The organism is Bradyrhizobium sp. AUGA SZCCT0169, from assembly GCF_018130085.1.
GTDB lineage: Bacteria > Pseudomonadota > Alphaproteobacteria > Rhizobiales > Xanthobacteraceae > Bradyrhizobium.
This window is the reverse complement of record NZ_JAFCMC010000037.1, coordinates 1-56,650: the sequence shown is the minus strand read 5'-3', so window position 1 is coordinate 56,650 and position 56,650 is coordinate 1. Positions and strand designations below refer to the sequence as shown.

53 protein-coding genes, 1 tRNA gene and 3 pseudogenes (1 of these 57 cut by a window edge) are annotated in these 56,650 nt (G+C 63.0%); 20 read left to right on the top strand and 37 right to left on the bottom strand.

Features of this window, described 5'->3' with window-relative positions:
- On the top strand, positions 1–230 hold the 3' portion of the coding sequence (locus JQ609_RS29050; RefSeq protein ID WP_212276241.1) for an invasion associated locus B family protein. The gene continues 346 nt to the left of window position 1, outside the view; the window shows 230 of its 576 coding nt (coding positions 347–576); the start codon falls outside the window, past its left edge; it ends in the stop codon at positions 228–230.
- A 17-nt stretch (positions 231–247) separates the two neighbouring features.
- Here the strand turns inward: JQ609_RS29050 and JQ609_RS29045 are convergent, their stop codons facing one another.
- Positions 248–991: a spermidine synthase gene (locus tag JQ609_RS29045; RefSeq protein WP_212276230.1), complete on the bottom strand. Its 744-nt coding sequence runs from the start codon at positions 989–991 to the stop codon at positions 248–250.
- A gap of 201 nt (positions 992–1,192) precedes the next feature.
- Here JQ609_RS29045 and JQ609_RS29040 point away from each other — a divergent pair.
- Positions 1,193–1,266, top strand: a tRNA-Gln gene (locus JQ609_RS29040).
- Positions 1,267–1,356: 90 nt separating this feature from the next.
- On the opposite strand, the gene JQ609_RS29035 is transcribed toward JQ609_RS29040, so the two are convergent.
- Entirely contained in the window at positions 1,357–2,589 is a 1,233-nt protein-coding gene (locus JQ609_RS29035; protein WP_212276229.1) for an SCO family protein, read from the bottom strand.
- Positions 2,590–2,601: 12 nt separating this feature from the next.
- Positions 2,602–3,309, bottom strand: a complete 708-nt coding sequence (locus JQ609_RS29030; protein ID WP_212276228.1) for a HEAT repeat domain-containing protein — start codon at positions 3,307–3,309, stop codon at positions 2,602–2,604.
- 67 nt (positions 3,310–3,376) lie between these two features.
- Here JQ609_RS29030 and JQ609_RS29025 point away from each other — a divergent pair, with 67 nt between their 5' ends.
- The gene (locus JQ609_RS29025) at positions 3,377–3,598 is read left to right on the top strand and encodes a hypothetical protein (RefSeq protein ID WP_212207392.1); all 222 of its coding nucleotides are present in this window, start codon (positions 3,377–3,379) and stop codon (positions 3,596–3,598) included.
- On the opposite strand, the gene JQ609_RS29020 is transcribed toward JQ609_RS29025, so the two are convergent.
- Positions 3,595–4,815, bottom strand: coding sequence for a tyrosinase family protein (locus JQ609_RS29020; protein WP_212207391.1), 1,221 nt, complete (start codon positions 4,813–4,815; stop codon positions 3,595–3,597). The genes JQ609_RS29025 and JQ609_RS29020 overlap by 4 nt on opposite strands.
- Positions 4,816–5,020: 205 nt before the next feature.
- Between JQ609_RS29020 and JQ609_RS29015 the strand changes: the two genes are divergently transcribed.
- On the top strand, positions 5,021–5,389 hold the full coding sequence (locus tag JQ609_RS29015; RefSeq protein WP_212276227.1) for a hypothetical protein: 369 nt from the start codon (positions 5,021–5,023) through the stop codon (positions 5,387–5,389).
- A gap of 85 nt (positions 5,390–5,474) precedes the next feature.
- Here JQ609_RS29015 and JQ609_RS29010 read toward each other — a convergent pair whose 3' ends face one another.
- The 7 genes from JQ609_RS29010 to JQ609_RS28980 all read right to left on the bottom strand — a co-directional run bounded on the left by JQ609_RS29010 (position 5,475) and on the right by JQ609_RS28980 (position 11,440).
- A complete protein-coding gene (locus JQ609_RS29010) occupies positions 5,475–6,425 on the bottom strand; it encodes a catechol 2,3-dioxygenase (RefSeq protein WP_212276226.1) in 951 nt (316 codons plus the stop codon).
- Positions 6,426–6,437: 12 nt separating this feature from the next.
- The gene (locus JQ609_RS29005) at positions 6,438–7,283 is read right to left on the bottom strand and encodes a hypothetical protein (protein ID WP_249128540.1); all 846 of its coding nucleotides are present in this window, start codon (positions 7,281–7,283) and stop codon (positions 6,438–6,440) included.
- A 7-nt stretch (positions 7,284–7,290) separates the two neighbouring features.
- On the bottom strand, positions 7,291–7,983 hold the full coding sequence (locus JQ609_RS29000) for a 4-carboxy-4-hydroxy-2-oxoadipate aldolase/oxaloacetate decarboxylase (RefSeq protein WP_212276224.1): 693 nt from the start codon (positions 7,981–7,983) through the stop codon (positions 7,291–7,293).
- On the bottom strand, positions 7,980–8,705 hold the full coding sequence (locus JQ609_RS28995; RefSeq protein WP_212276223.1) for a PIG-L deacetylase family protein: 726 nt from the start codon (positions 8,703–8,705) through the stop codon (positions 7,980–7,982). Before JQ609_RS28995 ends, JQ609_RS29000 begins: the two co-directional genes overlap by 4 nt.
- A 129-nt stretch (positions 8,706–8,834) precedes the next feature.
- Positions 8,835–9,839, bottom strand: a complete 1,005-nt coding sequence (locus tag JQ609_RS28990) for a tripartite tricarboxylate transporter substrate binding protein (RefSeq protein WP_212276222.1) — start codon at positions 9,837–9,839, stop codon at positions 8,835–8,837.
- Between the two features lie 10 nt (positions 9,840–9,849).
- A complete protein-coding gene (locus JQ609_RS28985; RefSeq protein ID WP_249128536.1) occupies positions 9,850–10,719 on the bottom strand; it encodes an amidohydrolase family protein in 870 nt (289 codons plus the stop codon).
- A 7-nt stretch (positions 10,720–10,726) separates the two neighbouring features.
- Positions 10,727–11,440: a TetR/AcrR family transcriptional regulator gene (locus JQ609_RS28980; RefSeq protein WP_212276220.1), complete on the bottom strand. Its 714-nt coding sequence runs from the start codon at positions 11,438–11,440 to the stop codon at positions 10,727–10,729.
- On the opposite strand from JQ609_RS28980, the gene JQ609_RS28975 reads away from it, so the two are divergent.
- Entirely contained in the window at positions 11,439–12,389 is a 951-nt protein-coding gene (locus JQ609_RS28975) for a transporter substrate-binding domain-containing protein (protein ID WP_249128534.1), read from the top strand. The two genes, JQ609_RS28980 and JQ609_RS28975, sit on opposite strands and share 2 nt — an antisense overlap.
- Positions 12,390–12,443: 54 nt before the next feature.
- On the top strand, positions 12,444–13,421 hold the full coding sequence (locus tag JQ609_RS28970; RefSeq protein WP_212207383.1) for a tripartite tricarboxylate transporter substrate binding protein: 978 nt from the start codon (positions 12,444–12,446) through the stop codon (positions 13,419–13,421).
- Positions 13,422–13,440: 19 nt separating this feature from the next.
- Here JQ609_RS28970 and JQ609_RS28965 read toward each other — a convergent pair whose 3' ends face one another.
- From JQ609_RS28965 to JQ609_RS28955, 3 genes are all read right to left on the bottom strand, one after another.
- The gene (locus tag JQ609_RS28965) at positions 13,441–14,700 is read right to left on the bottom strand and encodes an MFS transporter (RefSeq protein ID WP_212276219.1); all 1,260 of its coding nucleotides are present in this window, start codon (positions 14,698–14,700) and stop codon (positions 13,441–13,443) included.
- Between the two features lie 238 nt (positions 14,701–14,938).
- A complete protein-coding gene (locus JQ609_RS28960) occupies positions 14,939–15,862 on the bottom strand; it encodes a formylglycine-generating enzyme family protein (protein WP_212276239.1) in 924 nt (307 codons plus the stop codon).
- 90 nt (positions 15,863–15,952) lie between these two features.
- On the bottom strand, positions 15,953–16,321 hold the full coding sequence (locus JQ609_RS28955) for a hypothetical protein (RefSeq protein WP_212276242.1): 369 nt from the start codon (positions 16,319–16,321) through the stop codon (positions 15,953–15,955).
- Positions 16,322–16,879: 558 nt separating this feature from the next.
- On the opposite strand from JQ609_RS28955, the gene JQ609_RS28950 reads away from it, so the two are divergent.
- Positions 16,880–17,899 carry a helix-turn-helix transcriptional regulator gene (locus tag JQ609_RS28950; protein WP_212276218.1) on the top strand — a complete coding sequence of 340 codons (1,020 nt, stop codon included), beginning with the start codon at positions 16,880–16,882 and terminating at the stop codon, positions 17,897–17,899.
- Between the two features lie 40 nt (positions 17,900–17,939).
- On the opposite strand, the pseudogene JQ609_RS28945 reads toward JQ609_RS28950, so the two are convergent.
- A pseudogene (locus tag JQ609_RS28945) lies at positions 17,940–19,787 on the bottom strand (putative bifunctional diguanylate cyclase/phosphodiesterase); the annotation flags it as partial.
- A gap of 461 nt (positions 19,788–20,248) precedes the next feature.
- Between JQ609_RS28945 and JQ609_RS28940 the strand changes: the two are divergent.
- The 8 genes from JQ609_RS28940 to JQ609_RS28905 all read left to right on the top strand — a co-directional run bounded on the left by JQ609_RS28940 (position 20,249) and on the right by JQ609_RS28905 (position 27,749).
- The gene (locus tag JQ609_RS28940) at positions 20,249–21,994 is read left to right on the top strand and encodes an ATP-binding protein (RefSeq protein WP_212207379.1); all 1,746 of its coding nucleotides are present in this window, start codon (positions 20,249–20,251) and stop codon (positions 21,992–21,994) included.
- Between the two features lie 193 nt (positions 21,995–22,187).
- The gene (locus JQ609_RS28935; RefSeq protein ID WP_212276216.1) at positions 22,188–22,766 is read left to right on the top strand and encodes a peroxidase-related enzyme; all 579 of its coding nucleotides are present in this window, start codon (positions 22,188–22,190) and stop codon (positions 22,764–22,766) included.
- A gap of 131 nt (positions 22,767–22,897) precedes the next feature.
- The gene (locus JQ609_RS28930) at positions 22,898–23,260 is read left to right on the top strand and encodes a hypothetical protein (RefSeq protein WP_212276215.1); all 363 of its coding nucleotides are present in this window, start codon (positions 22,898–22,900) and stop codon (positions 23,258–23,260) included.
- A 180-nt stretch (positions 23,261–23,440) separates the two neighbouring features.
- Positions 23,441–23,734, top strand: coding sequence for an acyl carrier protein (locus JQ609_RS28925; RefSeq protein WP_192740419.1), 294 nt, complete (start codon positions 23,441–23,443; stop codon positions 23,732–23,734).
- Positions 23,735–23,743: 9 nt separating this feature from the next.
- Positions 23,744–24,217, top strand: coding sequence for a 3-hydroxyacyl-ACP dehydratase FabZ family protein (locus JQ609_RS28920; protein WP_192740420.1), 474 nt, complete (start codon positions 23,744–23,746; stop codon positions 24,215–24,217).
- Positions 24,210–25,412, top strand: a complete 1,203-nt coding sequence (locus JQ609_RS28915; RefSeq protein WP_212276214.1) for a beta-ketoacyl-ACP synthase — start codon at positions 24,210–24,212, stop codon at positions 25,410–25,412. The genes JQ609_RS28920 and JQ609_RS28915 overlap by 8 nt, the downstream gene beginning before the upstream one ends.
- Before the next feature lie 103 nt (positions 25,413–25,515).
- Entirely contained in the window at positions 25,516–26,793 is a 1,278-nt protein-coding gene (locus JQ609_RS28910; protein ID WP_212276213.1) for a beta-ketoacyl-ACP synthase, read from the top strand.
- Positions 26,794–26,813: 20 nt separating this feature from the next.
- A complete protein-coding gene (locus JQ609_RS28905) occupies positions 26,814–27,749 on the top strand; it encodes a lipid A biosynthesis lauroyl acyltransferase (protein WP_212276212.1) in 936 nt (311 codons plus the stop codon).
- A gap of 234 nt (positions 27,750–27,983) precedes the next feature.
- Here JQ609_RS28905 and JQ609_RS28900 read toward each other — a convergent pair whose 3' ends face one another.
- The gene (locus tag JQ609_RS28900) at positions 27,984–28,664 is read right to left on the bottom strand and encodes a hypothetical protein (protein WP_212276211.1); all 681 of its coding nucleotides are present in this window, start codon (positions 28,662–28,664) and stop codon (positions 27,984–27,986) included.
- Positions 28,665–28,690: 26 nt separating this feature from the next.
- Here JQ609_RS28900 and JQ609_RS28895 point away from each other — a divergent pair, with 26 nt between their 5' ends.
- A complete protein-coding gene (locus JQ609_RS28895) occupies positions 28,691–28,849 on the top strand; it encodes a hypothetical protein (protein WP_212276210.1) in 159 nt (52 codons plus the stop codon).
- 39 nt (positions 28,850–28,888) lie between these two features.
- Here JQ609_RS28895 and JQ609_RS35315 read toward each other — a convergent pair.
- From JQ609_RS35315 to JQ609_RS28820, 14 genes and pseudogenes are all read right to left on the bottom strand, one after another.
- Positions 28,889–29,697 (bottom strand): annotated as a pseudogene (locus tag JQ609_RS35315) (pyridoxal-phosphate dependent enzyme).
- 248 nt (positions 29,698–29,945) lie between these two features.
- Entirely contained in the window at positions 29,946–31,052 is a 1,107-nt protein-coding gene (locus JQ609_RS28880; protein WP_212276208.1) for a polyamine ABC transporter substrate-binding protein, read from the bottom strand.
- Positions 31,053–31,057: 5 nt separating this feature from the next.
- Entirely contained in the window at positions 31,058–32,227 is a 1,170-nt protein-coding gene (locus JQ609_RS28875; protein WP_212276207.1) for an aminotransferase, read from the bottom strand.
- 21 nt (positions 32,228–32,248) lie between these two features.
- Positions 32,249–32,596 carry a rhodanese-like domain-containing protein gene (locus tag JQ609_RS28870; protein ID WP_212276206.1) on the bottom strand — a complete coding sequence of 116 codons (348 nt, stop codon included), beginning with the start codon at positions 32,594–32,596 and terminating at the stop codon, positions 32,249–32,251.
- Between the two features lie 129 nt (positions 32,597–32,725).
- Positions 32,726–33,202: a GNAT family N-acetyltransferase gene (locus JQ609_RS28865; protein WP_212276205.1), complete on the bottom strand. Its 477-nt coding sequence runs from the start codon at positions 33,200–33,202 to the stop codon at positions 32,726–32,728.
- Positions 33,203–33,271: 69 nt separating this feature from the next.
- Positions 33,272–35,193: pseudogene (locus JQ609_RS28860) on the bottom strand (potassium transporter Kup).
- 152 nt (positions 35,194–35,345) lie between these two features.
- The gene (locus tag JQ609_RS28855) at positions 35,346–37,244 is read right to left on the bottom strand and encodes a potassium transporter Kup (protein ID WP_212276204.1); all 1,899 of its coding nucleotides are present in this window, start codon (positions 37,242–37,244) and stop codon (positions 35,346–35,348) included.
- Positions 37,245–37,412: 168 nt separating this feature from the next.
- Complete coding sequence (locus JQ609_RS28850; RefSeq protein ID WP_211996616.1) at positions 37,413–38,240, bottom strand: flagellar motor protein MotB; 828 nt, start codon at positions 38,238–38,240, stop codon at positions 37,413–37,415.
- Between the two features lie 33 nt (positions 38,241–38,273).
- A complete protein-coding gene (locus JQ609_RS28845; protein ID WP_212207365.1) occupies positions 38,274–39,047 on the bottom strand; it encodes a motility protein A in 774 nt (257 codons plus the stop codon).
- Positions 39,048–39,341: 294 nt separating this feature from the next.
- On the bottom strand, positions 39,342–40,310 hold the full coding sequence (locus JQ609_RS28840; RefSeq protein ID WP_212276203.1) for a tripartite tricarboxylate transporter substrate-binding protein: 969 nt from the start codon (positions 40,308–40,310) through the stop codon (positions 39,342–39,344).
- 54 nt (positions 40,311–40,364) lie between these two features.
- Positions 40,365–41,132, bottom strand: a complete 768-nt coding sequence (locus tag JQ609_RS28835) for an RraA family protein (protein WP_249119173.1) — start codon at positions 41,130–41,132, stop codon at positions 40,365–40,367.
- A gap of 94 nt (positions 41,133–41,226) precedes the next feature.
- Positions 41,227–42,111, bottom strand: a complete 885-nt coding sequence (locus JQ609_RS28830; protein ID WP_212207424.1) for a phosphatidylcholine/phosphatidylserine synthase — start codon at positions 42,109–42,111, stop codon at positions 41,227–41,229.
- A 79-nt stretch (positions 42,112–42,190) separates the two neighbouring features.
- A complete protein-coding gene (locus tag JQ609_RS28825) occupies positions 42,191–42,895 on the bottom strand; it encodes a phosphatidylserine decarboxylase (protein ID WP_212207363.1) in 705 nt (234 codons plus the stop codon).
- A gap of 57 nt (positions 42,896–42,952) precedes the next feature.
- On the bottom strand, positions 42,953–44,899 hold the full coding sequence (locus JQ609_RS28820) for an ABC transporter ATP-binding protein/permease (protein WP_212207362.1): 1,947 nt from the start codon (positions 44,897–44,899) through the stop codon (positions 42,953–42,955).
- Positions 44,900–45,112: 213 nt separating this feature from the next.
- On the opposite strand from JQ609_RS28820, the gene JQ609_RS28815 reads away from it, so the two are divergent.
- On the top strand, positions 45,113–45,718 hold the full coding sequence (locus JQ609_RS28815) for a TIGR00730 family Rossman fold protein (RefSeq protein WP_212207361.1): 606 nt from the start codon (positions 45,113–45,115) through the stop codon (positions 45,716–45,718).
- A gap of 12 nt (positions 45,719–45,730) precedes the next feature.
- Here the strand turns inward: JQ609_RS28815 and JQ609_RS28810 are convergent, their stop codons facing one another.
- The 4 genes from JQ609_RS28810 to cysS all read right to left on the bottom strand — a co-directional run bounded on the left by JQ609_RS28810 (position 45,731) and on the right by cysS (position 49,877).
- Positions 45,731–46,108, bottom strand: coding sequence for a VOC family protein (locus tag JQ609_RS28810; protein ID WP_212276202.1), 378 nt, complete (start codon positions 46,106–46,108; stop codon positions 45,731–45,733).
- 131 nt (positions 46,109–46,239) lie between these two features.
- Entirely contained in the window at positions 46,240–47,838 is a 1,599-nt protein-coding gene (gene cimA / locus JQ609_RS28805; protein WP_212207359.1) for a citramalate synthase, read from the bottom strand.
- Positions 47,835–48,344, bottom strand: a complete 510-nt coding sequence (locus JQ609_RS28800; protein WP_212207358.1) for a GNAT family N-acetyltransferase — start codon at positions 48,342–48,344, stop codon at positions 47,835–47,837. The genes cimA and JQ609_RS28800 overlap by 4 nt, the downstream gene beginning before the upstream one ends.
- 117 nt (positions 48,345–48,461) lie before the next feature.
- Positions 48,462–49,877: a cysteine--tRNA ligase gene (gene cysS, locus JQ609_RS28795; RefSeq protein ID WP_212276201.1), complete on the bottom strand. Its 1,416-nt coding sequence runs from the start codon at positions 49,875–49,877 to the stop codon at positions 48,462–48,464.
- Between the two features lie 288 nt (positions 49,878–50,165).
- On the opposite strand from cysS, the gene JQ609_RS28790 reads away from it, so the two are divergent.
- Positions 50,166–50,474, top strand: a complete 309-nt coding sequence (locus tag JQ609_RS28790; protein ID WP_212276200.1) for a hypothetical protein — start codon at positions 50,166–50,168, stop codon at positions 50,472–50,474.
- A 168-nt stretch (positions 50,475–50,642) separates the two neighbouring features.
- On the top strand, positions 50,643–51,854 hold the full coding sequence (locus JQ609_RS28785; protein WP_212276199.1) for a DUF2865 domain-containing protein: 1,212 nt from the start codon (positions 50,643–50,645) through the stop codon (positions 51,852–51,854).
- Between the two features lie 59 nt (positions 51,855–51,913).
- Here the strand turns inward: JQ609_RS28785 and JQ609_RS28780 are convergent, their stop codons facing one another.
- Genes JQ609_RS28780 through JQ609_RS28770 form a run of 3 tightly spaced genes read right to left on the bottom strand, consistent with a single transcriptional unit; the run spans position 51,914 to position 55,453 of the window.
- Positions 51,914–53,665, bottom strand: coding sequence for an NAD+ synthase (locus tag JQ609_RS28780; protein ID WP_212207354.1), 1,752 nt, complete (start codon positions 53,663–53,665; stop codon positions 51,914–51,916).
- Positions 53,666–53,709: 44 nt separating this feature from the next.
- Positions 53,710–54,063, bottom strand: a complete 354-nt coding sequence (locus tag JQ609_RS28775) for a diacylglycerol kinase (protein ID WP_212207353.1) — start codon at positions 54,061–54,063, stop codon at positions 53,710–53,712.
- Position 54,064: 1 nt separating this feature from the next.
- Positions 54,065–55,453 carry a class II 3-deoxy-7-phosphoheptulonate synthase gene (locus tag JQ609_RS28770; RefSeq protein WP_212207352.1) on the bottom strand — a complete coding sequence of 463 codons (1,389 nt, stop codon included), beginning with the start codon at positions 55,451–55,453 and terminating at the stop codon, positions 54,065–54,067.
- Positions 55,454–55,629: 176 nt separating this feature from the next.
- Here JQ609_RS28770 and JQ609_RS28765 point away from each other — a divergent pair, with 176 nt between their 5' ends.
- Entirely contained in the window at positions 55,630–56,532 is a 903-nt protein-coding gene (locus JQ609_RS28765) for an alpha/beta fold hydrolase (RefSeq protein WP_212276198.1), read from the top strand.
- Positions 56,533–56,650 lie beyond the last annotated feature (118 nt).

Here is a 56,650-nt window from a genome sequence, read left to right as displayed (position 1 = left end):
TGCCGGCGGGCGCCAAACTCCAGGTCGACGACGGCAAGGTCTCCGATCTGCAGATCCAGACCTGCGAGCAACGCGGCTGCTATGCCAACAGCCCGATCCCGGCGGACATGCTGGCGGCGATGAAATCCGGCAAGCAACTGAAAGTCTCGTTCCAGAACATGGCCAAGGAAAGCATCACCATTCCGATGCCGCTTGCCGACTTCGCCGCGGCCTACGACAAGATCAAGTAACGGCCCGCGTCGAGGCCTCAGGCGACGGCAACCGGCAGCGGCACCTCGGCTTTCACGGCCACATAGACGGTGTTGCTGGCATCGTGATCCCCGCGCCAATTGTCGAAAGTCACGACATGGCTCGTCGCGGTCGCAAAGGCGCCGGCCAGCACGCGCTCGAACGCATCGTCGGGTGGATCGTTCGACCACAGTGCGAACACGCCGCCCGGCTGCAGATGGCCGGCGAGCCGCGCCAGCCCTTCCGGCTCGTACAGCGCGGCGTGGCGCGGATGCAGCAGCTTGCGCGGCGAGTGATCGATATCGACCAGCACGGCATCGAAACGGCGCCCCTGTGCACCCGCATCGAACCCTTCGGCGGAAGACGACATCGCAAAGAAATCGCCATGGGCCAGGCGGCAGCGCGGATCGCCGGTGAGCTCCTTGCCGAGCGGAAGCAATCCCTGCTCGTGCCATTCGATCACCTCGGAAAGCGCATCGACCACGATCAGCGATCGCACGCCGGCCTGTTCGAGCACCGCGCGCGCGGTGTAGCCGAGCCCGAGGCCACCGACCACCACGTCCAGATCCGCGCGACCATGCGCCGCGAGGCCAAGCCGCGCCAGTTCGATCTCGGCCAACGTGTACTGGCTCGACATCAGAAACTCGTCGCCGAGCTTGATCTCAAAAATATCGACATCGGACATCGGCCGCCTGCGGCGCCGCAGGCTGAGCACGCCCATCGGCGTCGGGCGGAAGTCCAGTTCTTCGAACGAAAGGCTCATCGGCCAAGGCCTGACTGCGGCCCGGCCGCGTCCCAAAATACCGGCGGATTTGCCGGACCCCATGCAACAACGCCTTCCCCGCGCGCTTGCCAAGGGCGCAGGGTAGCGAGTAGAAGGGCGCCAGTTCGCCGGATTCTTGGAATTCGGGCGCGAGAAATTGCCGACCGACTCACTAAGCTATTGATGTCGCTCAGTAATTCTTGGGGAATGGTGTAACGGTAGCACAACAGACTCTGACTCTGTTTGTCTAGGTTCGAATCCTAGTTCCCCAGCCAAACTTCTCGAAAAAGCCAAGCAGCGCTGACGCCGTAGAATCGATCCCTCCCGAGACCGGACAAAACGGGATCGCATCCGCGGACCCAGACTCACCCTGCCCGTCCAACAGCTGCCGAGGACGAGCAGCACGAGCGCGGCTGGCCTTGTCCGGCGCCGGGCTCCCGCTCCTTCAGCAGTTCGATTGCGTGGGTCACGACCTCCCGTTCATCCCAGTGGATCCGCTCGAAGGAGACCGCGATCCGCGCTTGTGAATCCAGAATGTAGACCTCGATGCGATGCCGGTTGACCAGCGACTCGATAAAGTTGACGCCGAGCTCGAAATGCCGGCGAAGCGCGTCGTTATCCAGCGCCCGCAGCATCCGGTGTCGGGCATCCAACCGCACCCCCCGGTCCTGCGCGTAAATGCGAAGACGTTCGGGCAGGTCAAACGCCGGATCATAGGTAATGGCAGCGGTCTGGATTCGCTCGCCCAGCCCCTGCGCGTCAAGCAGTCCCTGAACGCGCGCGAGTTTTGCCACTGTCAGCGAGCACTTCATCGGATTGTCGCAGCGCGTGTAGAAAAACACGACGATGGCCGGCCTTCCCTTGAAGAATTCCTCGAAGGTAATCCGATTTCCGTCGTGATCCTCGAGAACAACCTTCTCGATCGGCCCGGCATCGCAGCGTGAACCGGCCGTCCACGAAACCGTGCTGGGCAGACTGTCTGACGGCGCGCCACAGCATGCGTGCGAACCGCTACTGGCGGCCTCATCGGCGCCGGAGATCGTCTGGATGGCGCGGTCGATGTCGATGCGCAACTTCCTGGAACCGGCGCCGCCTTGGGCACGAAGCAGCATCAGCTCGGGAATGACGCCGCGCGCCAACGGCCCGAGCCACGCCAACGTCGCGAGCAGTTCGCGAACCGCGCTGGTTCCGGCGGCGGACATGGCATATTCGCCATAGGCGTCAAAGGACACGGGCTCGTCGCGATAGCGGATGTTTGACAGAGCGCGCATGACGAACGCTGCGAGCGTGCCGGTCGGACGCGGGTACGACCGCAGCGCGTGCGCGGCAGCCGCGACCAGATATGGGTCAACCCCGGCATCCAGCTCTTCGAGCAGAAAGATCAGCGCGCCGTCCGGGACGCCAGCGCGCGCAAGGGCGAGAAGGATCCAGCCGCGCATCCGCACGACCGCCGCCGCCCCGCACTCCGCGTAAACGGGGTGATTTTCGTGCAACAGCTCCGTCAGCAGCTCGCGACGACCCGGATCGGCGGCCAGCCCGTCGACCAATGCCGCAAACTGTGCTTCCGAGAGCTGGCTCGCCGGTTTGACACGTGGCATCGCCCACTCACCTCACTGGCCATATTTACCGAGAAATCGCGAGGCGCTTTGCTTGTATTTCGCGGACGCCTTGCCCACGCTGAGCCGATCGACGCTCTTGAGCAACGCCTTGTCCTTGCCGATGGCTTCCTGATCGCCAAACTGGGCCAACGCCGTGAGGCTCGTTGCCTTGATGTCGTCGTAGTCCGACTTGTCGAGGAGGATCTCGCGCGCGTGCTGCTGCATTTTTTCGGGCTTGAGCGCCTGCAGCGCGGAGGCTGCAATCTGCCTGACCTCGCGCAGCTCCTTCTTGTCGCGCAGCAGCTTCTCGAACATCGGCGCGGCGGTGGCGTCCGCCGCAAGCAGCCGCAAGGCCTCGCGCCGCGCCATCTCATCCGGCGGCTTCTTGACGATGTCGCGCGCTGCCGAATAGGCGTCCGCATGCACATCATAGCTGAGAAGCTGCAACGCCTTTTCCGGCGGGACCAGCGCCTTCTTGGGATCCTTCAACCCCTCGAGAAGCTTTTTCTGCGCATAGCCGTCCTTCTCCCGCGCCAGGATACCGAGCACGCGCTGACGCAGTTCTGGATCCGGATCATCCGCGATCGCCCGCAGCGTGGCGATGTAATCTCCGCGGCTCGACTCGAACGCCACGACACTGAAACTTGCCGCCTGCATTGCTTGCAGCGCTGCAAGCCGCACTTTGACGGGCTCATCCTGGTTGCGCAGGGTCTTCAACATCGCCTGAAGGTCCTTGTCGCTCTCGCACACCGCAAGGGGCGCCAGTGCGGCAGCCGCAACCCGCGCCTTGACCGTGCCTTTCGGACTCGTCGCGATCGACGCTGCGCGCCGGGCGGCGACCTTTGGCGACTCCGCTTTCACCGACCTTTTGCTTGATCGTTTTCTTGCCGATTTTTTTGCCGATTTCTTTGGTGATTTCTTTGGTGATTTTTTTCTTGCCGGCTTCGACCGCTTTGCAGCTTTGCGTGTGGGGGCCATGGCTGCTATCTCCTCGCGCGAGGCGCGTTAGAACTGCACATCGTCGTAATCGAATCCCATGCGGGACGTGGCGTTGACCGTGCCCTGATAGTCCAGGCTGCTCTGCACGCGCGGTTGCAGCCCCGGCGCGCTGACGCAGGGTGACGGAGCCATCGATCCGCCCGGCGCCGTCGGCGGACGCTGACCTCCGGTAATCCCGTTCCACGGCCACATCGTATCAGGCAGATTGTGGCCGATCGGGTTACCGCCGTTATTGGCGAACGATGCCGCGAGCGCCGGATTGAAGCGCCCGTTCTGGCGCTGCCACTTTGCCCACAGGCGGTCGACGTTGCAATGAAGCAGAAAGAAGAGCGGATCTTTCGCCGCCGTGCCGATGCTGGCGATCGAACCGCCGAAGCTGGTATGGGCCGACCCGTGCGGGTTACCTTCCATGGTTTGAAACGCCGCGTATTGCGTGCCAAGGGCCAATGTCTGGGGCTCGGTGCGAACGCCAGGCGGCGCCGAGGTCGTGGAGAAGAACGGCCGGCGGTTGATCCCCTGCACCCCATCGGTCTTCCAGAACTGCAGGGGATTGGTGGCGTTGAACTGGACGGTGCCAAGGGCATTGGAGACGCCGAGGAAATCGCGATTGAATATCCTTGGCGCAGCCTGATCGAAGCGCCAGTACGGTAACGCCACACTTGGATCGATCGCCTGAAGCTCCCGTTCCAGATCCAGAAGGTAGGCGCGATGCCACGGCAGAAACCCCGGCGCGCCGTGGGCCTGCGGCGAACTCACATTGGTATGCATGTTGCGGAAATCCGCAAAGCGTCCCAGACCCTGATTGTTGAGTTGCGCGAATGCCGACACGAAGCGATCACGCTCGCCCGCGGTCAGCGCGTTGGCGTTCTTTCGAATGCGCACCATCAGCGAGACCGATCCCACCAGCGTGGCGCCAACGCGCGCCTCGATTTTCACGTCGCCATTGTTGACGCTGGGCCGGCCGAACCGGCCGGCGACAAAGAACGGAACGGTGGTGCCGTTGGTCGGAACCGGAAGCGTAAGGCTGTTTGCAAACGATCCCGTGGCACCTGCGCGGAACACCACGACACCGCCGCTGGCCGACGATACCCCGGCGATGGTGACGTTGACGGTCGGCGACGTGGCGCCGGACGGATTGGTCACCCGGATGCGGCAGGGCGAAGGCGCCCATGAGACGAATCGCGTGGCAGCAGTTGCGCCATTGTTGATCTGCAGTTCGACATCCATTGCCGTGCCTCCCGGGCTCGCGACTTTCCTGCGGCTGGCCTGCTGGGGCCTGATCGGAGCGATCCTGATCGGCCTGGGCTAGTCGCCCGGCGTTGATTTTCCTTGGCAATCGCCAGCGAACATGACTTCAAGTCTATGGCTGCGCTGAAAACAACATACAACCTTTCCGTGCGCATGAAAAGAGCGCCATTGGCGCGATCGGCGATTGACTTCGTCACCCTGCGGCTTGTGGCGACAGGCGCGCCAAGGCGCGATTGCCGGCGGACTGGCGCGGCTTCTCCGCGTCGTGGACCTCAACGATCAGGTGGAAGCATGCCGGCGGGTGTTTGCCAGTGACACAAAGTGGACCGTCGTGCGCGGCAGCGACCTTGAGGAAGGCGAGAGCCAGGGCATGCCCGTGTGGAGCCGCCACGTGGGTGACCCCATCCTCAAAAGCAACATGACGCGTCGCATGGACTTTGCCCTGTTCATGGTCACGGCGCTGGAGAATGACGACCTGGTCAGGGAGGCGCCGGCGATTGTCGGCTGCCGGACACCCTCCGCGATCGAACACGCCGGAGCGGCTGGCCTGTAGGGCGGGTTCTCTTTAACCCGCCATCTCGCATGGAACGGCGGGTTAAAGAGAACCCGCCCTGCGCAACTGAGCTTGCCTGTGCCCCTCACACCGGCGGCGTACCATGGGTATGAAACGACTCGATGGTCTTCAGCCCCCAGGCCTGGCCTTTTTTGCGCTCTTCCTCGGTCCAGACGATCGGTTTCCAATCGGGTGCCAGGATGAGGCGGGCGCCGGCATTGGCGACCTCGACGCGGTTGCCGCCGGGCTCGTAGACATAGAGGAAGAAGGTCTGCTGGATCGCGTGCTTGTGCGGGCCGGTCTCGATGTGGATGCCGTTTTCCAGGAAGATGTCAGCGGCGCGCAGGATTTCCTCACGGCTGTCCAGCGCATAGGTGACGTGGTGGAAGCGGCCCATCTTGCCGTAGTGATCGCGGGTGTAGGCAAAGTCGTAGCTCTTGTTGCACATCGTCATCCACATCGCGGCTTCCGTGCCGTCGTTGAGCACGATCTGCTCGGTGGTGCGCAAGCCGAGATAGTTTTCGAAGAACAGCCGGTTGGCCTTGATGTCCACCGCCAGGCAATTGAGATGGTCGAGCCGGCGGACATTGACGCCGCGCGCCGGAAACCGCTGCGCCTGGTTCTTCAGTGCCGGCTTCAGTTCGGGCGGCGCCTGGTACCATTCGGTCTCGTAATAGAGCTCGACGACATGGCCGTCCGGATCGCGGCACCGGAACGCCGGCCCCTGCCCCATGTCGCCATCGACCCAGCCGATGTCGAAGCCGGATCCCTTCAGCGCGGCGACGCGGCGCTCCAGCGCCTGCGGGCTGCGTGCGCGCAGCGCCATGTGCTCCATGCCTGAGGTCTTCGACGCCGTGAGCTTGAGCGAATAGCGCTCGTAATCGTCCCAGCCTCGCAGGTAAACCGACTCGTCCTTGCGGCCGCTGACGGTCATGCCCATCACGTCGACAAAGAATTTTTCGCTTTCTTCCGGCTTCGGCGTCAGCATTTCCATGTGGCCGAGATGGGCGAGATCGAAGATTGGCTCGGGGGTCATGGTATCGCTCCTTTAAATCAGCGCACGCGTTACGTCGTCGAACAGCTCATCCGTGCTGAACGCGCGCGGAATGAGTCCCTGCTGCGCGCAATAGCCGATGATCAGCTCCAGCGAGCGGCGCATCTCTTGCGCCGTGAAGCGCGGTGCGGCCGGCGACGCGTTGGCCGACTCTGTCAGCAGCCGATGCACTTCCCGCACCACGTCCGGATTTTTCTCGCACAACGCCCGGCTCACCACCACCATGTGGTTGATCGGCACCACCTTGTGCTTCGCAGCCCACGCCTTCTCCTCCACGGCGACGTCGGCGAACAGCGGTTTCAAATCCGCATGCTCCGACTTCTCGCCGAGCACCGCGTCGAGTTCACCGTCCACAAGCATCTGGATGATTGGCTTGCCGGCCGGCGCCCGTTTGGTCGTGTCCTTGAATTCGGCGACATGGGCGTCCTCGAAGGTCACCCAGTCGATCGAATCAAGGTCGACGCCGTAATCATTGGCGAGGATGCCGCGCAGCCACGCACCGGTCGTGGTGGTGACGGAGCGGATACCGACGCGCTTGCCGGCAAGATCCTGCGGCTTCAGCGCGCCCCGCTTGGCGTTGTACAGCGCATGTCCGTACTGGTAGCGCGCCATCACCACATCGGGCAGCAGCACCATCGGCTTGTCAAAACTCCTGGCCATCAGATAGGTGACGATGGCCATCTCGGAGACGTCGAACGCGGCCTCGCGGACCATCGGCTTGAAGCCTTTGTTGGTCGGCGAATAGTCGACAAAGTCGAACTCGACCAGATCGGACTTCAGCGCGCCGCTCTTCAGCGCCGCGGTGCCGGGATGATCGCCGAGCAGAGTCCGCAGGCGCATTGCCATCTCAATCGCTCTCCGGCTCGTCGATATAGACGAGGCCGGCCTTCGCCAGCGGCTCGCGCATCTTGTACATGTCGAGACCGAGCACACCGGCGGCGAGTTGCTTGCGCTTGCCGTCCTCGTCGGCGTGGCGTTTTTCGCCCTTGGCCACGACATCGGCGGCATCTTTCCGCCTGACGACCACGACGCCGTCGTCATCTGCGACCACAGCGTCGCCCGGCACCACGTTGATTCCGGCGCAGACCACGGGAACATTGACGGCGCCCAAGGTCGCCTTGACCGTGCCCTTGGCGGAAATCGCCCTCGACCACACCGGAAAACCCATCTCGCGCAGCGCCTTGGCATCGCGGACGCCGGCATCGATCACGAGGCCCCTGACGCCGCGCGCCATCAGCGAGGTCGCAAGCAAATCGCCGAACATGCCGTCGGTATTGTCGGTGGTGCAGCCGACCACCAGAATGTCGCCGGGCTTGCACTGCTCCACCGCGACATGGATCATCCAGTTGTCGCCGGGCTGCGCCAGCACGGTCACCGCCGTGCCCGCTGCCTCGCCGCCGGCCCATACCGGACGCAAATATGGTTTCATCAGGCCGAAGCGGCCATAGGCCTCATGCGCGGTGGCGACGCCGAGCGCGCCGAGGCGGTTCACGAGATCGGTGTCGGTGCGCTTGATGTTGCGGACGACGACGGTTTTCATGCCAGTTCCTCCATCGCCATCGGGAACAGCCGCTGATAGGCCTCGCCATAGGTCATGGCCTTGCCGGAATTGCGGCCGCCCTGCATGCCCCGTTGCAATGCGACGCGCTCATAGTACGCCCATAGGTGTTTTTGCGCGGCGAGAATTTCAAAGGTCTTGCGCTTCTGCTCCCAGACCTCATCGATGTTGAGGATCACCTGCGGCTTGAAATTGCACATCTCGGGCTGGTGCGGTTCGAACAGGAACACCGGCGGCGCGGCGTAGGTGTACTTTGCGCCGGGCTTGTGGCCCATCGCCTGCGCCACCACACGGGTCTCCTGCGCGAAATGCGCGGCGTTGGGATGATCGAAATTGTAGGGGTCTTCCAGCGCGTGGGTGAGCACGAAGGACGGATTGAGCTCGCGGTAGATGTCGACCATGCGGTCGAAATGCGCTTCGGTGGTGCGCAGCGGATAGTCGCCGGCATCGAAGAATTCGATTTCAGCGCCGAGCATCTCGGCGGCGCGCTGCGCCTCGTCGCGCCGTCCCGCCTTCACTTTTTCAAGCGTGGCGCCGGTTTCCTTCCAGGCGAATTGGCTCTCGCCGCGCTCGCCGAACGACAGGCAGGCGATCTTGATGCGGTAGCCTTTTTTGGCATGCAGCGCGATCGCGCCGCCCGCGCGCCAGACGAAATCGCCGGGATGCGCCGTGACCACGAGGCCGGTCCTGTTTGCACTGGTCATTGCTGTTTCCTCTTTTGCTTTTCCGGTTAGAGCCTTTTTCCGTTCCGATGAAATCGGAGCGGGGCTCTAGATTATTGATCTGACGCGTTTTCTTGACGCAAACCGGTGTCCACTTCGCTGGAAAACGCTTTACTGCTTCTCGATGCCCGCCCGCTCGATCACTTTAGCCCATTTCTCGATGTCGTCCTTCAGCCGCTGCGCGATTTCCTCCGGCGTGGAGGCCTTGGCCTCGATGCCCAGCTCGAGCGCGCGCTTCTTCAAATCGGGCGCATCGAGCACGTCGCGGAGCGCCGCATTGAGCGTCCTGATCACCTCCGGCGGCGTGCCCTTGGGCGCGAAAATCGCGTTCCAGGACCGCGCCTCGAAATCGCCGCCACCCGCCTCCTTCACCGTCGGAACGTCAGGCAGGAACGGCGTGCGGACCGAACCTGAAGTCGACACCGCCGTCACCGCCTTGTCTGATATGTGCGACTGCACGGCGGTATAATTCTCGATCGTCATTTGGATATCGCCGCGCAGCAGCGCGATCAGGACGTCGGGCGAACTGCGGAAGGGCACGATGGTGATTTCGACGCCGGCAGTGGATTTGAACAATTGCGCCGAGAGGTTTTGCGTCGAGCCGACATTGATGGTGCCGACATTGAGCGCGCCGGGCTTTTCCCTGGCCGCTTTGATCAGGTCCGCCAATGTCCGGTACGGCGAGCCAGCCCGGGTGACGAGGATGAAGTCGAAATAACCCATGCTCGAGACCGGAACGAAATCCGTGACCGGATTAAAGCGTAGGTTCTTGAACAGGGACACCGAGATCGCGGTGCCGTTGCTCAGCAGCGCCAGCGTATAGCCGTCGGGAGGCGACGACAGAACCGCGCGCGCGGCGGTGATGCCGCCGGCGCCCGGCATGTTCTCGATGATGAAGCGCTGCCCGAGCTTTTCGCCGAGCTTCTCCGTGACCATCCGCGCGGTGACGTCGGCAACCCCGCCTGGACCGAAGGGAAGGATCAGCCGCACCGGCCGGTTGGGATAGTTTTGGGCGCAGGCAATCTGCGGCATCAGCAGCAGCACGGCCAATGCAATTGCGCCTGCGATCGATACGCAGCGGCCGATCAACCGAAAACCATCGCGCTTGCCCGTCATGGCTGCCCCATCAGAACTCAAACAGCCGTGCGGGATTGTCGACCAGAATCTTCTGCTGCAATTCGCTTTCTGGCGCGAACAGTGGAATGAGATCGACCAGATCGCCGTCGTTCGGCATCACCTTGACGTTCGGGTGCGGCCAGTCGGTGCCCCAGATCACGCGATCCGGCGCGGTCTCGATAATCCGGCGCGCGAACGGCACCGCGTCGTGGAACGGCGGACCGCTGGTGGATACCCGCTCGCAACCGCACACCTTGACCCAGCATTTCTCGTCGCGCTGCATCAGGTCGATCAGGGTGCGGAACGGCAACTGATCGAGACCGTCGGCGGCCTTGACCCGTCCCATGTGATCGATGGTGTACCGCACCGGCAGTTTTGCCAGCATGTCGGCATATTCAGGCAAATCGATCGCATCGAAATGCAGGTCGATGTGCCAGCCGAGCGGCGCCACCATCGCGACGATGCGATGGAACACCGCCATGTCAGGCACGCCGCCGAGATGGCGCACGAAATTGAAGCGGCAGCCGCGGAAGCCGCCCTCGTGCAGCTCGCGCAGGCCGCGCTCGGTGATGGTATCGTCGATATTGGCGACGGCGCGAAACGTGCCGTTGCTGACCGCGATGGCGTCGAGCGCGACGCGGTTATCGGTGCCGTGCACGCTGGCATTGACGATGACGGCCCGGCCAATGCCGATCTTCCTGTGCAGCGCCCTGAAATCCTCCAGCGGTGCGTCAGGCGGCGTATACGGCCGCCCCGGCGCATACGGGTATTTATCATCAGGTCCGAAAATATGGGTGTGCGCGTCGCACGCCAGAGGCGGCAGGCGGAATTTCGGCGTCCGCGTAATCGGATCGGGGCCGGGAATCGTTGGCTTCGACATCATGCTCTCATGGCGTGCGTGAACGCGAACCGGCCGTCGCTTTCCTGGCTCCGGCTTTCGCGGCAGACTCCGCGGCTGCCTGGCCGTTGATGTCAGGCGCCTGCAATGAGGCGACGGTGGCGGAAACCAGTTGCTCGATCGCCTCGGCCATGTCGGCGCCGTCGGCCTCGCCGCGCGACAACCGCGTTACCCGCTCCGGGTTGACGAGGGTGTAATAGAGCGCGCCGAGCAGGAACTGGGAGCGCCAGACCAGCGTCTTGCGCGGCAGATGCGGCAGGCTCTGCTCGATCGCTTCGATGAAGGCGTTGGTGGTGTCGTCGAAGATCTCCGCAATGATGCGGCCGACGACGGCGTTGCCTTCCGCCGACATGACAGCGCGCAGCCGGGTGAACCGCGCGCCGCCGCCGGCCAGATCGCTGCTCGACGAAAACGCCGGCTGCACATAGGCGCGCACGATCGCCTCCAGCCGGTCCTGCACGTCGCGCACGCGCCGCGCCGCCACCAACAGCTCGATGCGGCGCTTGTTCATGGGACCGCAATGCCGCTTGTAGATTTCGAGCAGCAGGCCGTCCTTGCTCTTGAAATGATAGGTGACGCTGCCGGGGTTGGCGCCCGCCTCCAGCGCGATGTCGCGGATCGAAACCGCGTTGAAGCCCCGGGTCGAGAACAGGCTCTCGGCCGCGCTGAGGATGGCTTCCCGCATATTGGGGTTGCGCGTCATGAGTTTTCTTTGGGTTCTTCTTTGGGGGTTTGCTTTCCGCTTTTTCTTTTGTACAGATGTACAAATTATCAGGTCCAGTCAACAAATAACTGAGTGGCGGTGGGAAACACGACGCCGCTCCGTGGACTGGGCATTGGAGAGCGGTATGGCCGGAAGGCGCCAGATTATTGTTGCGATTCTGATGGTTGCGGCAGCCCTCTGCCGCGGCAGCGCCGTTGCGGCCGATCCCGAGGTCAAGCAAATCCTCGCGCCGAGCGGTGCGCTCAAGGTCGCGCTGTACACGGGAACGCCGACTTCGATTCTGCCCGATCCGAAGGCTGGCGGGCCGAAGGGAGTCGGTTACGATCTCGGCAAGGAACTCGCAACGCGGCTCGGCGTCCCTTTTGAGCCCGTTGTTTTTTCCAGAAATGCCGAGGTCCTCGAAGCGGTCAAGACGAGCAAGGCCGACATCGCCCTCACGAACGCCACGGCCGCGCGGGCACGGGAGATGGATTTCGGCCCGCCCGTTTTTGAGGTCGAACTCGGCTATCTCGTGCCGAAGGGCTCGGCGCTCACAGCGCTGACCGAGGTGGATGCAGCGGGCATACGCGTCGGCGTCACGGCAGGAAACTCGTCCGATGCCACGCTTTCGCGCGACCTCGAGAACGCCGAGATCGTGCGCGCGGCAAATTTCGAGGCCGTCATCGAGATGCTGTCGGCCGGTAGCCTCCATGCCTACGCCACCAACAAGGCCTCGCTGTACGAAATGTCGGAGAAGCTGCCGGGGTCGAAAGTGCTCGACGGCCGCTGGGGCGTCGAACGCTTCGCGATCGGCGTCCCAAAAGGACGCGACGGCGGGATGGCGTTCATCCGGCAGTTCACCGAAGCCGCGAAGTCGGAAGGCCTGGTCAAGGCAGCGATTGTGCGTGCGGGGCTGCGCGGCGCGGTTACGCCGGAAACACAGAATTAGCGGCACACGCCGCCCACTTCCAACCATCGATCCGGACAAGAAGGATTTCCTGCAATGCCTACCCCACGCAAACTCATCCGTTCTGTTCTCGCAGCGGCGCTATTCTCGCTGGCCGGTACGCAGGCAAACGCCGAGGGTTTCCCAAGCAAGCCGGTGCGCATCCTGGTGCCCTATGCGGCCGGCGGTGCGGTTGATGTCCTCGCGCGCACGGTCGGCCAGTCGCTGTCGAAGATCTGGGGCCAGCAGCCCGTGATCGAAAACCGGCCCGGCGCCGGCGGTACCATCGCTTCGCAGGCGCTGACCCAATCGGCGCCCGACGGCTACACCCTGATCCTGGTCGCCAGCGGCCATCCGCTCAATCAGTTCTTCTATCCAAAGTTGCCCTACGACACCTTCAAGGATTTTACCGCGATCAGCGAGATCGCCGCGTCGCCGCTCGCCATCGTCGTGTCCAAGAGCAGCCCCGTGAAGAATCTCGGGGAGTTGCTGACGATCGCCCGCGAGAAGCCCGACGCCTTGTCCTATGGCATGTCCGGCAACGGCACGTCGGCGCACCTTGCCGGCGAACTGCTCAACTACATGGCCAAGGTGAAGATCCTCGCGATTCCCTACAAGGGCGGTGCGCCCGCCCTCACCGCCGTGATCGCGGGCGAGATTCCGATCAGCGTCAATCCCTTGCCGGAGGTCGTCGGCCAGCTCGAGGGCTCTACGGTGCGCGCGCTCGCGGTGACGACGGCGCAGCGCGCCAAGGCGCTGCCGGATGTCCCGACGGTCGCGGAGTCCGGCTTGCCCGGCTACGACGCGTCGGTGTGGTGGGGCTTTCTTGGACCCGCGGGCATGGCGCCGGAACAGGTGACCAGGATCAACGCCGATCTCAAGGCCACTCTCAAGGACCCGGTGGTTCTGACCGCGCTGGAAAAGATGGGCGCGACGCCGGTCGGAAACTCGCCGCAGGAATTCGACGCGTTCATGCGCGCGGAGGCCGCCAAGTGGGAGCCGGTGCTCAAGGAAGCCAACATCAAGATGCAGTGAGGCGACGCCAACGCGACGCCTACCTTGCATTGGCCGGGGCATGCACCGGCCACAAATCGGCGCGCCAGTGCAGCATGATCGCCAGCATCAAGGCGAGACCGACCGCCGCGTACAGCGTTCCCGTCGCGGCGAAGCCGATCTCGTCGATCAGGCTGCCCGCGGCCAGAAGGCCGAACGGCAGGCCATAGATCACCATCATGCGCACGCCCATCACCCGGCCGCGAAAATTCTCGGCCGCCGTGCGCATCAGGATGACGGCGATCGAGATCATCGCGAGGCTCTGCGAGAAACCGGCGATGACCAGGCAGACGATCGCGGTCGGTACCGTCTGCATCTGCACGAACAGCAGCAGCGTCGCATACCACAGCACGGTCGAGGCGATCATGAGCCGCGCCACCCTGATGCCGTGGATCAGGCTCAGCACGATCGAGCCGGCCAGCGAGCCAATGGCGAAGCTTGCCGAGAGATAGCCGAGCCCGGTCTGGTTGGTGCCGTAGATCGCCTTGGCGACATAGGGCAGCAAGCCGTTGGTCAGCGGATAGGCCGTGAGGTTGGCGAGGAACGCGACCCAGAGCGCAGCGCGCATGCGCGGCGTGGTCCAGCAATAGGCCACGCCCTCCATCAGGTCGCGCAATGGCGAGGGCCGCAGCACCTCGCTTTCGGTATCGCCGGTCGGATACGGCTTGGCCGGTGCCACCACGCACAGCGTCAGCAAGGTCGCGATGAGATAGAGGCAGACGATCGCCACATAGGCCGCTCCCATCCCGAGCGCGGCGAACAATCCGGCGCCGCTCAGCGCGCCGGCGATGCGCGCGGTATCCATCGTGGTTCGGGAGATGCTGATCGCGCCGATCAGTTGATCGCGCGGCATGATGGTCGCAACCAGTGCGCCGCGCACGCCGAGGTCCGACGGACGGACGACACCCATCAGGGCCGCGACGATAAAAACAAAAAGTGGGCTGAGATGGCCTGACAGCGCCAGCGTCATCAGCACGGTCGCCAGCACCGCGTAGCACGCGCGCATCATGGCCAGGAGATCGCGGTGACCGATCCGGTCCCCGACGACGCCGAACATCGGCGCGACCAATGTGCCGATATAACCCAAGGAAGCGAACACGGTGAGCAGCAGCACCGACCCGGTCTCGACCAGCACGTACCAGCCGAGGATGATCATCTCCATCTCGAACGCCCACGAGGTGAGCAGATCGGCGGGCCACTGGAAACGATAATTCCTGATACGGAATGGCGCGAGCGCGGAAGGCCGCGCGAAATCGCTCAAGACGCGCTGTCGCGGTTCATCGCGTTCCACCCTGCCCTGTTTCTTGTTCTTTGCTTCGGCTTGGATAGCGTGCAGGGATTGGCCGTGTCAATTAAGACCGGCCCTCAGGCAGTCGTGCGAATTGCACCGCTGCTATGCGCCCGCCTTGTCCCGGACCTGCCGCGGACGCGACCGTCACTTCGAATCGATTCCGAGCTTGCCCGCGCGTGCCGTTTGAATGACGTGTCGCAAGGCAGAATTATCGCGTGGCCGGGATTCTCAGGACGCATCGAAATCCGACATGGCTGGTCGAGGTATCGATCGCCTCGGCATGTCGCGCCGCCGGGCGATAGCGGCGGCAATAATTCGGTGCGCACAGATGCGAGCCGCCCTTGATCACCTTGCGCGGGATCTTGATGTTCGGCTGGCGAGGGTCGTAGCTGCCTTCCTCGCGCCCGCCGCGCGGATTTTCGGGGATGCAGCACGCCTTCGGCGCGTCGGCTTCATGTTTCGGCGAATACCAGTCCGAGGTCCATTCCCAGACATTGCCGATCATGTCGTGCAGGCCGTAACCGTTCGGCGGAAACGCCGTCACCGGCGAGGTGCGCTCGTAGCCATCCTCATGCAGGTTGTGCAGCGGGAATTCGCCCTGCCAGGTATTGGCCATATGCACGCCGTCGGGCGTAAGCTCGTCGCCCCACGCGAATTCGGCGCCATCGAGCCCGCCGCGCGCCGCGAACTCCCATTCGGCTTCGGTCGGCAAATCCTTGCACGCCCACCGCGCATAGAGCAGCGCGTCCGAGTAAGACACATGGACGACGGGGTGATCGTTCAGGACGTTGACGTTGCTCCTGGGTCCATAGGGGTGCCGCCAATCGGCGTTCTTCATGAACGACCACCACTGGCGCCAGTCGCGCAAATCGTAGGTCGAGTGCGGCCGCTCGAACACGAGAGAGCCCGCGTACAGCATGTGCGGCAGGGCCCCTGGATAGTGCTTCGGATCGGGCGGGATTTCGGCAAAGGTCTTGTGCCCGGTCTCGATCACGAACCGCTCGAACTGTCGATTGGTCACCGGCGTGCGGTCGATCCAGAAGCCGTCCACCGTCACGCGATGTACCGGCGCTTCCTCAGGATAATGATTGTCGGAGCCCATGCGGAATGTGCCGCCGGGAATGCGGACCATATCGGCGGTCCGGCCATCTTCCGACGGCGTGTCGCCCTGCCGGATGTCGGTTTGCAGCAGCGTCATGGCACCAACTCCTGACGTGCGCGGTTACGGGCAAACGTCCCAGAAGCCCTGCGTCTTGCTCGGATCGGAGTAGTACCAGCAGTAACCCGGCGCCGGCGGTGAGCCGGCATAGGCTGCCGCGGAGGCAGCGGCGACGAATCCGATCGCCGCACCGGCGGCGATCGCGCCGCCCGGACGCCAGTAATAATGGGCGAGGCGCACCCAGCCGCCGGGGCGTGCAACACCGGGACGCACGACCGCGCCGCCGCGGACCACGGTCCGGCTGGCCACGTTGCCACGCGGACCAACGACGGTTGTCCGGCGCACCGAGCCACCGGCTCGCGCGCGGACCTCGGTCACCAGATTGTCTTGCTTGAGTTGCTGGTGCTGCCAAACGGAGGGCGCTACAATCATCGCCGATGCCGGCGAAGGCGTCAGGGCAAGGCAGGTTGAGAAGGCTAGCGCGCAGTGCATTCCGTTGGGGGCGTTAGCCAGATCGATGAAGCGGGTTCTTGTTGAGCGCATTGGCGGCCCTTTTTCTTATTGCAGCCGCTCGCGTCGTGGTTGCGCACGGCAGACGTAGATCAGTCAGCCCGTCTTCCCTTTTCCGCGCAGTTTTCCTGCACAGCGCATTGGCGCACAGTCTCCGCTTCTTCAAAGGCTTACGAGACGCGAAGCATTGGCACCCATGCAAGCTAGATGAATCTCGAAGCGATGTGATGTGCAGTTTGTGCCAATCTGCAAAGGCGCAACTTCAGCCTTAATGGAGACCTTCGCAAATCGATCAATGCATTGATCGAACTGCATGCCGTTCCGTTCAAAAATTTAGACAAATATTCTCATCGCGACCGCAATCGTGCGCGGGCCTTCTTGCAACAGAGCAAGACCTGACCGACAAAATTCATTGTGAGCGCGCTAGAGTTGTGGCTAGATCGAGTCGGGGACGGGGCATCGAATGGGGGATGCCGAACCATGAGCGGGCAGCTTGCGGTCAACACCTGCAGTCTGGACAGCTTCGAAGGCCTTCACAACGCGATCAGAGGATCGCATGTCGAGGTGACGCAACTCGGCCGTGGAAAGTTTCGAGGCTCACTCAGTCACGTCGGCATCGGAGACTTCTCGCTCAGCATCGGTTCGTTCTCCGTTGGCGTTCGAACCCAACGCATTTCGACCGACGACAAGCTCGTTATCGGGATGCTGCTCAATGCCGACGACCGGGTCACCCACTGGTCCTTCGACATGCGCCCGGCGGACGTCCTGATCATGCCTCCCAGCACCGAGCATGACGGAATTTTCCATGGCGCCTCGGCCTATGCCGCGATCCGTCTCGATCTTGCCGAAGTCCCGTCGCTGTTCAAGGGCGAAGCGAGGTTGAGCGACCCCGCCGCATGGCTCAACAAAAACGTCTATCAGGCAGACCCTTCGATCGGCATGGCGGCGACACGGCGGTTGCCCCTGATCATTTCCCGCCTGGCGCGTCAGCAGACGGCCTTGTCCGACACCGTCACCGATTTCTGGAAGCGCTCGATCATCGACGCCGTCACCGGAACCATCGTGCAATCGCTACCGCCGGACACCAAGGGGCTTCTGCCCTCGGCGACGCAGCTGGTCGGGAAAGTCGACGACTATCTCGAAGCCGCCGGCCTTCGCCCCGTCCACGTTTCCGAAATCTGCGCCCATCTCAACGTGTCGCGACGGACTCTGCATCGCGCATTCTACGATGTTTTCGGTTTGGGACCGATATCGTTCCTGCGTCACAAGCGGCTTTGCGCCATTCATTCCGTTCTGAGGGAAAGCGATCCTGCGACGGTTACCGTCGCGCAGGTGGCGATCCGGCACGGCTTCATCGAGCTTGGACGCTTCTCTCACTACTATCGCTCGCTGTTCGGGGAGTATCCATCGGAAACGCTCGGCGGCCGCGGGTTCCGCGCGCGCAAGGAGATCGATCAAATTTTTTCCGAAGCGGCTCCGATCGGGACTAACACCAATTGACCGATCGCTTCCGGCAAACCGGCCGGCGTCATCCGGGGACTCACGCCGCGGATACCACCTTGCCGCGGTGCGAGTGCAACAGCCGCCGGATCTCCACGGCTGTTATCGCGGGGCTGAACAGGAACCCCTGTATCTCGGTGCAGCCGAGAATGTACAGCAGGTTTCGCTGCTGCTCGGTCTCGACGCCTTCCGCTGTCGTCGTCATGTCGCTCGCGGCCGCAATGTTCACCACCGCCTGGACGATCGACGACGAGGCGCCTGCGCCGGCCAGATCCCTGATGAAGGATCGGTCGATCTTGATCTTGTCGAATGGAAACCGCTGCAGATAGCTCAGCGAGGAATACCCGGTGCCGAAATCGTCCAGCGCGATGCGTACCCCCAGCTTGCGCAACTGATGCAGCATCTGAAGCGCGCCGTCGTCGTCGCGGATCAGCACCGCCTCGGTGATCTCGAGCTCGAGCCTGGATGCGGCGAGGCCCGAGGCAGCAAGGGCCGCCGCCACGTTGAGCGCCAGCGTCTGGCTCCGGAACTGAACCGGTGAGACGTTGACCGCGACGCGGATCTCCGCCGGCCAGTTGGCAGCCTCGGCGCACGCCGTGTTGAGCACCCAGTGACCGAGCTCGTTGATCAGGCCGGTGTCTTCGGCGACCGGAATGAACTCCGCAGGCGAAATCATGCCGCGTTCGGGGTGGCGCCATCGCAGCAGCGCTTCGCAGGAGGAGACCTTGCCGTCCTCGAGATTGAGCACCGGCTGATAATAGGCCTCGAGGCCGCCATCTGATATCGCCTGACGCAATTCGAGTTCCAGGACTCGTCGCGCCTTGGCGCGGGCGTCCATGCCGACCTCGAAGAAGCGATAGGTCCGCCGTCCGTCGCTCTTGGCGCCGTACAACGCGAGGTCCGCGTTCCGGAGCAACTGGTCGAGATCGAGCCCATCGCCGGAGGCGAGCGCGATGCCGATGCTGGCATCTGTCGTGATCAGGTGGCCCGCGCACTCGAACGGCGCCCTGATCGCCGCGTAAATTCCTTCAACAAGTTGAGTGGCTTCCGACTGTTTCTTGATAGCGGTTTGAATCACGGCAAACTCGTCACCGCCCAGCCGCGCCGCGACATCTGTATCCTTCAGACACAAGCGCAGCCTTTCGCCCACGCCTTTGAGCAACTCATCGCCGATCGCGTGGCCGAGGGCATCGTTGACGCTCTTGAATTCGTCGATGTCGATATAGAACACCGCCAGCTGTTCGCCCGGTTGGACCGCCTTCAGCGCCTGGTCCAGTCGCTGGCGAAACAGGAGCCGGTTGGGCAGGTCGGTCAGCCCGTCATAATGCGCCAGATGGGCAATTTTCTCGTCAGCGCGGGTGCGCTCGGTGATGTCCTCGATCGTGGCCACCCAGCCACCCGCATTCAGCGGCCGGTTGACGATCTCGATCGCCCTGCCGCCCGGCGCTTCCGTCAGTTGCCGCGTGGCCTTGCCGAGCGACACGGTGCGGATGATGGCATTGCAGAACGCGTCGACATCGCCGTCAAAGGATCCGGTTTCTTTGCGGTGTTCGATCAAACGATGCATCGTGCAGCCGGGCTTGGCCACATCCGGCGACAGGCCAAACATATCGAGATAGGGCTGGTTACAAATGACGATACGCGCCGATGCATCATAGAGAACAAGACCTTGCGGGATATTGTTCACGGCAACGCTGAGCTGGCGCCGCTCGGCCGCAAGCCGCTGCTCGGACAATCGATGGCGCCTCAGCAGCAGAGCGACGACGAGTGCGAGGATGACGACGAGGGCAAGCAGTACGCGTTCGCGAAGCTCCCACGCCGATGTCGCCACGCCAGCCAAAATCGCCACGGCGATCAGGACAGCGCAAAGCGCCAGGCGCCTCACCGTCCCGGTCTTCTCTACAGGATTCGCAGAATCGCCCGGCATGTATGGCCGCTATCGAAAGTCACCTTGGTCCGTCCCAGCGTGACATCGTTACGCATCACAAATGGAAGGCGGGTTACAACTTGCGGTTAGCAATCGGTTACCGCGATACGCGGACTGATGCTTGATCTCGAGTCCGGTACCGGACATTGCCGGCGCCCGATCAAATCCGGCCTCTCCCCCGATGTGGTAAACTAATGATTAATCCAGAGGCGATCGCACGCGCGCGCACAAATGCAGAAAAGCGCTGATTTTCCTGCACAACTAGCGTGTTGTGGCCGCGGCAGGCGCCTGTTGCAAAACGAAGCCTGAGCGGGATGCAACAGATTTAGCCAATCGGGAACGACGCCGGTTTAACCGTTTCGCTAGTCCCGGCCGCCCATAATGCAGCCAGATCAATCTCATGACATGCCAGGTTCAACATCGTGACATCCTTCGGACGTGTGATTTCGGTGCGCGGCTCCCTCGCCCGGGTCGGACTTCTTGCGGTAAGCCAGATGGCTACCTCGGAAGTACGCGCCACTGTCGGCCGTTTCATCAGCATCCGCTGCGCAACTTCCACCATCGTCGCCATGATCACCGACGTAACCTGCGAGGATCTGCCGAGCTCCGATAATTACATTGCCAGCGCGGGCGTCGACCTGCTCGGCGAAATCCTCGGCGGCGATCGTCCGAAATTCCAGCGCGGCGTCACCAACTATCCGACCATCGGCGATGCCGTCGAGCTGATCACCAATCAGGAACTCCGCACGGTCTATGCCCCGACCGGTTCGGACCAGATCAATGTCGGCACGCTGCAACAGGACCGCTCGGTCATCGCCTATGTCGACGTCGAGGAAATGCTCTCCAAGCATTTCGCCGTACTCGGCTCCACCGGCGTCGGCAAATCGACCGGCGTCTCGCTGCTGCTCAACGAAATCCTCAAGTCGCGGCCGAACCTGCGCATCTTCCTGCTCGACGTCCATAACGAATACGGCCGCTGCTTCGGCGACCGGGCGCTGGTGCTCAACCCGCGGAACCTGAAACTGCCGTTCTGGCTGTTCAATTTCGAAGAGATCGTCGACGTCCTGTTCGCCGGCCGCCCCGGCGTGCCCGAAGAGCTCGATATTCTCGCCGAAGTCATTCCGATGGCGAAGGGCATCTACACCCAGTACCAGAACGCCGACCGGGTCGGGCTGAAGCGGATCGATCCCAAGGCGATCGGCTACACCGTCGATACGCCGGTGCCCTACCGGCTGGTCGATCTGATTTCGCTGATCGACGAGCGGATGGGCAAGCTGGAGAATCGCTCATCGCGCATCATCTATCACAAGCTGATTTCGCGCATCGAAACCGTGCGCAACGACCCGCGCTACGCGTTCATGTTCGACAACGCCAATGTCGGCGGCGACACCATGGCGGAAGTCATCAGCCATCTGTTCCGCCTGCCCGCCAATGGCCGGCCGATGACCATCATGCAGCTCGCCGGCTTCCCCGCCGAAGTCGTCGATTCCGTGGTGTCGGTGCTGTGCCGCATGGCGTTCGATTTCGGCCTCTGGAGCGACGGCGTCTCGCCGCTGCTGTTCGTCTGCGAGGAGGCGCATCGTTACGCCGCCGCCGACCGCAATATCGGTTTCGGACCGACCCGCAAGGCGGTCTCGCGTATCGCCAAGGAAGGCCGCAAATACGGCGTCTATCTCGGCCTGGTCACGCAGCGTCCGGCCGAACTCGACGCCACCATCATCTCCCAGTGCAACACGCTGTTTGCGATGCGCCTTGCCAACGACCGCGACCAGGCCCTGCTGCGCTCGGCCGTCTCGGACGCCGCCGCCAATCTGTTGTCGTTCGTGCCCTCGCTCGGCACCCGCGAAGTGCTGGCGTTCGGCGAAGGCGTGGCACTGCCGACGCGGTTGCGCTTCAAGGAAGTGCCGATCCATCAATTGCCGCGCAGCGAGGCCACGATTGCGACCGCGCCGTCGGTTGCCGCCGGCCATGACATGCATTTCGTCAGCGCCGTGCTGGACCGCTGGCGTGGCGCGACCTCACATCGCGACGTTCCCAACGATCCCATGATCAACGAACGGCCCGCCGCACGAACGCTGGAGCCGCGTTCTATCGAAGCGCCGATGCTGCAGCCGTCGCTGGGCCTGGATCCCGATCGCTTCTCGTTGTTGAAGAAGCCGCTGCGCTAACCATTGGTGTTCGCGCAGGTTTTTTGGGCGCGAACCCGCCTGCCGGGATCAAGTCCCGGGCAGTTAGCTCGGCAGCAAACGCGGTTGTGTTGACGCGTTTTCTTCACGCGAACCGGTATCCACTTCGCTCGAAAACGCTTTATATGGTTCAGCCATCAGCGCCGCATCGCGCGGCCAAAGCCGGGACCATTCCATGACGCAGCCTGTTCCAAAACGCTTTCCGACGCCCTCCCTCGACAAGCTGCCGGAGGATATCCGCACCCGTATCCTGGCGGTGCAGGAGAAATCGGGCTTCGTGCCCAATGTCTTTCTGACGCTGGCCTACCGTCCCGACGAGTTTCGCGCGTTCTTTGCCTATCATGATGCGCTGATGGAAAAGGACAGCGGCCTCTCCAAGGCCGAGCGCGAAATGATCGTGGTGGCGACGTCCAGCGCCAACCAGTGCCATTACTGCGTGATCGCCCACGGCGCGATCCTGCGCATCCGGGCGAAGAACCCTGTCATCGCCGACCAGATCGCCGTCAACTACCGCAAGGCCGACATCACGCCGCGCCAGCGCGCCATGCTCGACTTCGCCATGAAGGTGAGCCAGGAGGCGAACACGGTTTCCGAACAGGATTTTACCGAGATCGCCGGCCACGGATTCTCCGACGACGACATCTGGGACATCACGGCGATCTCCGCGTTCTTTGCGCTGTCGAACCGGCTGGCCAACGTCACCGCGATGCGGCCGAACGACGAGTTCTACATGATGGGGCGGCTGCCGAAATAGCCACACGCTCGCCAAGCCTTGGTTCCATGAGACTCTGCGGGGATGGGCCTGCGTGGATACGCACCAACATTTTATGTTGGAAGCACGGCCGGCATGCTAAACAGGAATACAAGCTTTGTGGACCGACTGCAGTGAAGACTCAGCTGCCCATACAAGGGGATGACGAGCACGTCGTGGTCAAATTCCGGCCGCGCACCTCGGCCCATCCCCCCAGCCGGCGGGACGAGCCCGCCGCGGGCAATGTCCAGCCGCCCGCCCCGACCAGTGCCCAACCGGCGGCAAGCGATCTGTCCCGCTACGAACGGTCCCGTGACGAGCCGGACGACTTCCGCCATCGCATGCTGGCCAACATTGCGGCCCTGGCCTTCACGATGGCGCTGACGGTGATCGGGATATGGCTCGCGATCAGCATTGCCGATCTGCGCAAGACCCAGGATTGCGTGCTGATGGGACGCCGGGACTGCGCCCGGATTTCCGCGATGCCGCACAGTTAGAAGGCAGGCCTAAACGGCCGTTTTTGCCGATAAATCGGTCCCCACAGGGGTTGCCAACCTCCATTGAACTCAGGGCTGCGCTCCGATATACGGGCTCTCGACTCCGGCCGAGGGAAAAACGCCGCGCCCGCCTCCCCCTAGCCGTCCCGGATTTATCTCCAGTATATCAAAGGCTTAATGATGTCTTCTACATTCGATCAGATCGCCAACATTATCGCCGAGACTTGCGACATTCCGCGCGACACGATCAAGCCGGAGAGTCACGCCATCGACGATCTGGGCATCGACAGCCTGGACTTTCTCGACATCGCCTTTGCCATCGACAAGGCGTTCGGGATCAAGATGCCGCTCGAAAAATGGACCCAGGAGGTCAACGACGGCAAGGCCACGACCGAACAGTACTTCGTGCTGAAGAATCTCGCCGATCGTATCGACGAACTGGTCGCGGCCAAGAACGCGGGCACGGGCGCGTAATCGCCCACCATGGACCTTGATTATTTCAAGCTGATCGACCGTATCGTCGACCTCAATCTCGGCGAACGGACGATTGTGGTCGAAGCCCAGGTTCCGGAAAAGCACACGATTTTCGAGGGGCACTTCCCCGGCTTTCCAATCATGCCCGGTGTCCTGCTGACCGAAGCGATGGCGCAGAGTTCGGGCTGGCTTTTGCTCGGCGTGTTGAAGTTCGAGCGCATGCCGTTCCTGGCCATCGTCAAGGAAGCCAAGATGCGGGGTTTCGTCAGTCCCGGTCAGTTGCTGACGATCGAAGCCAAGGTCGAGCACGAAGGTTCCGGCTTTGCGGTCACCAAGGCCAAGGGCCGCATCGGCAAGGAACTGAAGTGCAGCGCTGAAATAACCTTCGGCCTTACCCCATTCCCCGACCCTGCCTTTCGTGTCCACATGGACGCGATGGCCGAAAAGATCGGGTTCCCCATGCAGGTGCTGAAGCATGACTGAACCCACGGCACCGGCTGCCAAGGAAGTCTGGATCACCGGCATCGGCATCGTATCTTCGCTCGGTGAGGGACTGGATGCGCATTGGGATGCGCTGAACCAGAAGCGCATCAATGTCGACGACAAGCGCTTCGCGCCTTACATCGTCCATCCCCTCGCCCCGGTCAGCTTTGACGCGCAGATCCCGAAAAAGGGCGACCAGCGCCAGATGGAAGCCTGGCAGCGCATCGGTACCTATGCCGCCGGGCTGGCGCTGGATTCCGCCGGCGTCAAAGGCAACCAGGAAATCCTGGGACGGATGGACATGATCGTGGCCGCCGGCGGCGGCGAGCGCGACATTGCCGTCGACCTCGCGATCATGAACGCCGACGCCAAGGGTAATTCGAGTCCGGCCTTCCTCAACGAACGGCTGATGAATGATTTGCGGCCGACTCTGTTTCTGGCCCAGCTCTCCAACCTGCTCGCCGGCAACATCGCCATCGTCCATGGCGTGTCCGGAACCTCGCGCACTTTCATGGGCGAGGAAGCAGCCTCCATCGATGCGGCGCGGATCGCGCTGGCGCGGATCGAATCCGGGCAGAGCGAGATCGCGCTGGTCGGCGCCGCGCATAATGGCGAGCGCCCCGATCTACTCATCCTCTATGAGTTCGGCGATTTCAATCTGACCGAGAAATACACCCCGGTGTGGCAGCGCGACGACAAAGGCGGTTTCGCGCTCGGCTCCGCCGGCTGCTTCCTGGTGATGGAATCCCGCGAGCACGCCGAAGCCCGCGGCGCCAAGCCCTACGCCCGGCTGACCAAAGTGGTCGCCGACCTCGCCCAACGCAAGCAACCCGGCGCGGTGACAAAATCGCTGCAAGCGCTGTGGCCGAAGCTCGGCGTCACCGGCGATGTCGGCAACCTGATTACCGGCGCAACGGGCGTCGGACCGGTAACGTCGGAAGAAAAGGAATTCCTGCGCCAGCATCCCGGCTTTGCCGTCCGCGCCACCGGGACGATGTTCGGCCACACGCTGGAAACCCAGTTTCCGCTGGGACTGGCGCTGGCGGCACTGTCGCTGTCGCGCGGCGCGCTTTTTCCGCCCAACGATCCGACCGGGCTCGAGGTTGAAAAGCCTGGTGTGCCGAACCAGATTGTGGTGCTCGGGGCCGGTCACTGGCAGGGCGAAGGCATGGCGCTGGTCGAGGCCATCAAGTAGCGCGTGATCCGGAACAAGATCGCTGTTCAGGCGGGATCACGCCGAGACCATGAAATGAGCGCGCGAGCGCTTGCAGTTGCGGCGCAGCATCGACGGGGGAAACATGTCAGCACCACGCGATAAATTCGGCAGGCCGATCGTCGTCGTCACCGGCATGGGCGTCGTGACGTCGCTTGGGGCCGGCAAGAAGGACAACTGGACCAGGCTGACCGCGGGCGAATCCGGCATTCGCACCGTGACGCGCTTCCCGATCGACGGCCTGAAGTCGACGATGGCGGGGACGGTCGACTTCGTCCGTGTCGATCCCGTCTCCTCGACGGGACTGACCGAGCAGCTGGCCAAACTGGCGACCGAGGAAGCGCTCGAACAGGCTGCCATCGGCGGCAAGGCCGACTTCCCCGGGCCGCTGTTCCTCGCGGTGGCACCCGTCGAGGTCGAGTGGCCGCAGCGGCTGGAACTCGGGCGCGCAATCGGAAAGACCGATTTCGGCTATGAGGACATGCTGCGCGTCAGCGGCGGCGGCCGATTCTCGGCGTTCCATCACCGTTTCATGTTCGGCTCGGTGGCAAGCCATCTGGCCGAGACCTACGGCACCAAGGGCTCGCCGATCTCGCTCTCCACCGCCTGCGCGTCCGGTGCGACCGCGATCCAGCTCGGCGTTGAAGCGATCCGCCGCGGCGACGCCGATGCCACCCTGTGCGTGGCGACCGACGGCTCGGTCAATCCGGAAGCCCTGGTGCGGTTCTCGCTGCTGTCGGCGCTATCGACGCAGAACGATCCGCCGCAAGCGGCTTCAAAACCGTTCTCGAAGAACCGCGATGGTTTCGTCATGGCCGAAGGCGCCGGCGCAATGGTGCTGGAAAGCTATGAGTCCGCAATGGCGCGGGGCGCCAGGATATTGGGCGTCGTCGCCGGCTGCGGCGAACTGACCGACTCGTTCCACCGCACCCGCTCCAGCCCGGACGGCAAGCCGATCATCGGCTGCATGCGCAAGACGCTGGCCGATGCCGGCCTCGAGCCGGAGCAGATCGACCATATCAACGCGCATGGCACCGCGACGCCGGAAAACGACAAGATGGAGTACAACACCACCGCCGTCGTATTCGGCGATCATTTGCCGAAGATCCCGGTGTCGTCGAACAAGTCGATGGTCGGGCATACGATTTCAGCCGCCGGCGCGGTCGAGGCCGTGTTCTCGCTGCTGACGCTCGAGCATCAGCGGATTCCGCCGACCATCAACTACGAGGTTCCGGATCCGGCCATTTTGTTCGACGTCGTCGCCAACAAGGCGCGCGACGCCCGCGTCACGGCCGTGATGTCCAACTCGTTCGGCTTCGGCGGGCAGAATGCCTCGCTGATCCTGACGCGTGAACCGGCTTAGCAGCTGCGCTTTTTGAGAACATGAACCGCCTGCTCCTACGAACCAAGGCGCGCCTGCGCGACGCCGCCAAGCCGGTTGCGGAAGCCGCCGTTGGCGGGCTGACGATCGCGTTGTTGCGCACCACGCGCTATTTCGATCCGGACAAGACCGCCAATTTCTTCGGCCGCGTCACGCGCTTCATCGGCCGCAGGCTGCGTGAGGACCGGATCGGCCGCGAGAACCTCACGGCCGCCTTCCCGGAAAAATCGCCGGAAGAGATCGAGAAGATCCTGGCCGGCGTCTGGGACAATCTCGGCCGCATCGGCGCTGAATTTGCCCATCTCGATCACATCTGGGATTACGACGTCGATCATCCGGACAAGCCCAGCCGCATCGAGTTCGGCGCGCGGACCAAGCAGATCTTCGATACGCTGCGGGACGACGGCAAGCCGGCCATCATCTTCGCGAGCCATCTCGGCAATTGGGAAATACCCGCGCTCGGCGCCGTCGCGCACGGGCTCGATTGCGCGATCCTGTTCCGGCGGCCCAACAGCGAATCCGCCGATCGCGCGATCGAGCGGATCCGCGCCGTCAAAATGGGCACCTTGATTCCGGCCGGCCGCGAGGCGCCGCTCAAGCTCGCCGAAGCGCTGCAAAACAACCAGCACGTCGCGATGCTGGTCGATCAGTATTTGACCAACGGCGTCGACGTCACCTTCTTCGGCCGCAAGACCAAGGCCAATCCGACGCTGGCGCGGCTGGTGCGCCAGGTCGAATGCCCGATCCATGGCGTGCGTATCATTCGCCTGCCCAACCATCGCTTCCGCGCCGAACTCTCCGAAGAGGTCAAGCCGGTGCGCGATGCGTCAGGACAGATCGACATCGCCGGCACGATGCAGGCCGTGACCTCTGTCATCGAGGGCTGGGTGCGCGAATATCCGGACCAGTGGCTGTGGCTGCACCGAAGGTGGCGGTAGCGCACCGTTGGTAGCCCGGGCCGGCTTAGCCGCCGAACACCAAACCGAGGTTCCAGGCCTTCATCGCGACGGTCGCCCCCAGGACAAAGATGATCTGCAGCAGCGTGCGCGTCGAAAAGAACGTGAAGATGTTGGTCATGTGATGCTCCCGGCGGCAGCTATAGAATCTGCCTCGGGTTCCGGCAACAGTAGCGCAACAACATCCGGGATCTTACGGCATAGCCCCAGGCAGCCTCAGGCACTGATATCCGCATAGGCGCCGGCGGACCCCTGCGGAACTGAATAACCCGTCTGCCGCTGCGCGATGGCCTTTTGCCCTTCCGCCTGCATCGCCTCGAAGGCCGCATCCAATTGCTGGCGTGTATAGCTTGTCGACACGCTCTGACGTGGCCGCCATGCCGATTGCGTGATCGCCGTGGAAGCCTTCTCGATCGTCCCGCCCACGCCTTTCGCGATACGCTCCGCGCGCGATTGCGCCAGATCAGGGCCACCGATCAGGCCGGGAGGATCTTGCAGGTCCCCGACCGTTGCCGCGGCGGCGTTCGTCATCACCGAAGACCCGCCGTTATAAAGGGTGGCCACGACCTTGCCGTTGACCTTGACGGTGGCATAGATGTTTTGCGGCGCATTGTCGGGCACATCGGTGGCAGCGGCTGAATTCGCGGCTTGCGTCGCCAGCCACATCATCGCCATCCGGTCGCGCAGCTCGGGGTGGTCCTTGATCGAGACGGCCTTCAATCCGGATGTGTCGAGCTTCTTCAGCTCCGAAACCGGAATGCCCTGCTTCGCTTTTTCCGTTGTGGTGCTTGCATCTGCCTGGGGCACGGGTAACGCGTCGGCCCGCGTCAACACCGTCGTCGAAGAGGTTTGCGCGGGACGCAAATAGCTCCCGGCACCAGCCGTACTCGTAATCATCGATACACCCTTCCGCAGCATTCAGGGTGAAAGCAATCGCCATGCCACCGGAGATGATTGAAAAGACTGGTGTTCCCACAGCCAGACTGGACCGCACACCGGAAAATCTTGCCGGCAGCGGCAAGCCTTTCCACCTTGGAGGAACCGGTGACGCCGCCGCGTTTAACAAGAGCTTTCCAGGTTGAGCCTTGCGGCGCTGGCATTCTCTCTCCAACGGCAACGGTTTACGCATTTCCTCCGCAAGCAATGACCCAGACGCGCGAATGCTCGCTGCCGATGGCGCCGCCGAGGACCGCTCCCATCGCCAACGCTCCGCTCGGCTCCGCCCGGATGCCGCATGTCGCGTGGAGCAGCGCCCTTGCACCCTGCACAAGCTCGTCATCGACCGCGCACACCCGGACGTTCGACTGCTCCAGGATTTCGAATGCGCGCGTCCCGATCTGACGCGCGCGCAGCGCATCGCATATCGTATCCCCTGAAGATTCGATCCGGACTGGCATCCCCGCTTCGCGTGCCCGGCGTATCGTCGGTGGGTGGCGGGCTCGACAACATAGATCGCAGCGGAAATAGACCGCGACCGCAGCGCAAGAGTCACACCCGCAGCCAGTCCGCCACCGCCGCAGGCCACAACCACCGCATCGGAAGCAGCACTGCTCGCCTCAATGGCGGCTGCCACCTCCGAACCAAGCGTATAGCTTCCCGCAATCATCTCGATGTCTTCGAAGGCGTGCAGGTTACGCCACCCGCGTCTCCGCGCTTCCGCCTGCGCACGTGCAGTTAGCTCCGACCGCCCGGCGATCTTCATCTCAGCTCCGGTTTTCCGCGCCTGTTCTCGTTTGAGATCTGGTGCGTCGCCGGGCATAAACAGACAGGCTGGTTTGTCGAGCACCTGAGCCGCCAAACCAACCGCGATTGGAAAATTTCCTGCTCCGGCAGCAACAACACCTCGCTCGGCGTTTCCTAACCCAAGTACGGCACCGCGAAACTTGAACGATCCGCTGCGTTGAACGGTCTCATCCTTGACGTGGATCATCCGCCCGACCTGCGCGTCCAGCACGGGCGAAGTTCGCACAGGAGTCTTTAGTGCGTGGCGAGCAATGAATTGGAGATCGCCGGGGGAAGGAACGATCAACGAACCAGGCATTTCGACTTAGCGGCAAATGCGAATGAACATCGCCGCTTATCAGGCAGATTCACATACCTGTCTAATCAGCTGTTGTGACGGTCCGACTTTTCTCGTGAAGCTGACCCGCAATATTTCGTCGCGCGATCGTGCCTATCCTACTTCCCGGTCTTCACCCGGGTCCAGAGCCGGTTGATGATGCGCTGGGTCGCGGGATCGCGGGCGTTGATCACGAACAGCTTTTTCTGGATCGCTTCGTCCGGATAGATGTTCTTGTCATTGAGGATTTTGGGATCGACCAGCTTCTGGCTCGCCAGATTGCCGTTGGCGTAGGACAGGAAATCCGAGTTCTTGGCGGCGACCTCCGGCCGGTAGAGATAGTCGATCAGCTGATAGGCTTCCGCGACGTTCCTGGCGTCGGCCGGGATCGCGAGATTGTCGAAGAACATCTGCGCGCCTTCCTTCGGGATGGTGTATCCGATCTCGACATCGTTCCTGGCCTCCGCCGCGCGGCTGCGCGCCTGCATGATGTCGCCCGACCAGCCGACCACGAAGCAGATTTCGCCCGACGCCAGCGCGCCCAGATATTCCGACGAGTGAAACTTGCGGACATAAGGCCTGATCCTGGTGACGAGATCGGCGGCCTTTTCCAGATCGGCCTGCTTGGTCGAGTTCGGATCGATGCCGAGATAGCTCAGCGCCGCAGGCAGAATGTCGTCGGCGGAATCCAGCATGTGGATGCCGCAATCCTTGAATTTTGCGAGGTTCTCCGGCTTGAAGACGATGTCCCAGCTGTCGATCTTGGCGTCAGCGCCCAAAATCTTCTGCGCCGTTTTGACATTGTAGCCGATCCCGGTGGTGCCCCACATGTAGTTGGCGCCGTAATTATTGCCGGGATCGTAGGTCGCGAGCTGGTTCATCACCACCGGCCAGGCATTGGCGAGGTTGGGCAGTTTCGACTTGTCGAGTTTCAGGAAAACCTTGGCCGTTATCTGGCGCTGCAGGAAATAGCCGGTGGGAACGACGACGTCGTAGCCGGATTTTCCGGCCAGCAGCCGCGTCTCCAGCGTCTCGTTGGCGTCGAAGGTGTCGTAAGTTACCTTGATGCCGGTTTCCTTGGTGAAATCCTCCAACACGCCAGGCGCCATGTAGTTCGACCAATTGTAGAAATTGACCGTGCGCTCTTCGGCCCTCGCCGGCGACAGCAACAGGATCGCGGCAACCGCGGCAATGAAACCGACAACATTGCGGGTCCGCTCGCGCATCTCTTCTACCTCTTCCGGCGATGCACCGCGTCCGACAGACGCTCCAGCGCCGTGTCCAGCGTTTCATCCTTCTTGGAGAAACAGAAACGCACCACCGACGTCACCGCATCCTGTTCGTAGAACGCCGACACCGGGATCGCGGCGACCTTGTAGTCGTTGACGATGCGATGGCAAAATTGCACGTCGGTCTCGTTGAGTCCGAGCGGCGACAGGTCGACGGTCAGGAAATAAGTGCCTTGTGATTTCAGGACAGGAAAGCCGATGCTCTCGAGCCCCTTCGTCAGGCGATCCCTGCTCCGCGCCAGCTCCTTGCGCATGTCGTAAAAATACTCGGCCGGCTTGTCGAGACCGTAGGCGACGGCGGCCTGCAAATTGGGCGCCGTCGTGAAGGTGAGAAACTGGTGCACCTTCGCGGCCACGCGCAGCAGCGGTGGCGCGGCGCAGACGAAGCCGATCTTCCACCCCGTCAGCGAAAAGATCTTGCCCGCGCTGCCCACCTTGATGGTGCGGTCGCGCATACCCGGGATCGTGATCAGCGGGATGTGCTCGCGGCCGTCGAAGGTGACATGCTCCCAAACCTCGTCGCAGATCGCGATAGTGTCGAACTCCTGGCAGAACCGCGCTAGCAATTCGAGGTCCTCGCGCGGATAGACCACGGCGGCCGGATTGAGCGGATTGTTGAACAGCACCGCCTTGGTCTTGTGACTGAAGACGCTGCGCAGCATCTCCTCGCTGAGCCGCCAGTCCGGCGGCTCGAGACGCAACAGCCGCGGGATGCCGCCGGCCTGGCGGATGATGGGCAGGTAGCTGTCATAGACCGGCTGGAAGCAGACGACCTCATCGCCGGGTTCGACGACGGCAAGAATGGACGACGTCAATGCCTCGGTGCCGCCCGAGGTCACCATCACTTCGCTCATCGGGTCGAGGTTCAACCCGTGCCAGCGTCCATAATGGGAGGCGATCGCCTGCCGCAACTCCGGAATGCCCATCATTGACGGGTATTGGTTATAGCCGTTGATCGACGCGTCCGCGGCGGCGCGCCTGATGTCCTCGGGCCCGGGATCATCCGGAAAACCCTGCCCGAGATTGATGGCGTTGTTGTCGCGCGCGGCTTGAGACATCGCCTCGAAGACGGTGACGGGAAGGTCGGCGAAGACCTTGTTCATGGAGGTCATTTTTTCAAAGCAGTCCCTGGATCAGCCGCCGGCCTTGGTTTGCAGTCCCGCAGCCTTCCAGCCGATGATGCCGCCCGCCAAATGCTTGTCATAGGGGAGCCCAGCGGCCTGCGCCGCCAGCGACGCCGTCACCGAGCGCTTGCCCGAGCGGCAGGCGAAAACCACCTGCCTGCCCTTGGGGTCTGGAATGGCCGCCGGATCGAACGACTGCAGCGGAACCACCACGCCGTCCGGATAAGCTTCGACGGCGACCTCGTTCGGCTCGCGCACGTCGACGAGCAGATAGCGTCCCTCCGCCATGCCCTTTGCGACATCTTCCGGCGTCAAATCGTGCACCTGATGGTCCGCCACGTAAAATCCTCCCGACATCCTGCTTTGAGGGGTCCCGCCCGCCAGCCGGGCGCCAAACTCGCCTCTGGCGCGACGAAAATCAAGCGCTGTGAACGGTTTAAAGGATGACCAAAAACGGGCCACGCGGCCCACATCGCATGTCACGATTTATTCTCTTGCAGCGGTGTTTTCAGGGCAGAGTTGCCTTGCGATCGGCCAAGCCCCGACCGGCGTTTGCGGACCGGTCACCCTGTACCCCCGTCGTAGGTAGAATCCCTTGGCATTTGTGCTTGCTTCGGCGCGAACCACCTCAAAGCCGCGTCCACGCATCAGCGCTTCGAGCCGGTCAAGTAACCCGGCGCCGACGCCCTGCCCGGCATATTCGGGGGCCGTGTACAGCCCCTCAAGGACGTCGCCGCGGATGGCGCCCCACCCGGCTACGACGCCATCCAGTTCAGCAATCCATATTTCCAGGTCGCGAAGCTTCCGCTCCATTCCGGCAGGCGCGAGCTGCCTCGCCCACGCCTCGGCGTCTGCGACCGGCATTTTCGGCGGCGCCAGCTCAAGGATCGATCGTCGCCGCACCTCGAACAGAAGTGCCGCGTCGTCGAACGTAGCCAGGCGGTGAGCGGCAGCAGCAGCCATCTGACGTCTGATCCAGCGGCGGGACGTGAGACCCGCGCGGATGTCATACCAGATTGTCTGGACAACGCTCTAGATCGTCACCTGCGTTCCCACCTCGACCACGCGCCCGGTCGGGATCTGGAAATAGTCGGTGGCGTCGTTGGAGCTGCGGCTGAGCGCGATGAACAAATGGTCCTGCCAGCGCGGCATGCCCGAATGCACGGCCGGCTTGAGCGCGCGGCGGGACAGGAAAAACGACGTCGCCATGATGTCGAACTGCCAGCCGAGCTTGCGGGCGAGCGCCAGCGTTCTCGGCACATTGGGCTGCTCCATGAAGCCGAACCGCAGCGTGATCTTGGAGAAGGTCTCGCTCAGTTGCTCCATCCGGATCCGTTCGGAATCATCGATCCGCGGCGTCGGCGCGGTTTCGATGGTGAGGATGACGTTCTTTTCGTGCAGCACCTTGTAATGCTTCAGGCTGTGCATCAGCGCCGTCGGCGCACTCTCGGGGTCGCTGGTCAGGAACACCGAGTACCGGGGACCCGCTGCGGCGGCCGCTTTTCCAGCATCGCCGCGAGCTCGACCAGCGGGAATTCCAGCTTGCGCGATTTCTCGAACAACAGCCGGCTGCCGCGCCGCCACGTATACATCAGCAGCATCACGATTCCGCCCAGCGCCAGCGGCACCCAGCCGCCTTCGAACACCTTCAGCAGATTGGCCGCAAGGAAAGTGAGATCGAGGAACAAGAACGGCGCGATCAGCGCGGCGGCTGTTACCGCCGACCATTTCCAGACCCGCCAGATCACGACAAAGCCCATCATCGCCGTGACCACCATGGTCCCGGTCACGGAAATTCCATAGGCCGAGGCCAGTGCGCTGGACGAGCGGAACAGCAGCACCAGCAGGATCACCGAAATGAACAGCAGCAGATTGATGCGCGGAATGTAGATCTGGCCGGAATGCGATTCCGACGTATGGCGGATTTCAAGCCGCGGCATCAGGCCGAGCTGAATCGCTGTGCGCGTCAGCGAATAGGCGCCGGTGATGACGGCCTGGCTCGCAATCACGGTCGCCAGCGCCGCAAGCACGACCATCGGGATCAGCGCCCAATCCGGAAACATCAGGAAGAAGGGGTTCTCGATGGCCTTGGGATCGCCGATCAGGAGCGCGCCCTGCCCCATGTAATTCACCGCCAGCGACGGCAGCACGATGAAGAGCCAGGCTGTCTGGATCGGCCGTTTGCCGAAATGACCGAGGTCGGCGTAGAGCGCTTCGGCGCCGGTGACGGCGAGAAACACCGCGCCGAGCGTCACAAAGCCGATCACGCCATGATGGATCATGAAGGAAACCGCATGGAACGGATTGAAGGCCGACAGTACTTCGGGATGACGCATAATCTGCGGTACGGCCGCGATCGCGATCACAGCGAACCAGACGCACATCACCGGCCCGAAGAACGCGGCGACCCGCGCCGTGCCGCGCGACTGAACCGCAAACAGCACGATCAGGATGATCACCGTAAGCGGCACGACATAATGCTCGAAGGTGGTGGTGACGAGCTTGATGCCTTCGATCGCCGACAGCACCGACAGCGCCGGCGTGAGGACAGCGTCGCCATAGAACAGCGCACCACTGATGATTCCGAGCAGCACGATCGCGCCGCCGCCCTTGCCGACCGCGCGCTGCGCCAGCGCCATCAGCGCCAGCGTTCCACCTTCGCCGTTGTTGTCCGCACGCAGCAGGATCACCACGTATTTCAGCGTGACGACGATGATCAGCGCCCACAGGATCAGGGAAAGAATACCGAGGATCGCCGGCGTGGTGACGCCGCCGGACCCGCTTGCCGCCACAATGGCCTCGCGCAGCGCGTAGAGCGGGCTGGTGCCGATGTCGCCATAGACCACGCCGATGCAGCCCAGCATCAGCGCCTTGAAGCCGGCGGTGCAGTGCGCTTCCCCATGCCCGTTGGCCGCCGGCGTTTCCGCCGCGGTAATCGCAATCTGGGATGACATCAGACGGGCCTCGGGTTTTGCCGCACTGCACAATAAGGAAGTGCAGGCCTATACTCCTGTCGTGAATGCATAGGTTAGCCTGAATTCAGGCCTCCGATATGCATTCCGCGCATGGGTTCCAGGGAGTTGGCGGCCGAAATATCGTCAGATAATCAGATGGTTACCTGAGTTCCGACCTCGACGACGCGCCCGGTCGGGATCTGGAAATAGTCGGTGGCATCGTTGGCCGACCGGCTCATGGCGATGAACAGGTGGTCCTGCCATTGCGGCATTCCCGACTGCGCCGACGGCTTCAGCGAGCGCCGTGAGACGAAGAACGACGTCGCCATGATGTCGAACTGCCAGCCGAGCTTGCGGGCGATTACCAGTGCCTTGGGCACGTTCGGTGATTCCATGAAGCCGAAGCGCAGCCGTACGGTGGCAAATTTTTCGCTGATGGTCTCCATCTTGACGCGTTCGGCCGGATCGACGCGCGGCGTCTGTGCGGTCTCGATCGTCACGATCACATTGTGCTCGTGAAGCACCTTGTTGTGCTTGAGATTATGCAGCAGCGCCGTGGGCACGAAATTCGGATCGCTGGTCAAAAACACCGCGGTACCCTTGACGATGTGCGGCGGACGCTTTTCGAGGCTCTTGATCAGGTCGATCAGCGGCACCTCGATGCGCCTCGTCTTGGCGATCAGGATCGCCGCGCCGCGGCGCCAGGTCCAGATCATCACCGCCATCGCGACCCCGAACAGCAGCGGCACCCAGGCGCCTTCAAGCAGCTTCAACAGGTTGGCGGTGAAGAACGCCATATCGACCACGACGAGCGGCAGGATCAACGCGGCCGCGGTCGCCGCGCGCCAGTTCCACAATTTCCAGATCACGACAAAGCCCATGATGCCGTCGACGACCATGGTGGTGGAGACGGCGATGCCGTAGGCCGACGCCAATCCGCTCGAGGTGCGGAACAGCAGCACCAGCAGGATCACCCCTAACAGCAGCATCCGGTTGACCCGCGGCAGGTAGATCTGCCCGGCATGGCTCTCGGAGGTGTAACGAACCTCGAACCGCGGCAGCAGTCCGAGCTGCACCGCCTGCCGCACCAGCGAGTAGGCGCCCGTGATCACCGCCTGGCTCGCGATCACCGTGGCCGCCGTCGCCAGAACAACCAACGGCAGCAGCAGCATTTCGGGTGCCAGCCGGTAGAACGGGCTTACGATCGCCGCCGGGTTGGCCAGCACCAGGGCGCCCTGCCCGAAGTAGTTGATCAGCAGCGCCGGCATCACGAGATAGAACCATCCGGCTTGAATCGGCTTGCGTCCAAAATGCCCGAGGTCCGCGTACAGCGCCTCGCCGCCGGTCACCGCCAGAAACACCAGGCCGAGCGTCACCAGTCCGATCATGCCGTGCGAGAGCACGAACTGGATCGCGTAATAGGGATTGATCGCCTGCAAAACGGTAGGATCGTCGCTGATGTGGATAAGGCCCAAAGTCGTCAGCGTCGCGAACCAGACCACCATGACCGGCCCAAAGGCCGACGCGACGCGCGCGGTGCCGCTGCTCTGCACCGAGAACAACAGCACCAGAATGAAGATCGTCAGCGGCACCACATAATGGTCGAGCGCCGGCGCGACGAGCTTGAGACCTTCGACCGCCGACAACACCGAAATCGCCGGCGTGATCATGGAATCACCGATGAACATCGAGGCGCCGACGACGCCCAGCGCCATCAACACCCAGCTGCGCCGGCCCATCGCCCGTTGACCCAGCGCCATCAGGGAGAGCGTGCCGCCCTCGCCATGATTGTCGGCGCGCAGCAGCAGCAGCACGTATTTGACCGTCACGACGATGAACAGCGACCACAGGATCAGGGAGAGTACGCCGAGCACGATCTCGCGCGACACCGGCCCGCCAGCCGCCGCATGGGTTACGGCTTCGCGGAATGCGTACAGCGGCGACGTGCCGATGTCGCCAAACACCACGCCGATGCTGCCCAGTGTCAGGGCCCAAAAGCCTGAGGTGACCTGCCCCTCATGGGCCTCGGTGGATGCGGCGCTGACAGTCATGACGCGGGAAACACGCTCTCATTTGCTCAGTTATTTGATCCGGGCGGCTATCGACGCTTCTGCGTCGCCTGTCAATCATTGGCAAGCATAGCACCGCTGGGGATGCGGCACCCAAGCAAAGCAAATTTCATCGCACAATTCGAGAGGTAAGATAGTAGTTGCGACGAATTATGGCTTCAGACCAGGTGGAAGCGGTGGATTTTCGCGCATTAATGTGATGGTCACGCGACGGTTTGCCGGCAACGTCGGATCATCGGGAAACAGCGGTTGGCTGTCGGCCTTGCCGGATACGGCAAAGACGTGCGATGGCGGCAGGCCCTCGCGCTCCAGAATCTGACGCACCGTGTTGGCGCGGTCGGCCGAAAGATCGAACGCGCCATAGTCGCTTCGCGCCGGCAGGAAACCCGCCGCCGTGTGGCCGACGATCGACAGGCGCAGTGGCGTCGCCTTCAGCGGAACCGCGAGTTTCTGGATCAGCCGGCGGGTGCGGTCATGGGGCACCTTGGAGCCATCGGCAAACATCGACCGCCCTTCCTGATCGACGATCTCGAGATTGAGGCCCTGGCTGGTCTCCTCGAACATGATGTGCTTGGACATCTCGGTCAGTTCCGGCAGGTCCTGCAACGCCTGCCGCAACGACGCCGAAGCCAGCGCGAACTCACGATCGACCGCGATGCGGGCGCCGCTTTCGCGGGAGCGCTCCTTGTCGTCCGGGGTCGGCGTGGCAGAGGATTCCTCCGGCGAAATGTGAGCGGTGTTCTTCAGCTTCGGCCGCGTCGGCAGACCGTCTGATTCGACGATGCCGGAATAGCGGACTTCGGTCTGCACGCCGAACGCTTCCCGCATCGAGCCGGCGACGATCTTCAGCTTGTCCTTGTCCTGGCTGGAAAACGCGACCAGCATCACGAAGAAGGCCAGCAGCAATGCCATCAGATCGGCGAACGTCACGAACCAGCCGTGACCGCCATGTGCCTCTTCGCGTTTTTTCTTGGCCATGCTCTATATCCGCGCCTGGATGCTGCCGAAGGGTCAGGCCGGCGCCAGTTCGCCTTCCTCGTGGCGATGTTTCTCGGGCAGATAGGCCAGCAGCATCTCACGTACCAGCGCCGGGCTCTTGGAATCCCGGATCATCAGGATGCCGTCGATGATCAGCGTGCGATTGGTCTCCTCGTCGAGCAGCTTGCCATGCAGCTTGTCGGCGATCGGCAGACAGATCAGGTTTGCGACCAGCGCGCCGTAGAGCGTCGCCAGCAAGGCGACGGCCATGAAGGGACCGAGCTTCGAAGGATCCTGCATGTTGGAGAACATCTGCACCATGCCGAGCAGCGTGCCGATCATGCCGAACGCCGGCGCGCAATCGCCGATGGCGCGATAGATCTTCGAACCTTCGTTGAGGTGCATCAGGAAATTGTCGCGATCGCGCTCGAGGTTGTCGCGGATGAATTCGAGATCGTAACCGTCGGCGACGTAGCGGATTCCCTTGGCGAGGAACGGCTCGTTGGTATCAACCTTTTCCAAACCGACCGGACCCTGCTTGCGGGCGATTTCGGCGATGCGGGCGAGTTCATCGACCAGGTCGCGCGCCGACAGACGGCTCATCGTGAAGGCGAATTTGGCGCCGAGCGGCATGCCATGCAGAATCGCGCTGAGCGGAAACCGGATCAGTGTAGCCGCGATGGAACCGCCGAAGATGATGATGACGGCATGGATGTCGTAGAACATCCGGAAATCGCCACCCATCAAAATCAGCGTCGACAGCACGATGGCGCCGACGACCAGGCCAATGAGCGTGGTGATATCCATTCTGAACTCCGACGCGTACGCGAACGACCTGCCCGTCCTGGACGGTGGCGCGCCCATACGGGCCGCGCCAATTGAACCCTACGTCGGCGCTGTTAAAGACGCGTAAAGGTTAAGCCGCGGCTGTGCCGTACAATTGCGAGGGCCGGCGTCCCGGGCTCAGCAATCAGTCCAATATCGGCGCCATTTGCCGGATCAAGGGCCCTGGCGCGATCGCAACCTTTTGCTAACCATAATGCGCCGGCCACCGCGGAGCGCAGGGGCAGTCAGTTCAATCGATCAGCTCGCTCGGTCAGTTCACTGGGCCTGTACGCCGATGCCGGCGGATTTGATGATCGGCCACCATTTGTCGATCTCGGCCTTCTGGAATGCGGCCAGTCCTTCCGGCGTCTGCTGCGTGCGCGGGGCGACGTCGAGCCCCAGCTCGGTAAAGCGTTTCTGGATCGCCGGATCGGCCAGCGCCTCGACGGTTGCCGCGTTGAGCTTGGCAATGATTTCCTTTGGCGTTCCCTTCGGCGCCCAGAAGCCGAACCAACCCGACATGTAAAGTCCGGGCACGCCGGTCTCATCCGCCGTCGGGATATCAGGCATCGAGGCGGAGCGCGCCACCGACAGATTGGCCAGCGCCTTGATCGCGCCGGCGCGGATTTGCGGCAGCGCCACAGCACCCTGCACAACCAGAAGATCCACCGTACCCGCGACGAGATCGGTCATCGCCGGTCCTGCGCCACGATAAGGAATGAACTGCACCTTCTGCTTGGTCAGGTTTTCGAACATCACGCCGGTAACATTGGCGGCCGCGTTCTGGTTGACGAAATTGATCTTGCCGGGATTGGCCTTCATCCAGGTCACGAGTTCGCCAAGCGTGTTCGCCGGCAGATCCTTCTTGGCGACCATCAGCTGCGGATTGTTTGATATCAGCGCGATCGGCTCGAAATCCTTTTCCGGATCATAGTCGAGCTTGTAGATGATGCTGCCGACATGGGTGTCCCATTGCCCGATGTCGAAGGTGTAACCGTCCGGCGCGGCGCGGGCGACACGGCCGACGCCGATGCTGCCGCCGGCGCCGCCGACATTTTCGATCACGATCGACTGGCCGAGGTTGCTGCGCATCCGCTCGGCCATGATCCGGGCGGCGGCGTCGGTGGAGCCGCCCGGCGGAAAGGGAACGACGAGCGTGATGGGACGCGACGGATAGGTTTGCGCATTCGCATCCGCGACGCCGGCAATGACAAGCAATGACAGCGCCGCCCAAAAGGCTCTCATGACGTCTCCCCTCGTGTGTTAATTACCCCAACTTTTCGCCGGTGGTTGTTTTCGTCAGTGGATTTCAGCGGAACGTTTCAGCGCCTCTTTCAGTTTCTCGAGAGTGAAGTCCGGGCTGCGCGCAATATCGAGGATTGGCGTCTCGCGACGGCCGCAGAGTTCGGCGGCGTCCGGAATCTTGGCGGCGATATCGATCGGAATCACGATCGCCCCATGCTGGTCGGCATGGATCAAATCATCGGAATGCACCGTCATGCCGGCGACGCGCACTTCGCCGCCAAAACTTTCGGCATGCACCCAGGCATGCGACGGACCGATCGATCCGGCCAGCGCCTGGAAGCCCGGCGCCCATTGCGGGATGTCCCTGATAGAACCATCGGTGATGACGCCGAGGCAGCCGAGCGCCTTGTGCACGTTGCTCTGCACTTCGCCCCAGAACGCGCCGTAGCCGACGTCGGCGCCGTCGATATCCTGGATCACGGTGATGCGCGGACCAAAGCCGGTGCCGACATATTCATAATAGGCGATGCGGCGCCTTGCCTGCTCGTCGGCCGGAAGGCCTGATTTGAGCACCGAGCGGATCGACACGGTACGGGCATAGCCGACCATCGGCGGCAGGTTGGGAAACGGGCAGACCAGCGGCTTGGTGGTGTAGCCGATCAGCCGGCGCTCAGGCGCCACGATCTCCATCGCATTGCAGATCGTCGGCGTGTCGTAGCGGGCCAACGCTTCAAGCACGGAAGCCGGTAGCGGGGCGGAAGCGGACTGGGTCACTGCGTTTCTCTCCTGATTTTTGGGCCGGAATTCTGGACGGCCTGACATCGCCAAGCCCTATAGCCGAGATTGGGATCGAACCCAACTCGGCCAGCGCTCATGGCAGCTATCTTGGCAGCTATATCGGAAGTCGCGTGGCGGCTCAGTTCAGCCGCGCCGGTCGGTCGTCATGCTCGGCGTCGGCCGGAGCCGCCGGGAATACGGGTGCTGGACCAGCGGGTGCGGCGGCATCGGTGGTCGCAGCCGCCAGCGCGGCAGCAGCGTTTCGCTCGTGATCGCGATAGGTTTTCCAGCCCCACGGCAGGCTCAACAGATACAGCACGGTCCCGACCGAGAGAATGTACCAGGGGTAGCTCACGAGCAGCGCGATGAAGAACACCACCGAGACGAAAACCGGCAGCACCATTTCCGGCGGCACGCGCATGCGCACGGTCTTACCGGAAAGCACCGGCAGCCGCGACACCATCAGGAATCCGATCAGCAGCGTATAGAACGCGGTCAGTATCGCCGGCGGCTGCGGGACGCCCAAAAAGACCAGATAGATCGGCAGCATCACGGTCAGCGCACCGAGCGGCGCCGGGACGCCGGTGAAATAATTTGCCGCGAACGCGGGCTTGTTCGGATCGTCGATGCTGGCGTTGAACCGCGCCAGCCGCAGGCCGCCTGAGATCGCATACACCATGGCCGCGATCCAGCCGCCATTGCCGAGATCATGCAACTGCCAGAAATACAGCATCAGGCCGGGCGTGACACCGAAATTGACGAAGTCCGCGAGGCTGTCGAGTTCGGCGCCGAATTTCGACTGGCCCTTGATCATACGCGCGACGCGGCCGTCGACCCCGTCCAGCACCGCCGCGAACACGATCGCGGCGACTGCGAGCTCCATGCGGCCTTCGATCGACAGCCGGATCGCGGTCAGCCCGGCGCAGATCGCCAGCAACGTGATGAAGTTCGGCACCAGCATCCGGATCGGAATCGGACGAAACCGGCGGCGGCGCATTTCCGGAGATTTGGGATCGGGTGTCATCATGGCTCGCCAATATATAGCAAGCGCCAGCCTGCGCCGCCATTGTGGCGGCCGGCAGGCGCCTTGGCCATTCGGATGGTTAATCGGCGCGGAAGGTCCGCCCCTGCTCGCTGGCGCCGCCGAGATCGGCCAGCACGGTCTCGCCGGCCACCGCGGTTTGGCCCTCGGAAACCAGCGCTTTGCCGCCTTCGGGCAAATAGACGTCGAGCCGCGAGCCGAACCGGATCAGGCCGAACCGCTCGCCGGCGCCGATCGTCTGCCCCTCGCGCACGAACGAGACAATACGTCGCGCCACCAGGCCTGCGATCTGGACCACGCCGATGCGGCCATGGCTGGCGGTCGAGATCACCAGCGAGTTGCGCTCATTGTCTTCGCTGGCCTTGTCGAGCTCGGCATTGATGAAGGTGCCGGGCCGATAGGCGATGCGGTCGATCCGGCCCGCCACCGGGCTGCGATTCACGTGGCAGTTGAACACGCTCATGAAGATCGAGATGCGCAGCAGCGGCCGGTCGCCGAGACCAAGCTCGGCCGGCGGCAACACCTGGGAGATCATCGAGACCCGTCCATCGGCCGGCGACACCACGACGCCTTCGCGCACCGGCGTGACGCGCACGGGGTCGCGGAAGAACAGCGCACACCATACCGTCAGGATCGTGCCGATCCAGCCGAGCGGCGTCCAGATCCAGAACAGGACCAGGCTTGCAAGCGCAAAGCCGCCGATGAAGGGATAGCCCTCGGGATGAACAGGCGGGATTTGCGCGCGGATGGAATTGGCAATCGACATCAAGGCTCACTATTGGCTGGCCCGGTCCCGTTGCTTCGGGATCGAGCGGTATTTCAATTATTCCGCAGCGGTGACCAGAGGATCCTGGACCGGCGGCGGGATGCGGTTGGGCGCCTCGTTGTCGTCGTCGATCTGCGCGAGCTTCTCCCGCGCCTCCTCGGCTTCGCGCTGCCTGTTCCACATACTGGCATAAAGTCCGCCGGAAGCCAAAAGCCGGGCGTGCGTACCGCGCTCGGCAATGCGGCCCTGATCCAGCACGATAATTTCGTCCGCGCCGACGATGGTCGAGAGCCGATGCGCGATCACCAGCGAAGTGCGGCCGCGCGAGACCCGTTCGAGCGATTCCTGGATTTCATGCTCGGTGTGACTATCGAGCGCCGAGGTCGCCTCATCGAGCACCAGAATCGGCGGCGCCTTCAGCACGGTGCGCGCGATCGCGACGCGCTGCTTCTCGCCGCCGGACAATTTCAGTCCGCGTTCGCCGACCTGGGTCTCATATCCCAGCGGTGACATCCGGATGAAGCTGTCGATCTGCGCCAGTTGCGCGGCCTCCTCCACCTCCGCATCGCTGGCGTCCCAGCGGCCGTAGCGGATGTTGTAGCGGATGGTGTCGTTGAACAGCACGGTATCCTGCGGCACCATGCCGATCGAGGCGCGCAGCGACGCCTGGGTGACGTTCCTGATGTCCTGGCCGTCGATCAGGATCTTGCCGCCGGAAACGTCGTAAAGGCGGAAAAGCAGCCGCGAGATCGTCGACTTGCCCGCCCCCGAGGGCCCGACGATCGCAACCGTCTTGCCGGCCGGTACCTCGAAGCTGAGGCCTTTCAGGATCGGGCGCTCGGGGTCATAGGCAAATTGCACGTCTTCGAAACGCACATTGCCCGAACCGACCACCAGCGGCACGGCGCCCGGGATGTCCTTGATCTCGGGGTTGCGCGACAGCACGCTGAACATCTTCTCGATGTCGATCACCGCCTGCTTGATCTCGCGATAGACCATGCCCATGAAATTGAGCGGCTGGTACAGCTGGATCATCATGGCGTTGACCATGACGAAGTCACCGACGGTGTTGGTGCCGTTGCGCACGCCGATCGCGCACATCAGCATGGTCGCGGTGAGACCGAGCGTGAAGATGACCGCCTGCCCGGTGTTGAGCACCGCCAGCGACGTGTAAGTCTTCACGCTGTTGTGTTCGTAGCGCTCCATCGAGCGGTCGTAGCGCGCGGCCTCGCGCTGTTCGGCGCTGAAATATTTTACGGTCTCGTAGTTGAGCAGCGAGTCGATCGCCTTGGTGTTCGCCTCGGTGTCGGAATCGTTCATCTTGCGGCGGATCTCGATCCGCCATTCGGTCGCGATGTAGGTGTAGTACATATAGATCACGACCGTGACCGCGGTGACCAGCACGTAGCGCCAGTCGAACTGCCACAGCAGCACCGCCATCAACAGCGACACCTCGACGATGGTCGGGATCAGTTGCAGGATCACCATCCGCACGATCACTTCGATGCCGGTGCGGCCACGCTCCAGCACGCGGGTCAGTCCCCCGGTCTTGCGCTCGAGGTGGAAGCGCAGCGACAGCTCGTGCATGTGCACGAAGGTGATGTAGGCGAGCTTGCGCACCGCATGCATCGCAACGCGCGCGAAGATGCCGTCGCGCCACTGCGTCAGCACCGCCATCAGCACCCGCACCGCGCCATAGCTTGCGGTCATCAGTAACGGCGACGCGATCAGCCACAGCGTCCAGTTCGACGGTTCCACCGGCGCACTGCCGTGGCCGTTGAGCGCGTCGATCGCCCATTTGAAGGTGAAGGGCACCGTCAGCGTCGCGAGCTTCGCGACCAGCAGCAGCACCATTGACCAGACCACGCGCATTTTCAGGTCGGCGCGGTCGCCGGGCCAGATATAGGGCCACAGATGCGCCAGCGTCCCGATCAGGGTAGCCTTTTCGAGGGGGTCGCTGGTGGCCAGTGGCGCTTCGTCGGCGCGCGAATCAGTGTCGGCCATGGATCAAGCGCCCAGAAGTCTGATGGCGCGCCCGTTCGCCGCTGCATGTTTTCCATTGATCGTCATTCTGCTCGTCATATAGAGCGTTTAAACGCCGCGTACAGCCTTGAAAGGCAAAACTTTCTCCGGTTTGCCCGTATTTCGGGTTCAAAACCACTGTGGCAGTATATTCTCGGACTTGAGCTTTTTACGCTGCAGTGCCACATGAATTGCATGAACCAAATCAAAACCGTCTGCGTCTATTGCGGCTCCGGCTCCGGCTCCAACCACCGTTTCCTCGAAGCGGCGACCGCTCTGGGCAAGGTGTTCGCCGAGAACAGTATCCGCCTGGTCTATGGCGGAGGTTCAGTGGGCCTGATGGGCGCGGTTGCCAAATCCGTGCTGGACCACGGTGGCGCCGTCACCGGGATCATTCCGGATTTTCTTGCGAACCGCGAGCGCATGAATCCGAACCTTACCGAACTGGTCGTCACGCCAGACATGCACGAGCGCAAACGGCTGATGTTCGAACGCTCGGATGCGTTTGTCGCCCTTCCCGGCGGCGTCGGCACACTGGAAGAGCTGGTCGAGCAGATGACCTGGCAACAGCTCGGCCGGCACACCAAACCGGTGCTGCTCGCCAACATCGACAATTTCTGGGAGCCGCTGATCGCGCTATTGACGCATATGCGCGCCAATCAGTTCATCCGCCCTGCCCTGGATGTCGAGGTGCTGAAGGCCGAACGCGTCGAGGACATCCTGCCGCGCCTGCGCGCCGCCGCAGCCCTTGCGCCCGCGGGCACCCAGGAGATGGCGCCGGACGTCGCGCGACGGCTTTAGGAGTTTGCGCTGTCATTCACTCGGAAACGTCGCCGCCTCGATGCGGTTGCCGTCGGGGTCGATGACGAACGCGGCGTAATATTTGACGCGGTCATGCGGGCGGATACCCGGTGCACCGTCGGAGCGGCCGCCGGCGCTCAGCGCCGCGGCGTGGAAGGCGTCGACGGCATCTGTAGTCCGTGCGCGAAGGCAGATATGGACGCCGCTCTCCGGCGCGACCGGCGGCATGCCGGCGCGCAGGTTGATCCAGAATTCGGGATAGGCTTTGCCGAAACCGATTGTTGCGGGGCGTGTCACCAGCCGCGTCAGGCCGAGCGCGGCCAGCGTCGGTTCATAGAAGCGCGCCGCGCGTTCGAGGTCGCTGACACCGACGGAGACGTGATCGAGCATGAATGAGCCCCAAGTGTTTCCACGTCATTGCGAGCGAAGCGAAGCAATCCATCGTGCGGCATAACGGATAGATGGATTGCTTCGTCGCTACGCTCCTCGCAATGACGATCGATGGAGTTGACGCCTAAGCCTCACACCGGCGCGCCTGATTTCACCAACTTGTAGACCACCGAATCCATCAGCGCCTGGAACGAAGCGTCGATGATATTGGGCGACACGCCGACCGTGATCCAGCTATCGCCGTTCTCATCCTCGCTCTCGATCAGCACCCGCGTCACCGCCTCCGTGCCGCCATTGAGGATACGAACGCGGTAGTCGATCAGCCTCAGGCCTTCGATGTATTTCTGGTATTTGCCGAGGTCCTTCCGCAGCGCGACGTCGAGCGCGTTGACCGGGCCGTTGCCTTCCGCGGCCGAAATCAGCCGCTCGCCGGCGACATCGACCTTGACCACCGCAAGCGCCACTGTGACGCGCTGGCCGTTGGAATTGTAGCGCTGCTCGACATTGACGTCGAACTGCTCGACCCGGAAATATTCCGGCACCCGCCCGAGCGTACGCCGCGCCAACAGATCGAACGACGCATTGGCGGATTCGTAGGCGTATCCGGCCGCCTCGCGCTCCTTCAACTCCTCGACCAGCCGCGCCAGTTTCGGATCGCTCTTTTCGTAGGGAATGCCGGCGCGATCGAGTTCGGCCATCACATTGGAGCGGCCGGCCTGATCGGACACCAGCACCTTGCGATGGTTGCCGACCAGTTCGGGCAGCACGTGCTCATAGGTGTGCGGGTCCTTCATGACAGCGGAGGCGTGGATGCCGGTCTTGGTCACGAAGGCGCTTTCGCCGACATAGGCGGCGTGGCGGTTCGGCGCGCGGTTCAGCATGTCGTCGAGCGTCCGCGATACCTTCATCAAGGTCGCCATTTTTTCGTCGGTGACGCCGATCTCGAAGGCGTTCGAAAATTCGTTCTTCAGCCGCAAGGTCGGGATCAGCGAACAGAGATTGGCGTTGCCGCAGCGCTCGCCGAGCCCGTTCAGCGTGCCCTGGATCTGCCGCGCTCCGGCGCGCACCGCCGCGAACGAGTTGGCGACCGCCTGCTCGGTGTCGTTATGGGCGTGGATGCCGACATTTCCGCCGGGAATGTGCTTGATCACATCGCCGACGATGGTCTCGACTTCATGCGGCATGGTGCCACCATTGGTGTCGCACAGCACGACCCAGCGCGCGCCGGACTCATAAGCCGCCTTGGCGCAGGCCAGCGCGAATTCGGAATTCTCCTTGTAGCCGTCGAAGAAGTGCTCGCAATCCACCATCACCTCGCGGCCGGCGGCCTTGGCGGCACTGACGCTGTCGCGGATCGAGGCGAGGTTTTCCTCATTGGTGGTCTCGAGCGCGACGCGCACCTGATAGGCGGATGCTTTCGCGACAAAGCAGATCGCATCCGCCTTGGCCTCGATCAGCGCTGCCAGCCCGGGATCGTTGGAAGCCGAGCGGCCGGGACGGCGCGTCATGCCGAATGCGGTAAAGCGCGCATGGTCGAGCTTCGGCTTGGTCGCAAAAAATTCGGTATCGGTCGGATTGGCGCCGGGATAGCCGCCTTCGACATAGTCGATGCCGAGTTCGTCGAGCATGCCGGCGATGATCTGCTTGTCATGCAGCGTGAAGTCGACGCCGTTGGTTTGCGCGCCGTCGCGCAGCGTGGTGTCGAACAGATAGAGGCGTTCGCGGCTCATTGTGGCGCTCCCGGCGCGGCCTCGGCCAGCGTCTTCTGCATCGTGGTATTGGCGAGCCATTCACCGTTGATGGTGACGGTGTTGCGCTGCATGGCGACGTAACCGCGCTTGAGGAAGAATTCCTGCGCGTTGTCGCTGACGTCAACCGTGAGAATCTTGGCGCCGCGCCCACCGGCGAGCTTTTCCAGCGCATCGCACAGCATCGCGCCGACGCCCTGCCCCACCGCACTCGGGTGCACATAGAGCATCTCGATATGCGAGGCGCCCTTCAGCGAAGCAAATCCGACCGGCGAATTCTGCAGCGTCGCGATCAGGGTCAATTCACCGGCCAGCTTCTTGCCGAATTGTTCCTCATCATCGGCCGCCGATGCCCAGGCTTCCTGCTGCGCCTCGCCGTAGTCATCCCCGGTCAATTCCTGGATCGCGGCAACGAAGATCGCCGCCACAACGGGGGTATCCGCCGCAAGAAACGGCCGTAGTGCGGGTTTGGGCAACGACTGTCCCATTGCGTCAAAACACTCCGAACAATCTCAGCACGAGCACGACCGCCGCAACGATGACAGCCCATTTGATGAAGATGTAGTAGCGCCAGTGTTTTGGGAAAGGCGTATCGGGTCTGGTCATCACGCAATCTCCCAGGTTGTCACGGGTTTGCCATCGGCGTCCTTGCCGTCCTTGATGACGACACCCATGGCGGCGAGTTCGTCACGGATCCGATCGGACTCCTTGAAGTCCTTTCGCGCCCGCGCGGCGGCGCGGTCGGCGAGCAGCCGATCGACCTGCCCTGCATCGATGCCGCTCGCCTGCTGTTTGCGTCCCTTCCAGTCGGCCGCGCTCACGGACAGGAAACCGAGCAGCCGAAGGGACGCGGCAAACTCGCCGCGTTCGCGCTCCCCCCCGGACGCTGCTGCGTTGCGCAGGCCGTGCAAGACGGCCATGGCCTGCGCCGTGTTGAGGTCATCATAGAGCGCTTCGGTCAGGGCCGGCGACGGCTCACCGGCGTCGGCGTCGGCTGCGATGGCGTACCAATCGTCCAGCGTCCTGGCGCTTTCTTCCGCCCCCTTGGTGGTCCAGTCGAGCGGCGAGCGGTAATGCGTCTTGAGCATGCTCAAGCGCAGCACCTCGCCCGGCCAATCGGCCAGCATCTCGCGGATCGTGAAGAAGTTGCCTGTTGATTTCGACATCTTCTCGCTCTCGAGCTGCAGGAAGCCGTTGTGCATCCAGACATTTGCCATGCGGTCGGAATGAAAGGCGCAGCAGGTCTGCGCCAGTTCGTTCTCATGATGCGGAAACACCAGGTCGATGCCGCCGCCATGGATGTCGAACTTCTCGCCAAGATGTTTCCAGGCCATCGCCGAGCATTCGATGTGCCAGCCCGGGCGGCCTTCCACGGTGATACCGGCCGGCGACGGCCACGACGGCTCGCCCGGTTTGGACGGCTTCCACAGCACGAAGTCGGTGTTATCGCGCTTGTAGGGCGCGACGTCGACGCGTGCGCCGGCGATCATCTCGTCGAGCGAGCGCCTCGACAACGCGCCATAGCGCGGCATCACCGAATTTGCGGCATTCATAGCCTGCGGCGAGAACAGCACGTGGTCTTCGGCGGCATAGGCAAACCCGCCGGCAACCAGTCTCTCGATGATCGCCCGCATCTCCGGGATATGTTCGGTCGCGCGCGGCTGCACGGTCGGCGCCAAGCAGCCGAGTGCGGTGACGTCGTCCTGATACTGCTGATAGGTGGTTTCCGTGACCTTGCGGATCGCGTCGTTCAGCGGCACGCCGGGATAGTCGCGCGCGGCGCGCACGTTGATCTTGTCGTCGACGTCGGTGATGTTGCGTACATAGGTCACATGATCGGCGCCATAACGATGGCGCAACACGCGAAACAGCACGTCGAACACGATCGCGGCGCGACCGTTGCCGATATGGGCGAAGTCATAGACCGTCGGTCCGCAGGCATACATGCGGACATTATCGGAATCGAGCGGCGTGAACGGCCGCTTCTCCTTGGTCAACGTATCGTAGAGGCGTAGTTGCATGGGAATCCCGTACCTTGCGGCCGGGCGTCCAGTGATCTCATTTTGAGAAAAGACGGCCTCAGCCAGCGAATCGCTAGCTAATAATCTCGCGGCAAATGCTGCAGATGGCGAGGAAACCGTTCATGGTTCCACCATGTCCCAGCCCGGGGGATGCCGTCAAGGGCCGCCTGCGGCCGTTTTTGAACCAAATTCGTCGCGGGACGCCCGGCGACGGGCTCATGGTTAATCATTATTAAGACTTTGGGCTTATCTGAGAGGGGCGATCCCTTTTCCTTATTGGGTGCCCCCATGCGAATTTCAGCAGCATTTTTTACCAGCGCATTCCTGCTCACCGCCTCGGCCGCTTATGGCGACAGCCGCGTTTTCATCATTGCCAATCAGGCCGACGGCTACGGCATCGACCAGTGCCTCGCCAAGGGCGACAAATGCGGCGCCCATGCCGCCCGCTCCTACTGCCAATCACGCGAATTTGCTTCCGCAACCGCCTACCGCCGCGTCGATCCCGATGAAATCACCGGATCGGTACCGAGGGACGGAAACGACAAATGTAGCGGCAGCCGCTGCGACGAATACGTCGCCATTACCTGCCAGCGCTGAACCGGATCGACGCGGCGGGCCGTTGCTGCATTGCCACACCGGCGCCGCGGAAACGACGTGACGCTGCCCCGAGAAGCAGCTATCAGATGCGGCCTCGGCCGCACCGTGCCGCCTTGGCCGCGCCTTTTCGGCTATAAAGCCGCGCGGATTCGTTATCGATGGCTGGATATGCCCCTGACGCTGACTGCTCCCTTCTCCCGGTGGATTTTGACCTGCGCCGTGCTGCTTGCTGGCATCGCCGGGACGAGTTCGGCTGCGATCGCACAAGCCGATCCCGCGCCATCGAATATGGACGCGCTCGCACAAATGCCCCCCGGAGCAGCTCCGCCTCCCCAGCAACAGGGCGCGCAAGCCAACCCGATCTGCATCCGCCTTGAAGGACAATTGGCGGCCGTCGACCGCGGTGCCAGCGGCGGCGATCCTGCCAAGGAAGAGCAAATCCGCCGCTATCAGGAAGCGGCGACCAAACAGCAGGCCGAGCTTGACCGCGTCACGATGCAAGCGAAGCGGATGGGCTGCGAAAGTTCCGGCTTCTTCTCGCTGTTCAACGGCCAGTCCGCACAATGCGGACCGGTTAATAACCAGATCCAGCAGATGCGCGCCAATCTCGAGCAGATGACGACCAGCCTCGAGCGGTTGCGCTCAGGTGGCATCGGCGGCGCCGACCGCGAAAACCAGCGCCGTTCGGTGCTGACGGCGCTCGCGCAGAACAATTGCGGCCCGCAATACGCCGCTGCCGCGCGCAACGGGGGCAGCTTCATCGACAACCTGTTCGGCAACAACACCATCCCTCCGCCGAGCGCCGATCTCGGTGCGCCATCCGGCACGTTCCGGACGGTGTGCGTGCGCACCTGCGACGGCGCCTATTTCCCGGTCTCGTTCGCCACCTACCAGGCGCGCTTCCAGGACGATGAGAGGACCTGCAAGGCGCTGTGCCCGGCAACGGAAGCATCGCTGTTCACCTATCGTAATCCCGGCGAAGACATCAACCAGGCGGTCTCGGTCAGCGGCCAGCCTTACTCGTCGCTGCCCAATGCGTTCAAATTCCGCACCGAGTTCAACCCGTCGTGCGCCTGCAAGGCCGCGGGCCAGACCTGGTCGGATGCGCTGAAATCGATCGACGAGAAAGCCGCCGCCGAACAGCAGGGCGACATCATCGTCACAGAAGAGAGCGCGAAGCGGATGCAGCAGCGCGCGATGCCTCAGCAGAAGACGGCCCCCGTCGCCAAGAAGGGAACGGCACCCGCAGGCACGACGGCCGCCGCGCCGGCTCCCGCCGCACCGGAAACAACGGCTCCTGCGCCGAATTCAACCGGCGCGACGGACGAGAAGAAGCCGATCCGCACCGTCGGGCCGACCTTCATCCCGCCGAAACAATAGATTCTTGTTTTGACGCGTTTTCTTCACGCGAACCGGTGTCCACTTCGCTCGAAAACGCTCTACCCGTCGAACACATCAGCCGAGGCGCGCCCCGCGCGGGCGACCAGTTTTTCGTCGGGTGCCGGCAACGCCTTGCCGTTGTCGCGAAAACGGTTGGTGATGGGATAGCGGCGGTCGCGGCCGAAATTCTTCTCGGTGACCTTGACCCCCGGCGCCGCCTGGCGGCGCTTGTATTCGGCGATGTTGAGCAGGCGGTCGATCCGCGTCACCACATCGGCCGGGTAGCCCGCAGCGATGATCGAGGCCAGCGGCTCCTCGCGCTCGACCAGCCGTTCCAGGATGCCGTCGAGTATCTCGTAGGGCGGCAGCGAATCCTGGTCGGTCTGGTTCTCGCGCAATTCGGCGGTCGGCGGGCGGACGATGATGTTGACCGGAATGACCTCGCCCGACGGTCCGAGCGCGCCTTCCGGCTTCCATTCATTGCGCAGGCTCGACAGGCGGAACACTTCGGTCTTGTAGATGTCCTTGATCGGGTTGAAGCCGCCGTTCATGTCGCCATAGAGCGTGGCGTAGCCGACCGACATTTCCGACTTGTTGCCGGTCGTGACCACCATCGCGCCGGTCTTGTTCGATATCGCCATCAGCAGCGTGCCGCGGGTGCGCGCCTGCAGGTTTTCCTCGGTGATGTCGCGCGGTAGCCCGGCGAAGGTGCCGGACAGAATCTTCTCGAACCCGTTCACGGCGTCCGCGATCGGCAACACCTCGTAGCGGAAGCCCAGCGCGGTGGCGAGTTTTGCCGCATCGTCGAGCGACACCTGCGCTGTGAACCTGAACGGCAGCATCACGCCGCGGACGCGCTCCGCACCGAGCGCATCAACCGCGATCGCCGCACACAAGGCCGAGTCGATGCCGCCGGAAACGCCGAGCAGCACGCCGGGAAAGCCATTCTTGCGGACGTAGTCGCGCAGGCCGAGAACGCACGCCGCGTAATCGCCCTTGTCGCCCTCGATTAGGGGCACTACCGGTCCATTACAGCGCCAGCCGTCGGCGCCCTTGGTCCAAACCAGCGTCGTGATGTTTTCCTCGAACGCCGGCATTTGCGTCGCGACCGAAAGGTCGGCATTGAGCGCGAACGATGCGCCGTCGAACACCAGTTCATCCTGCCCGCCGATCTGGTTCAGATACACCAGCGGCAACCCGCTCTCGGTGACACGGGCGACCGCGATCGACAGCCGCAGATCGTTCTTGTCGCGGGCATATGGCGAGCCGTTCGGCACCACCAGAATTTCCGCGCCGGTCTCGGCCAGGCACTCGACGACGTTTTCATATTCCTCGGACTCTTCGAGCCAGATGTCCTCGCAGATGGGGACGCCGACCCGGACTCCCTTCACCGTCACCGGCCCCGCGGCGGGACCGCGAGCGAACAGGCGCTTTTCGTCGAACACGCCGTAGTTCGGCAGATTGGCCTTGAAACGCAGCGCGGCGATGCGGCCGTCGTCAAGCAGCGCGCAGGCGTTATAGAGCTTGCCGTCCTCGACCCAGGGCGTGCCGATCAGGACCGCCGGACCACCACCCGCGGTCTCGCGTGCCAGTTCCTCGATCGCGGAGCGGCAGGCCGCCTGGAACGCCGGTTTCAGCACCAGGTCTTCCGGCGGATAGCCGGTGATGAACAATTCCGGCAGCACCAGCAGATCAGCGCCGTCGGCTTTCGCCTGCTCACGCGCGGCGCGCGCTTTCGCGGCGTTGCCGGGGACATCGCCAACGGTCGGGTTCAACTGCGCCAGCGTAATTGTGAACTTCGGTTCGCTCATATGCCAATGGTGCCCTGCACACGCCGAAACTTCAATCGCCGCCTTTAGAACGCGCCTATGCGTTCGGCGATGGCAAACAGCCAGAACGCGCCGGACATCAACAGCGCCACGCCGACCGCGGCCGATCCCATGTCCTTGACCCGCCCGATCTGCGGATCATGGTCGGTGGTGAGCCGGTCGGCGAGCTTTTCGATCGCGGTGTTGAGAATCTCGACGACGAGGACGAACGCCACCGCCGCGACCAGTTCGACCCGGCGCATCACGCTGGCGCCGACCAGCCAGGCCAGCGGCACCGACAGCGCCAGCGCAAACAGTTCCTCGCGGACGGCCTGCTCCGAGCGGATCGCAAAAGCGAGGCCGTTACGCGTGTTAATCGTGGCGCGCCAGAGTCGCAGCAAGTCAGAAACCCGCTGCAGCCGGTATCGGTTTGACCTTGCCGGCGCGTTCCTGCTTGAGCAGTTCGGCGATCAAGAAGGCCATGTCGATCGATTGTTCGGCGTTCAGACGGGGATCGCAGACCGTGTGATAGCGGTCGTTGAGATCCTCGTCGGTGATGGCGCGGGCACCGCCAATGCACTCGGTGACGTCCTGCCCGGTCATTTCCAGGTGAATGCCGCCCGCGTGGGTGCCTTCCGCCTGATGGATGGCGAAGAACGATTTCACTTCCGACAATATCCGGTCGAACGGGCGGGTCTTGTAGCCCGAATTCGAGCTGATGGTATTGCCGTGCATCGGATCGCACGACCAGACCACGACGCGCCCTTCCCGCTGCACGCTGCGGATCAACGGCGCCAGATGATCGCCGACCTTGTCCGAGCCGAAGCGGTTGATCAGCGTCAGCCGTCCGGGCTCGTTGTCCGGATTGAGGATGTCGATCAGCTTCAGCAGTTCATCGGGCTTGAGCGACGGGCCGCATTTCAGGCCGATCGGGTTCTTGATGCCGCGGAAATATTCGACATGGCCGTGGTCGAGCTGGCGGGTGCGGTCGCCGATCCAGATGAAGTGGCCGGAGGTCGCGTACCAGTCGCCGGTGGTGGAATCGACGCGGGTAAAGGCCTGCTCGTAGCCCAGCAGCAGCGCCTCGTGGCTGGTGTAGAAATCGGTGGCGCGAAGCTCGGGATGGCTCTCGAGATCGAGGCCGCAGGCGCGCATGAAATTCAGCGCGTCCGAGATACGGTCGGCCAGTTCCTTGTAGCGGCGTGACTGTGGCGAATCCTTCAGGAAGCCCAGCATCCACTGATGCACGCTGCCGAGATTGGCAAAGCCGCCGGTCGCGAACGCACGGAGCAGGTTGAGCGTCGCCGCCGACTGCCGATAGGCCATCAGCTGGCGCTGCGGATCGGGGATGCGCGCCTCGGGCGTGAACGCGATGTCGTTGATGATGTCGCCGCGATAGCTCGGCAGCTCGACGCCATTAATCTTCTCGGTGTTCGACGAGCGCGGTTTTGCGAACTGTCCGGCGATGCGGCCGACCTTCACGACCGGCAGCGCGCCGGCATAGGTGAGAACGACGGCCATCTGCAGCAGCACGCGGAAAAAGTCGCGGATGTTGTTGGCGCCGTGCTCGGCAAAGCTCTCGGCGCAATCGCCGCCCTGCAGCAGGAAGGCTTCGCCGGCGGCGACGCGCGCCAGCGACTTCTTCAGATTGCGGGCTTCACCGGCGAACACCAGCGGCGGAAAGGTAGCCAACTGCGCCTCGACATCAGCCAACACCTTGGCATCGGGATAATCGGGCACCTGCAGCACCGGTTTGGCGCGCCAGCTATCGGGTGTCCACCGCTCGGACATGACGTTAACTCCTGAGCAAAAACCGCGACTTACCCGCGGTTACGAAGGGCCGGGTTATACACAGGGCGATGGCCAACCGCCATTAGATTTCCACCTGTCCAGTCAAGCCCTTGCAGCAAAAGCCGAATTCGCATTTGTTAGGGCCAAATCGCGAAAAGCGAGGAAGGAAATCGCGGGTGGCCGAGCTGGGGCTGGACGACGTATTCATCGACGATATCACGCTTCCCGCGGCGGATGGCTATCCGCTGGGGGCGACGCTGTTTTTGCCGCGCGGGACCAAGCGCCACGCCGTGCTGATCAATTCGGCGACCGCGGTCCACCGCAAGGTCTATCGCGGCTTTGCCGGCTACCTCGCCAAGCGCGGCTGCGCGGTGCTGACCTATGACTACCGCGGCACCGGCGGTAGCAGGCAGAAATCGATGACCGGCTACAACCAGCCGAAATCGCTGGTCGGCTTCAAGGCCTCGATGTCGGACTGGGCCGCGCAGGATGTGACCTCCGCGGTGGCCTGGATGCGTGAGCGCTACAAGGCGCTGCCGTTTGCCTATGTCGGGCATTCCTTTGGCGGCCAGGCGCTGGGCCTGCTGCCCAACAACACCGAGATCTCGCGCGCGCTGTTCATCGCAGCACAAGCCGGCACCTGGAAACTGATCGCGGTGCCCGAGCGCTATCGCGTCTATGCGATGCTCAATGCCGCGGTCCCCCTCACCCGCGCGTTCGGCTACACGCCGGGCTGGCTCGGGCTCGGCATGGACATGCCGAAGGATGTGTTCCTGCAATGGGTCTCCTGGGTGATGAGCCCGCGCTACATGTTCGACGACAAGAATCTGGCGGCCTTGCAAAATTTTCCGAACTACAAAGGCGCGTTGCGCGCGCTGTGCATGTCTGACGATCGCTGGGCGACGCGGCCGGCGGTGGAGTTGCTGTGCTCGGGATTTACGGCCGCCAAACCCGAGATCATCACGGTGACGCCAAAGGACACCGGCGCCAGCCGGATCGGCCATTTTGGTTTCTTCCGCCCCGAGCATCGCGACACGCTGTGGCGCGGGGCGGCGGAATGGATCGAGGCGGCGGAGTAGCGCGTTGCTGTCGTCCCGGCCACTCGTCGTCCCGGCCTTGAGCCGGGACCCATATGTGGACGGCCCCCGTGCCACAAGAGTTTTTTGACGGTCTGATCGGATCGCTTGCATCCATATG

What these genes read in the sequence shown, in the direction of transcription:
- JQ609_RS29045 (WP_212276230.1), bottom strand. Translation starts at nt 991, where the DNA reads ATGAGCCTTTCGTTCGAAGAACTGGACTTCCGCCCGACGCCGATGGGC.
- JQ609_RS29035 (WP_212276229.1), bottom strand. Translation starts at nt 2,589, where the DNA reads ATGCCACGTGTCAAACCGGCGAGCCAGCTCTCGGAAGCACAGTTTGCG.
- JQ609_RS29030 (WP_212276228.1), bottom strand. Translation starts at nt 3,309, where the DNA reads ATGTTGAAGACCCTGCGCAACCAGGATGAGCCCGTCAAAGTGCGGCTT.
- JQ609_RS29020 (WP_212207391.1), bottom strand. Translation starts at nt 4,815, where the DNA reads ATGGATGTCGAACTGCAGATCAACAATGGCGCAACTGCTGCCACGCGA.
- JQ609_RS29010 (WP_212276226.1), bottom strand. Translation starts at nt 6,425, where the DNA reads ATGACCCCCGAGCCAATCTTCGATCTCGCCCATCTCGGCCACATGGAA.
- JQ609_RS29005 (WP_249128540.1), bottom strand. Translation starts at nt 7,283, where the DNA reads ATGCGCCTGCGGACTCTGCTCGGCGATCATCCCGGCACCGCGGCGCTG.
- JQ609_RS29000 (WP_212276224.1), bottom strand. Translation starts at nt 7,983, where the DNA reads ATGAAAACCGTCGTCGTCCGCAACATCAAGCGCACCGACACCGATCTC.
- JQ609_RS28995 (WP_212276223.1), bottom strand. Translation starts at nt 8,705, where the DNA reads ATGACCAGTGCAAACAGGACCGGCCTCGTGGTCACGGCGCATCCCGGC.
- JQ609_RS28990 (WP_212276222.1), bottom strand. Translation starts at nt 9,839, where the DNA reads ATGACGGGCAAGCGCGATGGTTTTCGGTTGATCGGCCGCTGCGTATCG.
- JQ609_RS28985 (WP_249128536.1), bottom strand. Translation starts at nt 10,719, where the DNA reads ATGTCGAAGCCAACGATTCCCGGCCCCGATCCGATTACGCGGACGCCG.
- JQ609_RS28975 (WP_249128534.1), top strand. Translation starts at nt 11,439, where the DNA reads ATGAGTTTTCTTTGGGTTCTTCTTTGGGGGTTTGCTTTCCGCTTTTTC.
- JQ609_RS28980 (WP_212276220.1), bottom strand. Translation starts at nt 11,440, where the DNA reads ATGACGCGCAACCCCAATATGCGGGAAGCCATCCTCAGCGCGGCCGAG.
- JQ609_RS28970 (WP_212207383.1), top strand. Translation starts at nt 12,444, where the DNA reads ATGCCTACCCCACGCAAACTCATCCGTTCTGTTCTCGCAGCGGCGCTA.
- JQ609_RS28960 (WP_212276239.1), bottom strand. Translation starts at nt 15,862, where the DNA reads ATGGTCCGCATTCCCGGCGGCACATTCCGCATGGGCTCCGACAATCAT.
- JQ609_RS28955 (WP_212276242.1), bottom strand. Translation starts at nt 16,321, where the DNA reads ATGATTGTAGCGCCCTCCGTTTGGCAGCACCAGCAACTCAAGCAAGAC.
- JQ609_RS28950 (WP_212276218.1), top strand. Translation starts at nt 16,880, where the DNA reads ATGAGCGGGCAGCTTGCGGTCAACACCTGCAGTCTGGACAGCTTCGAA.
- JQ609_RS28935 (WP_212276216.1), top strand. Translation starts at nt 22,188, where the DNA reads ATGACGCAGCCTGTTCCAAAACGCTTTCCGACGCCCTCCCTCGACAAG.
- JQ609_RS28925 (WP_192740419.1), top strand. Translation starts at nt 23,441, where the DNA reads ATGTCTTCTACATTCGATCAGATCGCCAACATTATCGCCGAGACTTGC.
- JQ609_RS28920 (WP_192740420.1), top strand. Translation starts at nt 23,744, where the DNA reads ATGGACCTTGATTATTTCAAGCTGATCGACCGTATCGTCGACCTCAAT.
- JQ609_RS28915 (WP_212276214.1), top strand. Translation starts at nt 24,210, where the DNA reads ATGACTGAACCCACGGCACCGGCTGCCAAGGAAGTCTGGATCACCGGC.
- JQ609_RS28910 (WP_212276213.1), top strand. Translation starts at nt 25,516, where the DNA reads ATGTCAGCACCACGCGATAAATTCGGCAGGCCGATCGTCGTCGTCACC.
- JQ609_RS28905 (WP_212276212.1), top strand. Translation starts at nt 26,814, where the DNA reads ATGAACCGCCTGCTCCTACGAACCAAGGCGCGCCTGCGCGACGCCGCC.
- JQ609_RS28900 (WP_212276211.1), bottom strand. Translation starts at nt 28,664, where the DNA reads ATGATTACGAGTACGGCTGGTGCCGGGAGCTATTTGCGTCCCGCGCAA.
- JQ609_RS28880 (WP_212276208.1), bottom strand. Translation starts at nt 31,052, where the DNA reads ATGCGCGAGCGGACCCGCAATGTTGTCGGTTTCATTGCCGCGGTTGCC.
- JQ609_RS28875 (WP_212276207.1), bottom strand. Translation starts at nt 32,227, where the DNA reads ATGACCTCCATGAACAAGGTCTTCGCCGACCTTCCCGTCACCGTCTTC.
- JQ609_RS28870 (WP_212276206.1), bottom strand. Translation starts at nt 32,596, where the DNA reads ATGTCGGGAGGATTTTACGTGGCGGACCATCAGGTGCACGATTTGACG.
- JQ609_RS28865 (WP_212276205.1), bottom strand. Translation starts at nt 33,202, where the DNA reads ATGGCTGCTGCTGCCGCTCACCGCCTGGCTACGTTCGACGACGCGGCA.
- JQ609_RS28855 (WP_212276204.1), bottom strand. Translation starts at nt 37,244, where the DNA reads ATGACTGTCAGCGCCGCATCCACCGAGGCCCATGAGGGGCAGGTCACC.
- JQ609_RS28850 (WP_211996616.1), bottom strand. Translation starts at nt 38,240, where the DNA reads ATGGCCAAGAAAAAACGCGAAGAGGCACATGGCGGTCACGGCTGGTTC.
- JQ609_RS28845 (WP_212207365.1), bottom strand. Translation starts at nt 39,047, where the DNA reads ATGGATATCACCACGCTCATTGGCCTGGTCGTCGGCGCCATCGTGCTG.
- JQ609_RS28840 (WP_212276203.1), bottom strand. Translation starts at nt 40,310, where the DNA reads ATGAGAGCCTTTTGGGCGGCGCTGTCATTGCTTGTCATTGCCGGCGTC.
- JQ609_RS28835 (WP_249119173.1), bottom strand. Translation starts at nt 41,132, where the DNA reads ATGTCAGGCCGTCCAGAATTCCGGCCCAAAAATCAGGAGAGAAACGCA.
- JQ609_RS28830 (WP_212207424.1), bottom strand. Translation starts at nt 42,111, where the DNA reads ATGACACCCGATCCCAAATCTCCGGAAATGCGCCGCCGCCGGTTTCGT.
- JQ609_RS28825 (WP_212207363.1), bottom strand. Translation starts at nt 42,895, where the DNA reads ATGTCGATTGCCAATTCCATCCGCGCGCAAATCCCGCCTGTTCATCCC.
- JQ609_RS28820 (WP_212207362.1), bottom strand. Translation starts at nt 44,899, where the DNA reads ATGGCCGACACTGATTCGCGCGCCGACGAAGCGCCACTGGCCACCAGC.
- JQ609_RS28815 (WP_212207361.1), top strand. Translation starts at nt 45,113, where the DNA reads ATGAACCAAATCAAAACCGTCTGCGTCTATTGCGGCTCCGGCTCCGGC.
- JQ609_RS28810 (WP_212276202.1), bottom strand. Translation starts at nt 46,108, where the DNA reads ATGCTCGATCACGTCTCCGTCGGTGTCAGCGACCTCGAACGCGCGGCG.
- cimA (WP_212207359.1), bottom strand. Translation starts at nt 47,838, where the DNA reads ATGAGCCGCGAACGCCTCTATCTGTTCGACACCACGCTGCGCGACGGC.
- JQ609_RS28800 (WP_212207358.1), bottom strand. Translation starts at nt 48,344, where the DNA reads ATGGGACAGTCGTTGCCCAAACCCGCACTACGGCCGTTTCTTGCGGCG.
- cysS (WP_212276201.1), bottom strand. Translation starts at nt 49,877, where the DNA reads ATGCAACTACGCCTCTACGATACGTTGACCAAGGAGAAGCGGCCGTTC.
- JQ609_RS28790 (WP_212276200.1), top strand. Translation starts at nt 50,166, where the DNA reads ATGCGAATTTCAGCAGCATTTTTTACCAGCGCATTCCTGCTCACCGCC.
- JQ609_RS28785 (WP_212276199.1), top strand. Translation starts at nt 50,643, where the DNA reads ATGCCCCTGACGCTGACTGCTCCCTTCTCCCGGTGGATTTTGACCTGC.
- JQ609_RS28780 (WP_212207354.1), bottom strand. Translation starts at nt 53,665, where the DNA reads ATGAGCGAACCGAAGTTCACAATTACGCTGGCGCAGTTGAACCCGACC.
- JQ609_RS28770 (WP_212207352.1), bottom strand. Translation starts at nt 55,453, where the DNA reads ATGTCCGAGCGGTGGACACCCGATAGCTGGCGCGCCAAACCGGTGCTG.